This window comes from Bradyrhizobium tropiciagri, from assembly GCF_018130505.1.
Taxonomy (GTDB): domain Bacteria; phylum Pseudomonadota; class Alphaproteobacteria; order Rhizobiales; family Xanthobacteraceae; genus Bradyrhizobium; species Bradyrhizobium tropiciagri_B.
The window spans coordinates 114,309-170,893 of record NZ_JAFCKH010000010.1 but is presented as its reverse complement, the minus strand read 5'-3'; the positions used below and the strand labels follow the sequence as shown (position 1 = coordinate 170,893).

Annotated in this window: 52 protein-coding genes and 1 tRNA gene (1 of these 53 only partly in view); 23 read left to right on the top strand and 30 right to left on the bottom strand. The window is 65.5% G+C overall.

Annotated elements, in window-relative coordinates; all coding sequences use genetic code 11:
* The 4 genes from JQ633_RS25060 to JQ633_RS25045 form a co-directional block, all read left to right on the top strand.
* Positions 1–654: the 3' portion of an RNA polymerase sigma factor gene (locus tag JQ633_RS25060; RefSeq protein WP_211987760.1), read on the top strand. The gene continues 621 nt to the left of window position 1, outside the view; 654 of the gene's 1,275 nt are visible here — the last part of the coding sequence; its start codon lies off the left edge, out of view; the stop codon is at positions 652–654.
* Positions 655–816: 162 nt separating this feature from the next.
* Positions 817–1,194, top strand: a complete 378-nt coding sequence (locus tag JQ633_RS25055; RefSeq protein WP_211987759.1) for a hypothetical protein — start codon at positions 817–819, stop codon at positions 1,192–1,194.
* 532 nt (positions 1,195–1,726) lie between these two features.
* Positions 1,727–3,715: a carbohydrate porin gene (locus JQ633_RS25050; RefSeq protein ID WP_211987758.1), complete on the top strand. Its 1,989-nt coding sequence runs from the start codon at positions 1,727–1,729 to the stop codon at positions 3,713–3,715.
* Positions 3,716–4,058: 343 nt separating this feature from the next.
* A complete protein-coding gene (locus JQ633_RS25045) occupies positions 4,059–5,519 on the top strand; it encodes an FAD-dependent monooxygenase (protein ID WP_211987757.1) in 1,461 nt (486 codons plus the stop codon).
* Between the two features lie 63 nt (positions 5,520–5,582).
* Here the strand turns inward: JQ633_RS25045 and JQ633_RS25040 are convergent, their stop codons facing one another.
* The 3 genes from JQ633_RS25040 to JQ633_RS25030 form a co-directional block, all read right to left on the bottom strand.
* Positions 5,583–7,208 (bottom strand): FMN-binding glutamate synthase family protein, encoded by a 1,626-nt coding sequence (locus JQ633_RS25040; protein WP_211987756.1) that lies wholly within the window; start codon positions 7,206–7,208, stop codon positions 5,583–5,585.
* A gap of 364 nt (positions 7,209–7,572) precedes the next feature.
* The gene (locus JQ633_RS25035; RefSeq protein WP_211987755.1) at positions 7,573–8,442 is read right to left on the bottom strand and encodes a patatin-like phospholipase family protein; all 870 of its coding nucleotides are present in this window, start codon (positions 8,440–8,442) and stop codon (positions 7,573–7,575) included.
* A gap of 421 nt (positions 8,443–8,863) precedes the next feature.
* Entirely contained in the window at positions 8,864–9,637 is a 774-nt protein-coding gene (locus JQ633_RS25030; protein ID WP_211987754.1) for a ferredoxin--NADP reductase, read from the bottom strand.
* Positions 9,638–9,935: 298 nt separating this feature from the next.
* Here JQ633_RS25030 and JQ633_RS25025 point away from each other — a divergent pair, with 298 nt between their 5' ends.
* Positions 9,936–10,880: an ATP-grasp domain-containing protein gene (locus JQ633_RS25025; protein ID WP_211987753.1), complete on the top strand. Its 945-nt coding sequence runs from the start codon at positions 9,936–9,938 to the stop codon at positions 10,878–10,880.
* A gap of 75 nt (positions 10,881–10,955) precedes the next feature.
* Here JQ633_RS25025 and JQ633_RS25020 read toward each other — a convergent pair whose 3' ends face one another.
* Positions 10,956–11,870, bottom strand: a complete 915-nt coding sequence (locus JQ633_RS25020) for an amino acid ABC transporter substrate-binding protein (RefSeq protein WP_211987752.1) — start codon at positions 11,868–11,870, stop codon at positions 10,956–10,958.
* Between the two features lie 12 nt (positions 11,871–11,882).
* Complete coding sequence (locus JQ633_RS25015) at positions 11,883–13,172, bottom strand: dicarboxylate/amino acid:cation symporter (RefSeq protein ID WP_211987751.1); 1,290 nt, start codon at positions 13,170–13,172, stop codon at positions 11,883–11,885.
* A gap of 215 nt (positions 13,173–13,387) precedes the next feature.
* On the opposite strand from JQ633_RS25015, the gene JQ633_RS25010 reads away from it, so the two are divergent.
* Entirely contained in the window at positions 13,388–14,389 is a 1,002-nt protein-coding gene (locus JQ633_RS25010; RefSeq protein WP_211987750.1) for an NADP-dependent oxidoreductase, read from the top strand.
* Positions 14,390–14,764: 375 nt separating this feature from the next.
* Here the strand turns inward: JQ633_RS25010 and JQ633_RS25005 are convergent, their stop codons facing one another.
* Together JQ633_RS25005 and JQ633_RS25000 are read right to left on the bottom strand one after the other, a co-directional pair.
* Entirely contained in the window at positions 14,765–17,935 is a 3,171-nt protein-coding gene (locus tag JQ633_RS25005; protein WP_211987749.1) for an efflux RND transporter permease subunit, read from the bottom strand.
* An 8-nt stretch (positions 17,936–17,943) separates the two neighbouring features.
* Entirely contained in the window at positions 17,944–19,125 is a 1,182-nt protein-coding gene (locus JQ633_RS25000; protein ID WP_349631607.1) for an efflux RND transporter periplasmic adaptor subunit, read from the bottom strand.
* 252 nt (positions 19,126–19,377) lie between these two features.
* On the opposite strand from JQ633_RS25000, the gene JQ633_RS24995 reads away from it, so the two are divergent.
* The 5 genes from JQ633_RS24995 (at position 19,378) to JQ633_RS24975 (ending at position 23,745) form a co-directional block, all read left to right on the top strand.
* On the top strand, positions 19,378–20,151 hold the full coding sequence (locus tag JQ633_RS24995) for a hypothetical protein (RefSeq protein ID WP_211987747.1): 774 nt from the start codon (positions 19,378–19,380) through the stop codon (positions 20,149–20,151).
* Positions 20,152–20,187: 36 nt separating this feature from the next.
* Positions 20,188–20,409: a cysteine rich repeat-containing protein gene (locus JQ633_RS24990; protein ID WP_211987746.1), complete on the top strand. Its 222-nt coding sequence runs from the start codon at positions 20,188–20,190 to the stop codon at positions 20,407–20,409.
* A 108-nt stretch (positions 20,410–20,517) separates the two neighbouring features.
* A complete protein-coding gene (locus tag JQ633_RS24985) occupies positions 20,518–20,730 on the top strand; it encodes a hypothetical protein (RefSeq protein WP_211987745.1) in 213 nt (70 codons plus the stop codon).
* Positions 20,731–20,992: 262 nt separating this feature from the next.
* Positions 20,993–22,138, top strand: a complete 1,146-nt coding sequence (locus tag JQ633_RS24980) for an FAD-dependent monooxygenase (protein WP_211987744.1) — start codon at positions 20,993–20,995, stop codon at positions 22,136–22,138.
* Positions 22,135–23,745: a benzoate-CoA ligase family protein gene (locus tag JQ633_RS24975; protein ID WP_211987743.1), complete on the top strand. Its 1,611-nt coding sequence runs from the start codon at positions 22,135–22,137 to the stop codon at positions 23,743–23,745. The genes JQ633_RS24980 and JQ633_RS24975 overlap by 4 nt, the downstream gene beginning before the upstream one ends.
* A gap of 120 nt (positions 23,746–23,865) precedes the next feature.
* Here the strand turns inward: JQ633_RS24975 and JQ633_RS24970 are convergent, their stop codons facing one another.
* Genes JQ633_RS24970 through maiA form a run of 3 tightly spaced genes read right to left on the bottom strand, consistent with a single transcriptional unit; the run spans position 23,866 to position 25,149 of the window.
* On the bottom strand, positions 23,866–24,021 hold the full coding sequence (locus JQ633_RS24970; RefSeq protein WP_211987963.1) for a hypothetical protein: 156 nt from the start codon (positions 24,019–24,021) through the stop codon (positions 23,866–23,868).
* Entirely contained in the window at positions 24,021–24,527 is a 507-nt protein-coding gene (locus JQ633_RS24965; protein ID WP_211987742.1) for a MarR family winged helix-turn-helix transcriptional regulator, read from the bottom strand. The genes JQ633_RS24970 and JQ633_RS24965 overlap by 1 nt, the downstream gene beginning before the upstream one ends.
* Positions 24,517–25,149, bottom strand: a complete 633-nt coding sequence (gene maiA, locus JQ633_RS24960; protein ID WP_211987741.1) for a maleylacetoacetate isomerase — start codon at positions 25,147–25,149, stop codon at positions 24,517–24,519. The genes JQ633_RS24965 and maiA overlap by 11 nt, the downstream gene beginning before the upstream one ends.
* Positions 25,150–25,254: 105 nt before the next feature.
* On the opposite strand from maiA, the gene gtdA reads away from it, so the two are divergent.
* Both gtdA and JQ633_RS24950 read left to right on the top strand, forming a co-directional pair.
* Positions 25,255–26,295, top strand: a complete 1,041-nt coding sequence (gene gtdA, locus JQ633_RS24955) for a gentisate 1,2-dioxygenase (protein WP_211987740.1) — start codon at positions 25,255–25,257, stop codon at positions 26,293–26,295.
* Between the two features lie 99 nt (positions 26,296–26,394).
* Entirely contained in the window at positions 26,395–27,420 is a 1,026-nt protein-coding gene (locus JQ633_RS24950; protein ID WP_211987739.1) for an MBL fold metallo-hydrolase, read from the top strand.
* Positions 27,421–27,601: 181 nt separating this feature from the next.
* On the opposite strand, the gene JQ633_RS24945 is transcribed toward JQ633_RS24950, so the two are convergent.
* From JQ633_RS24945 to JQ633_RS24930, 4 genes are all read right to left on the bottom strand, one after another.
* On the bottom strand, positions 27,602–28,429 hold the full coding sequence (locus tag JQ633_RS24945; protein ID WP_211987738.1) for an ABC transporter permease: 828 nt from the start codon (positions 28,427–28,429) through the stop codon (positions 27,602–27,604).
* Entirely contained in the window at positions 28,422–29,195 is a 774-nt protein-coding gene (locus tag JQ633_RS24940; protein ID WP_211987737.1) for an ABC transporter ATP-binding protein, read from the bottom strand. Before JQ633_RS24940 ends, JQ633_RS24945 begins: the two co-directional genes overlap by 8 nt.
* A gap of 238 nt (positions 29,196–29,433) precedes the next feature.
* Positions 29,434–30,438: an ABC transporter substrate-binding protein gene (locus JQ633_RS24935; RefSeq protein WP_211987736.1), complete on the bottom strand. Its 1,005-nt coding sequence runs from the start codon at positions 30,436–30,438 to the stop codon at positions 29,434–29,436.
* Between the two features lie 13 nt (positions 30,439–30,451).
* Positions 30,452–31,813: an FAD-dependent oxidoreductase gene (locus JQ633_RS24930; protein WP_211987945.1), complete on the bottom strand. Its 1,362-nt coding sequence runs from the start codon at positions 31,811–31,813 to the stop codon at positions 30,452–30,454.
* 194 nt (positions 31,814–32,007) lie between these two features.
* Between JQ633_RS24930 and JQ633_RS24925 the strand changes: the two genes are divergently transcribed.
* Positions 32,008–32,274 (top strand): hypothetical protein, encoded by a 267-nt coding sequence (locus JQ633_RS24925; RefSeq protein ID WP_249159624.1) that lies wholly within the window; start codon positions 32,008–32,010, stop codon positions 32,272–32,274.
* Between the two features lie 10 nt (positions 32,275–32,284).
* Here the strand turns inward: JQ633_RS24925 and JQ633_RS24920 are convergent, their stop codons facing one another.
* On the bottom strand, positions 32,285–33,085 hold the full coding sequence (locus JQ633_RS24920) for an enoyl-CoA hydratase-related protein (protein WP_211987735.1): 801 nt from the start codon (positions 33,083–33,085) through the stop codon (positions 32,285–32,287).
* Positions 33,086–33,253: 168 nt separating this feature from the next.
* On the opposite strand from JQ633_RS24920, the gene JQ633_RS24915 reads away from it, so the two are divergent.
* The gene (locus JQ633_RS24915) at positions 33,254–34,228 is read left to right on the top strand and encodes a 2-dehydropantoate 2-reductase (protein WP_211987734.1); all 975 of its coding nucleotides are present in this window, start codon (positions 33,254–33,256) and stop codon (positions 34,226–34,228) included.
* Between the two features lie 91 nt (positions 34,229–34,319).
* Positions 34,320–35,099 carry an IclR family transcriptional regulator gene (locus tag JQ633_RS24910; protein ID WP_211987733.1) on the top strand — a complete coding sequence of 260 codons (780 nt, stop codon included), beginning with the start codon at positions 34,320–34,322 and terminating at the stop codon, positions 35,097–35,099.
* Between the two features lie 39 nt (positions 35,100–35,138).
* Here JQ633_RS24910 and JQ633_RS24905 read toward each other — a convergent pair whose 3' ends face one another.
* The 3 genes from JQ633_RS24905 to JQ633_RS24895 all read right to left on the bottom strand — a co-directional run bounded on the left by JQ633_RS24905 (position 35,139) and on the right by JQ633_RS24895 (position 38,094).
* Entirely contained in the window at positions 35,139–36,380 is a 1,242-nt protein-coding gene (locus JQ633_RS24905) for an ABC transporter substrate-binding protein (RefSeq protein WP_211987732.1), read from the bottom strand.
* Between the two features lie 69 nt (positions 36,381–36,449).
* The gene (locus JQ633_RS24900; protein ID WP_211987731.1) at positions 36,450–37,244 is read right to left on the bottom strand and encodes an acetoacetate decarboxylase family protein; all 795 of its coding nucleotides are present in this window, start codon (positions 37,242–37,244) and stop codon (positions 36,450–36,452) included.
* A 22-nt stretch (positions 37,245–37,266) separates the two neighbouring features.
* Complete coding sequence (locus JQ633_RS24895) at positions 37,267–38,094, bottom strand: phytanoyl-CoA dioxygenase family protein (RefSeq protein ID WP_211987730.1); 828 nt, start codon at positions 38,092–38,094, stop codon at positions 37,267–37,269.
* 171 nt (positions 38,095–38,265) lie between these two features.
* Here JQ633_RS24895 and JQ633_RS24890 point away from each other — a divergent pair, with 171 nt between their 5' ends.
* Positions 38,266–39,045, top strand: a complete 780-nt coding sequence (locus JQ633_RS24890) for an SDR family oxidoreductase (RefSeq protein ID WP_211987729.1) — start codon at positions 38,266–38,268, stop codon at positions 39,043–39,045.
* Positions 39,046–39,175: 130 nt separating this feature from the next.
* Here the strand turns inward: JQ633_RS24890 and JQ633_RS24885 are convergent, their stop codons facing one another.
* Both JQ633_RS24885 and JQ633_RS24880 read right to left on the bottom strand, forming a co-directional pair.
* A complete protein-coding gene (locus JQ633_RS24885; protein ID WP_211987728.1) occupies positions 39,176–39,907 on the bottom strand; it encodes an aspartate/glutamate racemase family protein in 732 nt (243 codons plus the stop codon).
* A gap of 96 nt (positions 39,908–40,003) precedes the next feature.
* Positions 40,004–40,684 (bottom strand): alpha/beta hydrolase family protein, encoded by a 681-nt coding sequence (locus tag JQ633_RS24880; RefSeq protein WP_211987727.1) that lies wholly within the window; start codon positions 40,682–40,684, stop codon positions 40,004–40,006.
* 243 nt (positions 40,685–40,927) lie between these two features.
* Here JQ633_RS24880 and JQ633_RS24875 point away from each other — a divergent pair, with 243 nt between their 5' ends.
* On the top strand, positions 40,928–42,763 hold the full coding sequence (locus tag JQ633_RS24875) for a c-type cytochrome (protein WP_211987726.1): 1,836 nt from the start codon (positions 40,928–40,930) through the stop codon (positions 42,761–42,763).
* A 67-nt stretch (positions 42,764–42,830) separates the two neighbouring features.
* Here the strand turns inward: JQ633_RS24875 and JQ633_RS24870 are convergent, their stop codons facing one another.
* A complete protein-coding gene (locus JQ633_RS24870) occupies positions 42,831–44,369 on the bottom strand; it encodes an aspartate ammonia-lyase (protein ID WP_211987725.1) in 1,539 nt (512 codons plus the stop codon).
* 350 nt (positions 44,370–44,719) lie between these two features.
* On the opposite strand from JQ633_RS24870, the gene JQ633_RS24865 reads away from it, so the two are divergent.
* The gene (locus JQ633_RS24865; RefSeq protein WP_433995690.1) at positions 44,720–45,430 is read left to right on the top strand and encodes a hypothetical protein; all 711 of its coding nucleotides are present in this window, start codon (positions 44,720–44,722) and stop codon (positions 45,428–45,430) included.
* 213 nt (positions 45,431–45,643) lie between these two features.
* Here the strand turns inward: JQ633_RS24865 and JQ633_RS24860 are convergent, their stop codons facing one another.
* The 5 genes from JQ633_RS24860 to JQ633_RS24840 form a co-directional block, all read right to left on the bottom strand.
* Positions 45,644–46,486, bottom strand: coding sequence for a tetratricopeptide repeat protein (locus JQ633_RS24860; RefSeq protein WP_211987724.1), 843 nt, complete (start codon positions 46,484–46,486; stop codon positions 45,644–45,646).
* Positions 46,487–46,664: 178 nt separating this feature from the next.
* A complete protein-coding gene (locus JQ633_RS24855; RefSeq protein WP_211987723.1) occupies positions 46,665–48,272 on the bottom strand; it encodes a 4-hydroxyphenylacetate 3-hydroxylase family protein in 1,608 nt (535 codons plus the stop codon).
* Between the two features lie 3 nt (positions 48,273–48,275).
* Positions 48,276–48,692 (bottom strand): ester cyclase, encoded by a 417-nt coding sequence (locus tag JQ633_RS24850; RefSeq protein ID WP_211987722.1) that lies wholly within the window; start codon positions 48,690–48,692, stop codon positions 48,276–48,278.
* A gap of 3 nt (positions 48,693–48,695) precedes the next feature.
* Positions 48,696–49,295 carry a flavin reductase family protein gene (locus JQ633_RS24845; RefSeq protein ID WP_211987721.1) on the bottom strand — a complete coding sequence of 200 codons (600 nt, stop codon included), beginning with the start codon at positions 49,293–49,295 and terminating at the stop codon, positions 48,696–48,698.
* A complete protein-coding gene (locus tag JQ633_RS24840) occupies positions 49,235–49,585 on the bottom strand; it encodes a hypothetical protein (RefSeq protein ID WP_211987720.1) in 351 nt (116 codons plus the stop codon). Before JQ633_RS24840 ends, JQ633_RS24845 begins: the two co-directional genes overlap by 61 nt.
* 15 nt (positions 49,586–49,600) lie before the next feature.
* On the opposite strand from JQ633_RS24840, the gene JQ633_RS24835 reads away from it, so the two are divergent.
* On the top strand, positions 49,601–50,524 hold the full coding sequence (locus tag JQ633_RS24835; RefSeq protein WP_211987719.1) for a LysR family transcriptional regulator: 924 nt from the start codon (positions 49,601–49,603) through the stop codon (positions 50,522–50,524).
* 44 nt (positions 50,525–50,568) lie between these two features.
* On the opposite strand, the gene JQ633_RS24830 is transcribed toward JQ633_RS24835, so the two are convergent.
* The 3 genes from JQ633_RS24830 to JQ633_RS24820 form a co-directional block, all read right to left on the bottom strand.
* Positions 50,569–50,645, bottom strand: a tRNA-Arg gene (locus JQ633_RS24830).
* A 123-nt stretch (positions 50,646–50,768) separates the two neighbouring features.
* Entirely contained in the window at positions 50,769–51,563 is a 795-nt protein-coding gene (locus JQ633_RS24825) for a type III pantothenate kinase (protein WP_211987718.1), read from the bottom strand.
* A gap of 115 nt (positions 51,564–51,678) precedes the next feature.
* Positions 51,679–53,187 (bottom strand): flavin-containing monooxygenase, encoded by a 1,509-nt coding sequence (locus tag JQ633_RS24820; RefSeq protein WP_211987717.1) that lies wholly within the window; start codon positions 53,185–53,187, stop codon positions 51,679–51,681.
* 77 nt (positions 53,188–53,264) lie between these two features.
* Between JQ633_RS24820 and JQ633_RS24815 the strand changes: the two genes are divergently transcribed.
* The 3 genes from JQ633_RS24815 to JQ633_RS24805 all read left to right on the top strand — a co-directional run bounded on the left by JQ633_RS24815 (position 53,265) and on the right by JQ633_RS24805 (position 56,104).
* Positions 53,265–53,912: a TetR/AcrR family transcriptional regulator gene (locus JQ633_RS24815; RefSeq protein ID WP_211987716.1), complete on the top strand. Its 648-nt coding sequence runs from the start codon at positions 53,265–53,267 to the stop codon at positions 53,910–53,912.
* Positions 53,913–54,136: 224 nt separating this feature from the next.
* Positions 54,137–55,234 carry a helix-turn-helix transcriptional regulator gene (locus JQ633_RS24810; protein ID WP_211987715.1) on the top strand — a complete coding sequence of 366 codons (1,098 nt, stop codon included), beginning with the start codon at positions 54,137–54,139 and terminating at the stop codon, positions 55,232–55,234.
* 207 nt (positions 55,235–55,441) lie between these two features.
* A complete protein-coding gene (locus JQ633_RS24805; RefSeq protein ID WP_211987714.1) occupies positions 55,442–56,104 on the top strand; it encodes a hypothetical protein in 663 nt (220 codons plus the stop codon).
* A gap of 55 nt (positions 56,105–56,159) precedes the next feature.
* On the opposite strand, the gene JQ633_RS24800 is transcribed toward JQ633_RS24805, so the two are convergent.
* On the bottom strand, positions 56,160–56,582 hold the full coding sequence (locus JQ633_RS24800; RefSeq protein WP_211987713.1) for a CAP domain-containing protein: 423 nt from the start codon (positions 56,580–56,582) through the stop codon (positions 56,160–56,162).
* Positions 56,583–56,585: the final 3 nt, after the last annotated feature.

The following is a 56,585-nucleotide window of genomic DNA, read 5'->3' as shown; positions in this document are numbered from 1 at the left end:
GGCGATGAATGGCTGCGGCCGCAGCTCTGCAACGATGCGCTGCGCATGGGCCGCGTGCTGGCCGCGATCGCGCCGCAGGAGCCGGAAGCGCATGGGCTGCTGGCGCTGATGGAGTTCAACGCCTCGCGGATGGCGGCACGCACCGATGCGGCCGGCGAGCCGATCCTCCTGATGGACCAGAACCGCGCGCGATGGGATCGCCTGCAGATCCGCCGCGGCCGGCTGGCGCTGGCGCGCACCCGCGAGCTCGGCGGAGGCGGCGGCTTCTACGCGCTGCAGGCCATGATCGCGGGCTGCCACGCCGAGGCCGAAGCACCCGAGGCGACCGACTGGGCTCGGATCGCCACGCTCTACGGCGATCTCGCCGCGCTGGTGCAATCGCCGGTGATCGAGCTCAACCGCGCGGTCGCGATCGGAATGGCGGAAGGGCCGCAGGCCGCGCTTGCGATCGTCGAGGCCCTCGCCGATGAGCCGCTGCTGAAATGCTACCATCTGCTGCCGAGCGTGCGCGGCGATCTGCTGCAGAAGCTCAGCCGGTTCGACGAAGCCCGCGCCGCATTCGAGTCCGCGGCCGCCCTCGCCGGCAACGCCCGCGAGCGCGAATTGCTGTTGCGGCGCGCCGCACACGCGGCAAAAGCCGCGCGAGACCCGTAGCCCGGATGAAGCGAAGCGCAATCCGGGGCGGTACATCCACGGAGAGTGCGGCCCCGGATTTCGCTGCGCTCCATCCGGGCTACGACTGCACAGGGCTCCGCGCTTTCGACTCAAAGAGCCCTTAGGCTCGATCGACGCTCATCGAACCCGGAGCCGCAATCCATGACGAAGCCATCGGTGCTGGCGATCGGCCTCGACCCGGCCGTCGTCGACCTCTCCGTGCTGCCGCAATTCACGCCCGAACTGGTGCGCAGCTATATCGAGACGCAGCTCGAAGGCCTGCGCACACTCGGCTATGACGTCGAAAGCTGCCTGATCGATCTCGGCGACACCGCCGAGCCGGTGGCGACCGCGGCCCTGCTGGCGAAGCGCTATGATTGCGTCGTGATCGGCGCCGGACTGCGCGAGCCGCCGGAGCGGCTGGTGCTGTTCGAGAAGATCCTCAATCTCGTGCACCGGCTCGCCCCCGATGCCCCGATCTGCTTCAACACCAACCCGGCCGACACCGCCGCCGCCGTGCAACGCTGGATCAGGCCGTAGATCGGCAACCGGAGAACGCGAGGCTGCATCCCCATCCTCCGCTGTCATCGCCCGCCTCGACCGGGCGATTCAGTACGCCGGGACCTTTCGGCTCTATCACCACTGCTTCTGGAATACTGGATCACCCGGTCAAGCCGGGTGATGACACCGCGTGGTGTGGCAGGCGCTGTGCCACAAAGCTTGCTGTCGTCCTGGCGAAAGCCGGAGGCGAACATATCGCGAGAACGCGATGCGTGTCCCGTCCTCCGCCGTCATCGCCCGGCTCTACCTTGCGATGACGGCTGAGGATGGGGCCGCTGTTGCACGACCGTCATACTCGCATGCAAATCGAATCGGTGACTGGCACTGCCGGAGTTGCTATTGCGAATTAGTTGCAATAAGAGAGAGGAAGGATAGTTGCTGATCTGGCTTGGAATGACGCAGATCGGGACTGGGGACGACGGGCGATGACTTCACATCTCGGGCGGCGAAACGCCGCCAAAACTGCGATATCTGGCAATTCGGCCCACCACCTGCCGGATAGCGCCGCGTCATGACCTGTATCCGCCTCTTCCGCGTCCAGATCGCCGCCGGCGCCGCGCTCGGCGCGGCCGCCTTCGGCACGCCGGCAAATGCCGCCGACATCGCGCTCAAGTCGCCGGCGGCCCGGCAGGTCTACAGCTGGACCGGTTTCTACGCCGGCGCCCATGTCGGTTATGGCGACGGCAGCCTTGGCCCCGGCACCAATCCGCTGCCCGAACAAGGCTACGTGTTTCCGCCGACCATCACTGGCGGGATCGGCGGCTTCCAGGTCGGATACAACAGGGAATTCGCCAACCGCTTCGTGCTCGGCGTCGAGGCCGATGCGACGTTCACCAGCCCCACCGACACGGTGCGGCGGCAACCTGTCCCGTTCGATGCGACGATCGACTATGTCGGCACTCTGCGCGGCCGCGTCGGCTATTCGTTCGGCTCCTGGATGCCTTACCTCACCGGCGGCTTCGCCTGGGGGCACAGCCACGCCAAGATCAACGACGCCGACGGCGCGACAATCTCCGAGCCGGGCCAGAACCAGACCGGCTGGACGGCGGGAGCCGGCGCCGAGTTTGCGCTGAGCGGCAACTGGACCGCCAAGATCGAGTACGAGTATGTCGACCTGACTCGCAAGACGCTCGGCCTCGCCGATTTCGGCATGCCCGGCGTCGCGATCGAGCCGCGGCTGCATCTATTGAAGTTCGGCCTGAACTATCAGCTCGGCGACGCGCCGTGGTCGGCGGCGCCGACGCGGTCCGCGCTGCCGGAATCCGATAACTGGAGCGTGCACGCGCAGACGACGCTGCTGCCGCAGGGCTATCTGAACTTCCGCGCGCCCTACACCGGCACCAACAGCCTTCCCGGCCCCGGGCAGACGCAGATGACCTGGACCACGACCGCATTCCTCGGCGTGCGGCTGTGGGAGGGCGGCGAGTTCTACTTCAACCCCGAGACCGCGCAGGGGTTCGGCCTCAACGGCACGCTCGGCCTCGCCGGCTTCTCGAATGGTGAAGCGCAGAAGGCCGGCGCGCCGTATCCGAAGATCCGGCCGCAGCGCTATTACTTCAAGCAGACCTTCGGCTTCGGTGGCGAGCAGGAAGAGGTCGCCGACGGCCCCAACCAGATCGCGGGTAAGCGCGACGTCGACCGGCTCACGCTGATCGTCGGCCGCTTCGCGGTCGGTGATTTCTTCGACGGCAATTCCTACGCCAAGGACCCGCGCGCCGACTTCATGAACTGGGCGATGTGGGCGTCGGCGGCCTACGACTTCCCGGCCGACCTGCCCGGCTACACCCGCGGCGCGGTGGTCGAATTCAACCGCAAGGACTGGGCGGTGCGCGCCGGCGTCTTCCAGGTGCCGAACGCGCCGAACAGCGACGTGCTGGTCTACAACACCGGCGGCGCGGTGGTGGAGTTCGAGGGCCGCTATGCGGTGTTCGACCAGCCCGGCAAGTTCCGCGTCGGCATCTTCGGCAACCGCGGCAACACCGGCAATTACCGCCAGGCGCTGGCGATCGAGGACGCCAATCCCGGGCTCGACATCAACGACGTGATGGCGGGCATCCGCAAGGACAATCCGAAGTACGGCTTCTATCTCAACGGCGAGCAGCAGATCATCCAGGACGTCGGCCTGTTCGGCCGGCTCTCCTGGAACGACGGGCAGAACGAGATCCTGTCGTTCACCGATGTCGACCGCAGCCTGTCGGGCGGTCTGTCGATCAAGGGCGGCCGCTGGGGACGGCCGAACGACACCATCGGCATCGGTGGTGCGGTCAACGGCCTGTCCGCCGCGCATCGCGACTTCCTCGCCGCCGGCGGCCTTGGCCTGCTGATCGGCGACGGCGCGCTGAATTACAGCCCGGAGCGGATTTTCGAGACCTACTACGCCTATCAGGTGAACAAGAACCTGACGCTGACCGCGGACTATCAGTTCATCACCAACCCCGCCTACAACGCCGACCGCGGCCCGGTGCACATCTTCTCCGGCCGCGTGCACGGGGAGTTCTGACGGTCGCGTAGTCCGGATGAAGCGGAGCGCAATCCGGGGCAGAGCATCCGCAGAGAGTGCGGCCCCGGATTTCGCTTCGCTGCATCCGGGCTACGGTTCCCGTCATCCTGAGGAGCGCGTAGCGCGTCTCGAAGGATCGACGGCCACCAGCCGGGCCGCGCATCCTTCGAGACGCGCCCGCGGCGCTCCTCAGGATGACGGATCTAGCTTCGCAATGACGGTTGGAATGGGTGCGGGCGCAAAGCCCCTCTCCCCACTCAGATATATGTAGACCCCCCGGGCTTGCCGCAAGCCCGGGGTCATCCCGTAGAACCCGCGCCGATCGAACCCAGGGGAGTGCGGGATGCAAGGACATGACGTGGTGATTGCCGGCGGCGGGCCGACCGGGCTGATGCTGGCGGGTGAACTTTCGCTCGGGGGCGTCGACGTTGCGATCGTCGAGCGGCGCGCCAGCCAGGAACTGGTCGGCTCGCGCGCCGGCGGGCTGCATGCGCGCAGCATCGAGGTGCTCGATCAGCGCGGCATCGCCGACCGGTTCCTCGCCGAGGGACAGCGCCATACGGTGGTGCACGTCCACCCGATCCCGCTCGACATCAGCGACCTGCCGACCCGGCACAATTACACGCTCGGCCTGTGGCAGAACCATATCGAGCGCATCCTGGCCGGATGGGTCGGCGAATTCGGCGTGCCGGTCTATCGCGAGCTTGAAGTCACCGGCTTCGCCCAGGACGAGCGCGGCGTCGACGTCGCGCTCTCGGACGGCGGGGCGCTGCGGGCGCAATATCTCGTCGGCTGCGACGGCGGGCGCAGCATCATCCGCAAGGCGGCCGGCATCGATTTTCCCGGCTTCGATCCGACCACGAGCTGGCTGATCGCCGAAGCGCGAATGTCGGAGGAAGCGGCCTTCGGCGTCCGCCACGACGATGCCGGCATCCATGGCATCGGAAGGCTGGAGGATGGCGTTGGCGTGCGGGTCGTGCTGACCGAGCGGCAGCTCGGCAGCGCCGAACCCGGCTTGAGCGACGTGCAGCAAGCCCTGATCGGCGTCTACGGGACCGACTTCGGGATTCACAGTCCCCACTGGATCTCGCGGTTCACCGACATGACCCGCCAGGCCGCCGCCTATCGCGCGCGACGCGTGCTGTTGGCCGGCGACGCCGCGCATATCCATGCCCCGACCGGCGGACAGGGCCTCAATCTCGGCGCGCAGGACGCGGTCAATCTCGGATGGAAGCTGGCCCAGGTGATCAAGGGCGTTGCGCCCGACAGCCTGCTCGACAGCTACCACGCCGAGCGCCATCCGGTCGGCGCCCGCGTGCTGCGCCGGACCATGGCGCAGGTCGCGCTTCGCCGCAGCGATGCGCGCAGCAAGGCGATCGAGGAATTGATGACCGAGTTGCTCGGCATGGACGCGCCGCGCAAGCGCTTCGCCGCGACGATGACCGGGCTGGACATCCGCTACGATCTCGGCGACGGCCATCCGCTGCTCGGACGTCGCATGCCCGATCTCGACATCGTCACTGCTGGCGGCGAGACGCGGGTCTACGCCCTGCTGCACTGGGCGCGGCCGGTGCTGCTCAATCTCGGCGAGTCCGGCACCATCGACATCGCCGGCTGGAGCGATCGGGTGCAGCTCGTCGATGCGCAACACTGCGGCGCATGGGAGCTTCCGGTGCTCGGCGCGGTCGCCGCGCCCACCGCCGTACTGATCCGGCCCGACGGATATGTGGCGTGGGTCGGAGATCGAAGCGGGTCAGGTCTCACCGAGGCGTTGAGCAAATGGTTCGGCGAGCCTGCGGCGTAGGTACCTCTCTCCGTCGTCCCGGCGAAAGCCGGGACGACACTGAGTGTGTGGAACAATCGTAGCCTACCCCGCCGGCTGGAACGAATCCGCGCGCGCCATCGCCCAGGCGTCGCGGTAGCGGCGGTCCTGGGTGCCTTCGAGCAGTTCGCCGGGGTGCAGCGCCGGATAGAGCTCGGCGAAGCTGCAGACCTCGGTGGTCGAGGTACGCTGGGAGAAGTGGATCGGGCGCAGGTCCCGCGTGTGCTCGAGGCCGGCGGCGGCGAGCAGCTCGCTCAGCGCATGCAGGGTCGAGTGGTGGTAATTGTACACGCGCTCGATCTTGTCGGGCACGAACAGCGCGCGGTTACGCGTCGGGTCCTGCGAGGTGACGCCTGTCGGGCAGCGGTCGGTGTGGCAGCTCAGCGACTGGATGCAGCCCAGCGCGAACATGAAGCCGCGCGCCGAATTGCACCAGTCGGCGCCGATCGCCATCGCGCGCGCCATGTCGAAGGCGGTCGCGATCTTGCCGGAGGCGCCGATCTTGATGCGGTCACGCGCGCCGATGCCGACCAGCGCGTTGTGGACGAAGTTGACGCCCTCGCGCATCGGCATGCCCAGATGGTCCATGAACTCGAGCGGCGCGGCGCCGGTGCCGCCCTCATTGCCGTCGACCACGATGAAATCGGGATAGAGCCCGCTCTCCTTCATCGCCTTGCAAATCGCCAAAAACTCCCAGGGATGGCCGATGCACATCTTGAAGCCGGCCGGCTTGCCGCCGGACAGCTTGCGCATGTTGGCGACGAACTCCATCATCTGCAGCGGTGTCGAGAACGCCTTGTGATAGGCCGGCGAGATGCAGTCCTCGCCCATCGGCACGCCGCGGATCTTGGAGATCTCCTCCGAGACCTTTGCCGCCGGCAGCACGCCGCCATGGCCGGGCTTGGCGCCCTGGCTGATCTTGAGCTCGACCATCTTGATCTGGTCATCGCCGGAGATCCGCGCGAACTCGTCGGGGTTGAAGCTGCCGTCGCGGTTACGGCAGCCGAAATAGCCGGAGCCGACCTCCCAGATGATGTCGCCGCCCATCTCGCGGTGATAGGGGCTGACGCCGCCCTCGCCGGTGTCATGGGCGAAGCCGCCCTTCTTGGCGCCGGCATTCAGCGCCCGCACCGCGTTCGGGCTGAGCGCGCCGAAGCTCATCGCCGAGATGTTGAACACCGAGGCGGAATACGGCCTGGTGCAGTCGGGGCCGCCGATCTGGATGCGGAATTTGTGCTCGGCATGCGGCTTGGGCGCCACCGAATGGTGCATCCACTCATAGCCCTCGCGATAGACGTCCTCCTGGGTGCCGAACGGCCGTTTGTCGAGCACCATCTTGGCGCGCTGATAGACCACCGCGCGGGTATCGCGCGAGAACGGCATGCCATCCTTCTCGCTCTCGAAGAAATACTGCCGCATCTCCGGGCGGATTTCCTCGAGCAGGAAGCGGACATGCGCCGAGATCGGGTAGTTGCGCAGCACCGCGTGGTTCTTCTGCGTGAGGTCGCGGATGCCGAGCAGCATCAGCGCCCCGAAGATGACCAGCGGGATCAGGATGATCTTGAATATCTTGGGGTCGAAAATGCCGACGAGCAGCAGCAGTGCAGTGACGACCGAGCAGATCGTCATGATGATGAAGCGCGGCGAGAACGGTAGCAGCAGCGTTTCCATAATTCCCTCAACCAAACCGGCAGGGCCGTCTTGTCGGCGTCAAGCCTAATCCAACTCAACGATCGAGTGCTACACGTTATATCCGCCGGGCAGTCACGGATGTGACAACCGCCCGAATGGGTGGGTATCGGTGCCGCAATCGCGGAAGCTGGGCACAGTGTCTTTTGCGGTGCAACCAAAGGGGCCACGAAAGTGGTCCGCCCCCTCGCCCCGCGCTTGCGGAGAGAGGGTTGGGGTGAGGGGCTGTCTCAGCAAACATGGTGACAGTTGGATTCGCGGAGAGTCCCCCTCACCCGGACCGCATCTTCGATGCGATCCGACCTCTCCCCGCAAGCGGGGCGAGGTGAAGAACCCACCGTGCTGCCTAATGATCGTGCGGCTGCAATTCGTGCGGGATGTGGCCCTCCTTCAGGCCGTCGCCTTCGATCCATGCGTTGGTGGTGTCGAGCGCCCGCGCGATATGGTCGGAGGTCCGCGAGAAATCGTAGGGCGAGCCGACCAGCGGGCAGAGCGGCGGCACCACGAAATACTCGATGTCGGGGCCGAGATTTTCGAGCTCATTGACGAGTTGCCGTGCGATCAGCAGCGTCAGCGCATGCAGCGCGTTGGCGAGCGCGCCGACCGGCGGCGCCTGGTTGGCGCAGGCATGCCCGGTCGGCAGCACGATCAGGCGCTTGGCGCCATGCCGGACCGCGACGCGGACCGGCGTGTTGCTGGAAATTGCCCCGTCAGCCAGGAAGCGATCACGGTAACGCACCGGCGTGAACGCGCCGGGGATCGCGGTCGATGCGACGATCGCCTCCGCGGTCGGGCCCTCCGACAGCACGACGCTGTCGCCGGAGATGATGTCGGTGGTGACGATATGCACCGGGACCCGCGCGTCTTCGAGATTACGGAACGGGATGTGATCGTCGATCAGTTTGCGGATGCCGTCGTGCGGGATCAGGAAGTCGCGCCGCCACAGAAAGCTCGCCAGCGTCCGCCAGGTCACCGGAAACACGTCATTGCGGTTCAGGCCGCGCCAGATCTGGGCGAGCCGCGCGACGCCCGAGACCGTCGGATCGCCGGCATAGAAGGCGCCGTTCAGAGCACCCACGCTGGAGCCGACCACGAGGTCGGCAGTGACGCCGTGCGCGGCCAGCGACTGCAGCATGCCGACCTGGACTGCACCAAAACTGCCACCACCGGCGAATACGAAGGCGGTCCTCGGTGCGTCCGGCTCGGTGATCGACAAGATGCTGCTCCCTGCCCGCCGCGTTCGGGAAAGGCTGCGCGGCGTTGCCAAGGTTATAGCAAGGGAGAAATGGTGCGCGCCATATCGGCGCTCGTCGTCGCGGGGACCGCGACCCCTCTCCCGCTGGCGGGAGGACGCACTGCCAAAATGCCGAAAACAACCCCATGCAAAGTAGCCCGCGGCTGCCGGCGTTCGGCGGCGACTTGACACGTCGGGCAACTCAGGGGTAATCTTCCATTATTCCGAAGTCGCGCAAATGTTCATCGCCCCTGCTAGCCGCGGGGCGGACGGAGTTCGCCGCGAATATCTTCGCACAAATGCAAAAGGCCGGAGCCCGATGGGCCCCAGCCTTCGCAAAACGGAGAATGGTGGTAATGGGTCCTGGCTTTCGCCAGGACGACAGAATCAACGCTCCACGGCCTTAGCGCTCGACGAACGCCTTCTCGATCACGAAGTGGCCGGGCGTGTTGCCGCTGCCTTCCTTGAAGCCGCGGGTCTCGAACAGCTGCTTCAGTTCCTCCAGCATCCCCGGGCTGCCGCACATCATGATCCGGTCGGTCTCGATGTCGAGCGGGCCCTGATGCAGATCGGAGAACAGCTGGTTGGAGGTGATGAGGTCGGTGATGCGGCCGCGGTTGCGGAACGGTTCGCGCGTCACGGTCGGATAGTACAAGAGCTTCTCGGAGAGCAGCGGCCCGAACAGCTCGTCGTCACGCAGCTTGGCGACCAGCTCCTCGCCATAGGCGAGCTCGGAGACCTGGCGGCAGCCGTGGACCAGCACGATCGAGTCGTACTGATCATAGACCTCGGGGTCCTTGATCAGGCTGGCGAACGGCGCGAGGCCGGTGCCGGTCGACAGCAGCATCAGCCGCTTGCCGGGAATGAGGTTGTCGGTGATCAACGTGCCGGTCGCCTTGCGGCCGACCAGGATGACGTCGCCCTCGCGGATCTTCTGAAGTTTCGAAGTGAGTGGACCGTCCTGCACCTTGATCGAGAAGAACTCGAGCTCTTCCTCGTGATTGGCGCTCGCCATCGAATAGGCGCGCAGCAGCGGCCGGCCCTCGACCTCGAGACCGATCATGGCGAACTGGCCATTCTGGAAGCGAAACCCGGAATCGCGGGTGGCGCGGAAGCTGAAAAGCGTATCGGTCCAGTGATGAACAGAAAGAACCTTCTCTCGATAGAACGCGCTCATGGGATTTCGTTTTCTCGACTGATTCAGATTTAGAATGGTTTGATTTCTAGACTGCCCGCAAAGGCGCGAAAGTGGCCGAAATCACTGAAGATCTCGCGTGTCCATTGCGCCGATGGAAGAGATAGTCAAGATCAACTGGCGCGCAATTGCGATCTTCGAATGGCAGTCGTTCGGATTCGCCGGAAGGTTCAGCCACGACATCGTTAACGCGCTGTGACGACAGCAATTTACTTGCTGAGATCACCGCCGATCTGGCAAATAATTGCTACGAGAACCGGGCGATAAGGAAAATCATTCAGTGGTCCTGATCAGCCAGCGAATCTTCCTGGAAACCATCAAAAAGTATTGTCTGGCACGCGATATTGCATGCGAGATCAGGTCCGGCGGCTGGCTGGTGATCATGCGGCGGGACGGACGTCGGCAGCTCGCGATCGGCTACGATGTCGGGCTGAACAGCGCCGTCGCGCATCAGGTCGCGAATGACAAGGCGGCTTGCGCGGAAGTGCTGGCGGCGGCCGGCATTGAGGTGATCCCTCACACGCTGTTTCTCGGCCCGCGCCACAGCCCGCATATCCCGGAATCCGGCTCCATCGACGCGATGGCGCGGCTGCTCGATGCGCATCCGCGCGGTCTCGTCGTCAAGCCCAATGAAGGCACATCCGGCGAGCTGGTGTGCCGCGTCAGCACACGGGCGCAACTGGAGACGACGGTCGCGCGTATCCTCGCCGAGTATCGCGCGCTCGCGATCTCGCCCTATGTCGAAATCGACGACGAGGTTCGCTTGGTGCTGCTCGATGCACGCCCGCTGATCGTCTACGGCAAGACGCGCCCGCACGTGACTGGCGACGGCGTCCATTCGCTGCGCGAGCTTGCGCAGCGAATGACCACGGCCGCGCAGCTCAGAACCATCACCGAGGATTTCGACGCGGCCGAACTCGACGCCATTCCGCCCGCCGGCGAACGCCGACTGGTGAACTGGCGGCACAACCTCGATGCCGGCGCCGAGCCGGTGCTGCTCACGGACGGCGCGGCATACGATGCCTGCGTCGCGCTTGCGGTCAACGCCGCGCAGGCGGTCGGCATCCGTTTCGCCTCGATCGACGTCGTGCGCGTCGATGGCACGTGGAAGGTGCTCGAGGTGAATTCCGGGGTGAAGATGGAAGAGCTGGGCAAGCGGCATCCGGCGCTGGTCGAGGCGGCGTATCACGCCGCGCTGGATGCGGTGTTCGCCGAAGGCGCATAAAATCACCGTCGTCCCGGCCTAGTGCGCAATTGCGCACTAGGCCGGGACGACGGTGGTGCTTGAGACTCGACCTCCCTACTCGCTCTCGTCGAGCACCTTGAACGCTTCCTCGAGCTGCGGCGAGATCGCGACGTTGAGCTTTTCGCCGGTCGGCAGGCGGGCGATGAACCACTTGTTGTAGAGCGGAACGATGTCGCGATTGGAGGCGAGCTTGCGGAAGGCGCGCTCGACCACGTCCTTCATCTGCTTATCGCCCTTGCGGTACATGATGCCGTAGGGATCGTAGGACAGATAGTCGCCGGTGACGCGATACTTGTCCTGCGACTTGTGCCGCGCGATCAGGCCATAGAGCAGGATGTCGTCGGTCGCGAACGCGTCCGCCTTGCCGTCAACCAGCATCTGGTACGACTGCTCGTGATCGGGCGAGGTGACGACGTTGAGCCCGAGCTGCTGCTTGGCGTTGACGTTGTTGATCGCCTGCTCGTTGGTGGTGCCCTTGGTCACCACCACGGTCTTGCCCTTGAGGTCGGCGATCTGGGTGACGCCCGAGGCCTTCGGCACCATCAGTTTGGTGCCGGCCACGAACATCAGCGGCGAGAACGCGACCTGCTTGGCGCGCTCCGAATTCGCGGTGGTCGAGCCGCATTCAAGGTCGATCTTGTTGTCGACGACCGCGGGAATGCGATCGTCGGAGGTGACCTTGACGTAGTCGACCTTGAGGTTGGCGTCGTCGACCTCGACCCCGATCTCCTCCACGATCGCATCGCACAGTTCGAGGCTGTAGCCGATCGGCCGGTTGGAGTGATCGAGGAACGAGAACGGCGGCGAGCTTTCGCGATAGCCGATCCGCACCGTGTGCGTGGCCTTGATGTTGGCGAGCGTGGGGCTGAGCCCCTCGCCCGCGGTTTGCGCCGAAGCCGGTGCCGCCAGCAGACACGCCAGCAGCATCAGGCCTTCAGCCCGTATCGGCCTCCAGCGGGGGCGATGCATGCATCCCTCCCATCAATGGCCGGCCATCACGGCGCCCGGCACCGCATCCTGCGGCACCGCATCGTCAGGCCCGAGCTCATGCTCGGCCTTCAGCTCGCCCTCCCACTTGGCGACGACGGCGGTCGCCAGCGAGTTGCCGATCACGTTGGTGGCGCTGCGGCCCATGTCGAGGAATGTGTCGATGCCCATGATCATCAACAGCCCCGCCTCGGGAATACCGAACTGCGACAGCGTCGAGGCGATCACCACCAGCGACGCGCGTGGCACGCCGGCAACGCCCTTCGAGGTGATCATCAAGGTCGCCAGCATCGCCAGCTGCGTGCCGAGCGACATCTCGATGTGGTAGGTCTGCGCGATGAAGACGCTGGCGAAGGTGCAGTACATCATCGTGCCGTCGAGGTTGAAGGAATAACCGAGCGGCAGCACGAAGGCCGAGATCCGCGACGAGGCACCGAACCGGTTCAGCCCCTCCAGCGTCTTCGGATAGGCCGCCTCCGAGGAGGCGGTCGAGAACGCGATCATCAGCGGCTCGCGGATCAGCCGCAACAGATGACTGTAGCGTGGCCCGATCACGATGAAGCCGACCACGACGAGGATCGCCCACAGGATCAGCAGCGAGAGATAGAAGCCTCCCATGAAGACGATCAGCTTCCAGAGCACGCCGAGGCCGTTCTTGGAGACGGTCGCCATGATCGCCGCCCACACTGCGAGCGGCGCGAACAGCATCACATAGCCGGTGACCTTGAGCATGATGTGAGCGAGATCGTCGATCAGGCTCATGATCGGTTTGGCGCGCTCGGGCATGGCGCCGAGCGCCACCGCGAAGAACACCGCGAACACCACGATCTGCAGGATCTCGTTCTGCGCCATCGCATCCGCGATCGAGGTCGGAATCAAATGGGTCAGGAATTTCTCGATCGAGAAGGCCGACACTGGCAGGCCGGTCGCCTGGCCCTTGTCGGGCAGCGTGCCGGGGAAGTTGGCGCCGGGCTGCAGCAGGTTGACCATCACGAGGCCGAGCAGCAGCGAGACGAACGAGGCGGAGACGAACCAGCCCATGGTCTTGGCGAACACGCGCCCGAGCTTGGAGCCGCTGCCCATATGGGCAATGCCGCCGACGAGGGTCGCGAACACCAGCGGCGCGATGATCATCTTGATCAGGCGCAGGAACAGCATCGCGATCAGGTTGACGTCGGCTGCGATCTCGGCGCGGCTATCAGGAAAGTAGTTGAAGACGATCGTCCCCATCGCGATGCCAAGCGCCATCGCAATCAGGATATACTGCGTAAACCTGCTGGACATTCTCTTACCCCCGTAAGTTCCCGGCGAAGGGCAAGTGTGGCAGATTTACGCAGCGACGCAACACGCTTCGCGCCCGGCGGGTTTTTCCGCCACGTTCCCGTTGTGGAATGCCAGCGCGCGGACTAGCGTTCATGCAGCGCACAAACTGTGCAACGAGATGCGCGCAGCGCAGTCAATTGCAACGCAAACCGCCACGACGAGGGGAGACGAACGCCATGAACGACACCGTCAATCGCCAGATCCTGCTGGTCGAGAAGCCGACCGGCAAGCTCGGCCCCGAGCATTTCCGTCTCGTCAGCGGCGCGATCCCCGAGCCGAAGGACGGCGAGGTGCTGGTGCGCACGCGCTACATCTCGCTCGACGCCGCCAACCGCGCCTGGATGCATGGCGCGACCTACCGCGCCGCGGTGGAGGCCAACACCGTGATGGCCGGCGGCAGCATCGCCGAGGTGGTGGCCTCAAAGGCGCCCGGCCTGAAGCAGGGCGACCTCGTGTTCGGCGACACCGGCTGGCAGGACTACGCCGCGCTGCCCGCAAAGCATCTGTCGAAGATGCCGAAGCTGGAGCCGATGACGCATCTGCTCAGCGTGTTCGGCATCGCGGGACTGACCGCCTATTTCGGCCTGCTCGATGTCGGCAAGCCCAAGCAGGGCGAGACCGTGGTGGTGTCGGCGGCGGCCGGCTCGGTCGGCTCGATCGTCGGCCAGATCGCCAAGCTCAAGGGCTGCCGTGTGGTCGGCATCGCCGGCGGCAAGGACAAGTGCAACTGGCTGACCAGCGAGCTCGGCTTCGACGCCGCGGTCGACTACAAGGACGGCGCCACCTACAAGGCGCTGCGCGCCGCGGCGCCGAACGGCATCGACGTCTATTTCGACAATGTCGGCGGCGACATCCTGGAGGCCTGCCTTGCACTGATGAACAACCGCGGCCGCATCGCCTGCTGCGGCGCGATCTCGCAATATGACGGCGTCCCCTCCGCGCACGGCCCGCGCGGCGTGCCCGGCCTGATCGTGGTGAAGCGGCTGGTGATGCAGGGCTTCATCGTGATGGACTACATGGACCAGCGCGACGCCGCCCTCGCCGAGCTGCAGTCCTGGGTCGCCGCCGGCAAGCTCAAGGTGCAGGAGGACGTCATCGACGGTCTCGCCAACACCCCGCAGGCGCTGATCGGCCTCCTGGCCGGCGAGAACCGCGGCAAGCGCATGGTGAAGGTGTAGCGTTCTTCCTTACCTCTCCCCGCTTGCGGGGAGAGGTCGGATCGCATCACGAGATGCGATCCGGGTGAGGGGGTACCGGTCTCAAAATACGCACCGCCTTGCGGAGAGAGCCCCTCACCCAACCCTCTCCCCGCAAGAGCGGGGCGAGGGAGTCATCGAGCCGTGCAGGATGTGGTGGGCACGCTGCGCTTTGCCCTGCGCAGCCATCGATCTTGGCATCGTCTCCCCACACGTCGTCCCGGCGAAAGCCGGGACCCATAACCACCGAAGGTCATGGTTCGCAGCGCTGGGGCCACAGCGTTCCTCAACAATCCAATCCTGTGGTTATGGGTCCCGGCTTTCGCCGGGACGACGCGTGGAGAGACCTGCGCGGAGCTAATGCACCGTACCCGGTGCCTGCTGCGCTGCCTGTGGCTCGGCCGTCTTGCCCTTCTTTGCCTTGCGCCAGTTCTCGAAGCTCTGCACCACGACGAAGAACGCCGGCACGAACAGCACGGCGAGGCAGGTCGAGGCGATCATGCCGGAGAACACGGTGATGCCGATCGACTTGCGGGCGTTGGCGCCGGCGCCGGTGGCGAGCACCAGCGGCAGCACGCCGAGGATGAAGGCGAACGACGTCATCAGGATCGGGCGGAATCTCGCGCGCGCCGCGTCGATCGCCGATTGCAGCACCGTGTGGCCGTCGCGCAGATGGCGTTCGAGCGCGACCTCGACGATCAGGATCGCGTTCTTGGCCGACAGCGCGATCAGGAGGATGATGCCGATCTGGGTGTAGAGGTTGTTGTCGATCCGCAGGCCGGTCAGCACCAGCATCGGGCCGAGCAGCGACAGCGGCACCGCGAGGATCACCGAGATCGGCGCGTACCAGCTCTCGTACTGCCCGGCGAGCACGAGGTAGACCAGCAGCAGCGCCAGCGCGAACGTGTAGTAGATCTGGTTGCCGACCGCCTTCTCCTGGTACGACATCGCCGTCCATTCATAGCCCGATCCGGGCGGCAGCGTCTTGGCGGCGATCTCCTCCATCAACGCCATCGACTGGCCAGACGAGTAGCCCTGCGCCGGCAGCCCGATGATGGTCGCGGACGGATAGAGGTTATAGAGGCTGATCAGCGACGGCCCGACCGACGGCGTGATCTTGGCCACCGTGCCGAGCGGGATCATGTCGCCATTGCTGTTGCGGACTTGCATGTTCTGGATATCGCGCAGGCTGAGGCGATACTGTGCGTCGGCCTGGGTGTAGACCTGGAACGTGCGGCCGAACTTGGTGAACTGGTTGACGAAGCTCGCGCCGACATAGGACGACAGCGCCGAGAAGATCTGGTCGGGAGTGACATGCAGCGTCTGCGTCTTGATGCGGTCGACCTCGACGTCGTATTGCGGCACCATCGAACGGAACGAGGACTGCACGCGCTGCAGCGCGCTCTGGGTCTGCGCATTGGCGACGATCGCCCCGGTGATCGCCTGCAGCTTGCCGTAATCGGCGTTGCCGTCACGCAGCTCGACCTGCATGGCGAAGCCGGCGGCGTTGCCGATGCCCTGGATCGGCGGCGGCGGGATCACCAGGATGCGCGCCTCCGGGATCACCGCGAGCTTGTCGTTGAGGCCATAGACCAGCGAGCGCAGATCCTCGCCCGGTCCGCGGGCGCTCCAGTCCTTCAGGATCAGATAGGCGACGCCGCCATTGGCGAGGCTCGACGAATTGTCGAGCGCGGAGATGCCGGCAATCGAGATCACCTGATCGACGCCCGGCGTCTTACCGGCGATCTCGGTGACCCTGTCGAGCACCTGCTGGGTGCGATCGAGCGCGGCGCCGTCGGGCAGCTGCACCGCGGCCAGAAGGTAGCCCTGGTCCTCGATCGGGATGAAGCCGGTCGGCACCCGCGACAGGCCGTAGCCGGCAATGCCGATGATGATGAGCGCGATCGCGACCGAGGTCTTGGCGTGCCCGGCAATGCCGCCGACGATGCGGGCATAGAAGCGCTCGAGCCGGTCATAGACCGCGTTGAAGCCGCGGTAGAAGAAGTTGCGCTGCTCCGGCGGCGCCGGCGGGCGCAGCCACAGCGCGCACTGGGTCGGCTTCAGGGTCGCGGCATTGACCGCGCTGAGCAGTGCGGTGGCGGCGATGACGAGTGCGAATTGCGCGTACATCCGCCCGGTCAGTCCCGGCAGGAAGGCCGCCGGCAAAAACACCGAGATCAGCACCAGCGTGATGCCGACGATCGGGGCGAACAATTCATCCATCGCCTTGATCGCGGCGTCGTGGCCGGACATGCCGCGCTCGATATTGTGCGCCGCGCCCTCGACCACGACGATGGCGTCGTCGACCACGATGCCGATCGCCAGCACGATCGCGAACAGCGTCGACAGATTGATGGTGAAGCCGAGCGCGGCCATCGCCGCGAAGGCGCCGATGATGGTGACCGGCACCGTCGTCGCCGGCACCAGCATGGCCCGCCAGTCCTGCAGGAACACCAGGATCACGACCAGCACCAGCAGGCCGGCCTCGATCAGGGTCTTGTAGACCTCTTCGATGGAGGCGTTGACGAACTTGGTGGTGTCGAACGGCGTGTCGTATTTGATGTCCTGCGGGAACTGCTTTGACAGCTCCGCCATCTTCTTCTCGACCGCCTTCTCGACCTGCAGCGCGTTGGCGCCGGGCGACTGGAACACGCCGATGCCGACGGCGGGCTTCTGGTTCAGCGAGAAGATCTGGCTGTAGGTCTGCGCGCCGAGCTCGACCCAGCCGACGTCGCGGACCCGGGTGACGTCGCCGACGGTGCCGCTCTTGACGATGATGTTCTCGAACTGGCTCGCGTCATCGAGCCGGCCGTTGACGTTGAGCGTGTACTGGAACGCCTGGCCGGCCGGCGTCGGCGGCGCGCCGACCTGGCCGGCGGTGACCTGCTGGCTCTGCTGCTGGATCGCCTGGATGACGTCCTGCGGCACCAGCCCGAGCACCTGCATCTTGTTGGGATCGAGCCAGACCCGCATCGAATACTGTCCGGCGCCGAACACCGTGACGTTGCCGACGCCGGGCAACCGCGACAGCTCGTCGCGAATGTTGATGGTGGCGTAGTTCGACAGGAACAGGCTGTCGTAGGTCCTGTTCGGCGAGGTCAGCGTCACGAACAGCAGGATCGAGGTCGATTTCTTCTGAACCGTGACGCCCTGGTTCTGCACCGCGGTCGGCAGCTGCGACAGCGCGCTGGAGACGCGGTTCTGCACCAGCACCTGCGCGAAGTTGAGATCGGTGCCGATCTTGAAGGTCACAGTCAGCGTATAGGTGCCGTCGGCGCCGCTGTAGGACTGCATGTAGAGCATGTCCTCGACGCCGTTGACCTGCTGCTCGATCGGCAGCGCTACGGTGTCGACCACGGTCTTGGCCGAGGCGCCGGGATAGCGCGTCGTCACCTGCACCGTCGGCGGCACCACGTCGGGATATTGCGCGACGGCGAGGTTGTACAGCGACACGCCACCGAGCAGGATCATCAGGATGGCGATGACGTTGGAAAGGACCGGGCGCTCGATGAAGAATTTCGAGATCATGGCGCGTCCTACTTCGTCGCTGCCGGCGCTGCTTCTTTGGCCGGGGCCGGCGCGGCTTCGCTCGTCTTGACCTGCGGATCGACCTTCTGGCCGGGGATCGCGCGCAGCAGCCCGGCGGTGACCACGCGGTCATCCGGCTTCAGCCCGGTCTCGATGACGCGCAGGCCGCCATCGAGCGGACCGGTCGTCACCTTGCGCTGCTCGACCACATTGTCGGCGTTGACGACCAGCACGTAGCGCCCGGCCTGGTCGCTGCCGATCGCGGTGTCCGACACCAGCAGCGCATCCTCCTGCTTGTCGAAGGGGACGCGGACGCGGACGTAGAAGCCCGGCAGCAGCGCGCGATCCGGATTGGGGATCAGGCCGCGCACGGCCAGCGTTCCGGTCGACTGGTTGAGTGTCGGCGACACGTAATCGAGCCTGCCCTTGTGCGGATAGCCGGTTTCCGTCTGCAGGCCGACCTCGACCGGCAACTGTCTGATCTCGTCGATCGAGATGCCGCGCCGCCGTGCCTCGTCGCGCACACGCTGCACATCGGCCTCATTGACGTTGAAGTTCACATAGATCGGATCGAGCTGCACGATGGTGGCAAGCTGCGTCGGAGACGCCACGCCGACCAGTTCGCCGATCGAGACCAGATGGTTGCTGACGATGCCGTCGAACGGCGCCGCCACGTTGGTGTAGCCGTAATTGACCGCGGCGATCTTGGTGTTGACCTGAGCCTGCGTCAGGCTGGAGGTCGCATTGTCGCGCGTCGAGGTCGAGGTATCCAGCGTCGACTGCGAGACCGCCTGCCGCTGCACCAACTCGACCTGCCGCTTGTAGTCGGCCTCGGCCTGCTTCACCGTCGCCTGCGCGCCGACCTCGGCGGCCTGCGCCTGATCGAGCTTCAGCTTGTAGGTTTCCGGCTCGATCGTGAACAGGGTAGTGCCCTTCTTCACGAAGGCGCCGTCCTTGTAATTGATCGACTGCAGAAAGCCCTGCACGCGCGCGACCAAGTCGACACTCTGGATCGGCGCCGTGTTTCCGGTGGCATCAAGATAGCGCGTGATGGCGCGCTGCACCGGCGGCGCGACCTCGACCTTCGGTGGCGGAGGCGGCACGAAAGCATTTTGTTCGCAGGCACTTAAACTGAAAAACGCCGATGTGACAAAAACAATACGTGCACATGTCGTGGTTCGCAGCCGCACAAAAGAAGTAGTCCGCCTGGAATTTGCCGGCGCGAGTGCGTGCCTCATTTCCGAGCCTCGATTCAAAATGCCTATTTCAAAGACGTCGTATCGAGCGAAGAACAGCGTAGCCGCATGCATAGCAATAATCTGCTTGCAGTGGAACTCGAAAGCGAAAATGATGGCGCGCGCTAAAGTTGTTACGAGAAGACTTTTTTAGAACTTGGTTCGGTTGGAGCGGCGGCTTCCGGCGACAACAAAGGATTTAGGAAAATGATCGACGCGTTGAGACGTGCAGCGAGGCTGTCCGCATGGCTGGCGGCCGTGACGTTGGTGAGCGCTGCGCCGGCCTTGTCGCAGGCTCCGACCGAGGCGCAGCGTGACGCCATCAAGTCGCAATGCCGCAACGACTACATCGCGCACTGCTCCAGCGTTCCACCCGGCGGCGAGGCGTCGCTGCAATGCCTGCAGAAGAACATGGCGAGCCTGTCCGGAAGCTGCGCGAGTGCGGTCAAGGCCGTTGAAGCGCCGGCCGCGGCCGCACCGCCCGCAGCGGCGAAGACCGACGCGGCTCCGGCGGCGACGGCGGCTAAACCAGCCGCAGCGGCACCGGCGGCGGCCGGCCAACCGTCGAGCGCGCAGGTCTCCGCGATCCGCAGCGCATGCCGGTCCGACTATCCCAAGGTCTGCGCCGGCGTGCCGACCGGCGGCGCACCTGCGTTGCAATGCCTCGAGAAGAACAAGGCCAAGCTCTCCCCCGCCTGCGAGAAGGCGGTGAGCGCCGCGAGCGGCGGTGGCGCCGCGCCGGCCGCCGGCGGAACGGCGACGGCTGCGCCGGCCGCGGCAGCGCCGGCGGTGATCGTGCTCCGTCCGCTGCGGCCGCGTGAAGAACTGCTCGTGCTGCGCTCGGCCTGCGGTGCCGACGTCCGCTCGATCTGCGGCACCGTCCAGCCCGGCGGCGGCCGCATCGTGCAGTGTCTGGCAACCAATGCAGGCTCGCTCTCGCCGGCCTGCCGGGATGTGCTGGCGCCGTTCGCGGCGCGGTAAGCTTCAACGACCAGACCGGAAGAAGGGAAACGATCGATGCTGCGTATCATCCTGACCGCCGCGCTGCTTTGCGGCTCGACCGCCGCCTTCGCCCAGGAACTGACCGCCGCGCAACGCGACGCCTGCATGGGCGACTACGAGAAGTTCTGCAAAAGCGTGACGCCCGGCGGCGGCCGCATCATCGCCTGCCTCGCCAAGGAGAGCGACAAGCTGACGCCCGCCTGCAAGAAGGTGCTGGCAGAGGCGGAGAAGAAGTAGCCGCAGATGCGATGATCCGACATGTGTCCGGCGCAACGCCGGGCACGGATCCGTAGCACCTTGCTAACCAACGACAGGCCAACCAACCTCCCCGGGAGAGGGATTACCATGCGTTCGTTTTTGCTGATCGCTGCGGCCATGCTGTCTTTTGCCGCAACTCTGACGATTGAATCCTCCGAAGCCAATGCGGCGGTTTGCGCACGCGGCGTCTATCGCGCCGGTTGCGCGGGCGCGCGCGGCGCGGTCGTCGTCCGCAAGCCCGTCGTCGCCGGCTGCCGCTGGGTGTGGGTCGGCGGCGTGAAGGTCCGCCGCTGCTACTGACCGCAGGCTGACCGCGAAAGAGCTGCGCTCCTTCTCCGCTTGCCGAGTCCGTAGCCCGGATGGAGCGCAGCGCAATCCGGGGCGGTCTCCCCGAGGCACCAGCGTTCCCGGATTGCGCTTCGCTCCATCCGGGCTACGGACTTATCTGATTGCGGCCGCCACTGAGCCAACGGCCGCGCGCATTTTCCCTCTGGCGTTCCCGCCGGCGGCGGATTAGTCTGGACCCAAATTGTAAGTACACTGTCAATCTGGGAGGCAGACGTTGCGGATCGCCGTGATCGGCGGAGGGCCCGGCGGGCTCTACTTCGCCTATCTCTGGAAGAAGCGTCATCCCGACGCCGACATCGATTTGTTCGAGCAGAACGCCGCCGGCGCCACCTGGGGCTTCGGCGTGGTGTTCTCGGAACAGGCGCTCGATTTCCTGCGCGCCGACGACCCGGAGACGGTCGATGCCATCACGCCGCAAATGGAGAGCTGGAAGAACATCACGCTGAACCTGCGCGGCGAGAACGTCGAGATCGACGGCGTCGGCTTCTCCTCGATCGGCCGCCTGGCGCTGCTGACGATCCTGCAGCAGCGCGTCCGCAGCGTCGGCATCGCGCCGCGCTTCGACACCATGGTGCAATCGGCCGACCAGCTCGAAGGCTACGATTTGATCGTCGCCGCCGACGGCCTCAACTCGATGGTCCGCCGCGGTTTCGAGGACGCGTTCGGCGCCTCGGTGTCGCATTCGACCAACAAGTTCGCCTGGTACGGCACGACAAAGACCTTCGCGACGCTGTCGCAGACTTTCGTTGCGACCGACCGCGGCAGCTTCAACGCCCATCACTATCGCTATGCCGGGGACATGAGCACCTTCCTGGTCGAATGCGACGCGGCGACCTGGGCGGCCTACGGTTTTGCCGACAAGAGCATCGAAGAATCGCAAGCGATCTGCGAAGACGTGTTTGCCGCGACACTGGACGGCCACAGTCTGATCTCGAACAAGTCGCTGTGGCGCAGTTTCCCGTGGATCTGGAACGAGCGGTGGTCGCACGGCAACATGGTGCTGATCGGCGACGCGCTGCATTCGGCGCACTTCTCGATCGGCTCCGGCACGCGGCTCGCGATCGAGGATGCGATCGCGCTGACCAAGGCGCTGGAAGCGGAGCCGGCGATCCCGGCGGCGCTGGCGCGCTATGAGGGCGAGCGCAAGCCGATCGTGAAGAAGCTCGTCACCGCGGCGCGCACCAGCGCCGACTGGTACGAGCATTTCCCTGTGCACATGAAGCTCGGCCTGATGGACTTCGCCTACAGCTACATCACCCGCTCCGGCCGGATCGACGACGCGCGGCTGCGCGCGATGTCGCCAGCCTTCATGGCGCGTTACGAGGCCGAAAAGGGCAACGCTTCGAAGGGCACGTCATGACCGAGATCGCCGACCAGGTCCCGCAGGACAATCCGGGCGCGCGCGAGATCGGCTTTACGCTTCCCGAGCGCTACAACGCCAGCCGCATCCTGTTCGACAATCTCGATAACGGCAACGCCGACCGCATGGCACTGACCGGCCCGGCCGGCACGCGCAGCTATCGCGAGCTCTGCACGGATGCGGCGCAGTGGGGCCATGGCTTCAAATCGCTCGGGCTCAAGCGCGGCGACCGCATCCTGCTGTTCCTCGACGACACCACGGCCTATCCGGCGGCGTTCTTCGGCGCGGTGCGCGCGGGCTTCGTACCGCTGCTGATCAACACACTGACGCCGCCGGAGCTGCTGCAATTCTATCTCTCCGACGCCGGCGCAGCGGTCGCCGTGGCCGATGCCGAGTTCTGCTCGCGTTTCAACGCAGAGGCCTGCAAGGACACGCCGCTGCGCACGCTGATCGTGGTCAATGGCACCACCGGCGATCACGCGGTGCCGGACGCCCGTAACGCCGGCGAATGGCTGGCCGGATTTGCCGGCGAGCTCGACGAGGCCGACACGCACCGCAACGAGATGGCGTTCTGGATGTACTCGTCGGGCTCGACCGGCCGCCCCAAGGGCATCGTGCATCTGCAGCACGACATGGCCTATAGCGAGCTCGCCTTTGCCCGCAGCGTCCTGAAGCTGAAGCCCGGCGACATCTGCTTCTCGGTGCCGAAGATCTTCTTCGCTTATGGCTTCGGCAATTCGATCACGTTTCCCTTCTCGGTCGGCGCCGCGACGCTGCTGCTGCCGGGCCAGCCGAAGCCGGCGGCGATCTTTGCCGCGATCCGGCAATATCGCCCGACCGTGTTCTTCGGCCTGCCGACGCTCTACACCTCGCTGACCAAGGCCGAGGGCGCCGATGCGGCCGACTTCTCCTCGCTGCGGATGGCGGTGTCGGCCGCGGAGGTGCTGTCCGCAGATGTCTTCAACGGCTGGAAGAACCTGACCGGGATCGAGATCATCGAGGGCCTCGGCTCGACCGAGGTGCTGCACATCTATCTCTGCAATCGCGAAGACAACAAGAAACTCGGCGCCGCCGGCCTGCGCGTGCCGGGCTACGAGATCATGCTGCGCGACAGCGACGGCCGCGAGGTCGGCGACAATGAGGAAGGCATTCTGTGGGTGCGCGGCGATTCCGCGACGCCGCTGTACTGGAACCGGCCCGACAAGACCGCCGAGACGGTGCGCGAGGCGGGATGGATCTACACCGGCGACCGCTTCGTGCGCGACAGCGACGGTTTCCACTTCTTCCGCGGCCGCGCCGACGATCTGGTGAAGATCTCCGGCCAATGGGTTTACCCGCTCGAGGTCGAGCTCTGCCTCGCCGACCATCCGGACGTCCGTGAATGCGCTGTGTATGCGGCCGAACTGCCCGACCGCCGCATGACGCTGCGGGCCGTGGTAGTGATGAACAAGGGGGGCTTCGACGCAAGCGAGGCGACGCGGCAACTGCAGGATTACGTCAAGGCAAAACTGCTGCCGTACAAGTACCCGCGCGAGGTGAAGTTCATCGACGAACTGCCGAAGACGGGTACGGGGAAGATCGACCGGCAGGCGGTGATGCGGATGTGAGACGCTAGGTCGCGCAACACACTCGACGTCGTCCCTGCGAAGGCCGGGACCCATAGCCGCAAAACCTTCGTTGTTGCGGCATGCTGCGGCCCCAGCGTGCCGCCTCATGCGCATTCGTGGTTATGGGTCCCGGATCGCGCTTCGCTTGTCCGGGACGACGACTGAGTTTGCGGCGGCGCCTACGCCTTCAATCCCGCCCTTCTGCGCCAGCCCCAGCGCAACGGCGAGGCCGCCGATGCCGCCACCTGCGATCAGGACTGGTTTGCTCTCCGCCATCAGCCCGACCTCCCGAGATGTTCGAGCGCGTCCTCGGCGCGCAGTGGCACGCGCGATGCCTCGTTGTTGAGATCGACCAGCTGGGTCAACAGCGCCAGCAGCGCCTTGCGGTCGGCCGGCTTCAGCGGCTGCAGCATCCGCGCCTGCGCCTTGTCGACTGACGGCATGATCTCATCGAGCACGGCCGCACCTGCCTTGGTGAGATACAACAGCTTGACGCGCCTGTCCTCCGGTGCCGGCTTGCGGGCGATGAACTCCTTGGCCTCCAGCCGCTCGATGACGTTGCCGAGGGTGGAGCGGTCGAACGCGATCACGGCCGAGAGCCGGGTGGCATCGATGCCGGGATGGGTCGAGATCGCGATCAGCGCGGCGTACTGCACCGGCGTCAGGTCGAACGCCTTGCACTCCTCGATGAACAGCGCGACCGCGATCTGCTGCATCCGGCGGAACAGATAGCCGGGTGCGGTGTAGACCGCGTCCATGGTGACGGGCTTGCTATTCGGCATCGGGCTGCTTGTCCGGGGCAGCGTCGGCGAAGGCCTTGATCTGCTTTGCGGCGGCTTCGGCCTTGAGCAGCCGCGGATAGGCCGACAGGTCGACGCCGAAACGGCGCGCATTGGCGAGTTGCGGCACGAGGCAGAGATCGGCAAGCGTCGGCGTATCGCCGAAGCAGAACGGCCCGGCCTCCTCCGCGATCAGGATCTCACAGGCGGCAAGCCCCTCGCGGTTGGCCCAGGCCGCCCATTCCGTCACCTTCTCTTCGGGCATGCCGAGCTGCCGCAGGCGCGCCAGCACCTTCAAATTCTGCACCGGGTGGGTGTCGCAGGCGATCGCCTGCGCAAACGCACGCACTTTCGCGCGGCGCAGCGGATCCTTCGGCAGCAGCGGAGGATTAGGATGAACCTCGTCGAGCCATTCGATGATCGCGAGCGACTGGGTGAGGATCGCCCCGGCGTCGTTCTCCAGCGTCGGCACCAGGCCCTGCGGATTGATGGCGAGATAGGCCGGCGCGCATTGCTCGCCCTTGCGCAGATGGTGCGGCAGGTGCTCGGGGCTGAGCCCTTTCAGGTTGAGAGCGATCCGGACCCGGTAGGACGCGCTGCTGCGGAAGTAGCCATGCAGCTTCATCGGAACCTCCCTTGCATTTCGTGATTGGCCTGGTTGATTGACGCTAGCCATATTGTCAGTATACTGTCAATTAAATTGAGCCGACAAGAACGTAGGGAGGCTGCCATGGAAGCCGTGCAGAAGACCCCGGAGCGCGAGGCGTTCTACAAGAAGATCGACGGCGAAAACCTCTCGGCGCTGTGGAACGTGCTGGGCGATCTGGTCACGCCGGAGCCGCGCAGCGCCTGCCGCCCCCACCTCTGGAAGTTCGATCATATCCGCGACTACATGAACGAGGCCGGCAAGCTGATTACGGCGAAGGAAGCCGAACGCCGCGTGCTGGTGCTGGAGAATCCCGGCCTGCGCGGCCAGTCCAGGATCACGACCTCGCTGTTCGCCGGCGTGCAGATGGTGGTGCCGGGCGACGTCGCGCCGGCGCATCGCCACACCCAGTCGGCGCTGCGCTTCGTGCTCGAGGGCAAGGGCGCCTACACCGCGGTCGACGGCGAGCGCACCGCGATGGCGCCGGGCGATTTCGTCATCACGCCGTCGATGACGTGGCATGATCATTCCAACGAGACCTCGGAGCCGATGTTCTGGCTCGACGGCCTCGACATCCCGATGGTGCAGTTCTTCGACTGCTCTTTTGCCGAAGGCGCCAGAGAGGAACAGCAGCAGATCTCGAAACCATCAGGCGCCAGCTTCGCGCGCTACGGCCACAACCTCCTGCCGGTCGACCAGAAGCGGGCATCCAAGACCTCGCCGATCTTCAACTATCCCTATGACTACACCCGCGAGGCGCTGGAGAAGGCCAGGGCCGGTGACGAGTGGGATGCCTGCCACGGCCTCAAGCTGCGCTTCTCCAATCCCGAGACCGGCGACTTTGCGATGCCGACCATCGGCACCTTCATTCAGCTGCTGCCGAAGGGTTTCAAGACAGCACGCTATCGTTCGACCGACGCCACCGTGTTCGCCGCGATCGAGGGCAAGGGCCGCACCCGGGTCGGCGACCAGACCTTCGAATGGGGGCCGCGCGATCTGTTCGTGGTGCCGAGCTGGCACTGGGTGACGCACGAGGCCGACATGGACTCGGTGCTGTTCTCGTTCTCCGACCGCCCCGTGCAGCAGAAGCTCGACCTGTTCCGCGAGGATCGCGGTAACGCGTAATTGACGCACATTGCCGGCCATCGCACCCTAACCTTGCGGCGATCGATGGCCGGAATGCCTTGGCTACGACGACACCCGATTTCAGGCTGGGGAGCTTTCATGACGCATCGTGTTTCCGGCGCCGCCATCACGGCGACGCTTCTGCTCGGCATCTCCGCGGCCTCCGCACAGCAGGCCGGCAACGCGGCCATCGACCGCCACGTCGAAGTCGCAACCGCCGCCGCGAAGACGGACCTGACGGGCGCGCTCGGACTCTGCAAGACGGCGACGCCCGAGCCGGCAGCGAGCTTCATGGACAATTACAAGGAGATGCAGAAGCGTCCGCCGCTCGAGCCCATGCAGGTGATGGACGAACTGTACTTCCTCGGCAATTACTGGACCAGCGCCTGGGCGGTGAAGACTTCGCAAGGCATCGTCATCATCGACGCGCTGGATAATGCCGAGGAGGCAAAGCAATATATCGAGCAGGGCCTGCGCAAGCTGAAGCTCGATCCCGCCGACATCAAATATGTCATCGTCAGCCACGCCCATGGCGACCATTATGGCGGCGCCGCCTATCTGAAGGAGAAGTTCAATCCGCGCATCGTGATGAGCGAGATCGACTGGGCAACGTTCGACGATCCGAAGTTCGATCCCAAGCGCATTCCGCTGTTCGATCCGCCGCCCAAGCGCGACATGGCTGTCAAGGACGGCGACAGCATCACGCTCGGTAGCACCACGTTCAAGCTGCACGTGATCCCCGGCCACACGCTTGGCACGCTCGCCACCGTGTTTACGGTGCATGACCACGGCCAGGAACATCACGCTGTGGCCTGGGGCGGCACGGCCTACAATTTCGGTCCGCTGCCCGACCGGCTGCAGATCTATTCCGACACCACGGTGAAATATCGCGATGTCCTGAAGCAGGAGCATGCCGATGTGCTGCTGTCCAACCATGTCAGCTTCGACTCCGCCGTCGCCAAGATGGCGGCGCTGAACGAGCGCAAGCCGAGCGAGGCGAACCCGTTCGTGGTCGGCGAAGACACGGTGCAACGCTTCCTCACCGTGCTCGGCGAATGCGCGCTGGCGACCAAGGCCTATGTCGAGGCAGGTCAGCCCGGAAAAGAGCAGGCCGGAAAGAAGTAAGGTGCGGCGGCATATTCCGCTCGTCGTCCCGGGCAAGCGAAGCGCGACACGGGACCCATAACCACCGGCTTACGTTGTCAGAGGTGCTGGAACCCCAGCTTCGTCCAATAACCACTCCCTGTGGTTATGGGTCCCGGCCTTCGCCGGGACGACATCGGAGTTGCGGGCCGGCAGCGTGTGCTCACCGCCAGTGCAGCAGCCGGGCCTCGAGCAAATTGATCAGCTTCCCCACCGCTAGCCCGAACAGCGACAGGATCACGACGCCGGCGAGCAGCTGGTCAGTCTGCATCAGGTTGCCGGCCTGCAGCACGAAGGCGCCGATGCCGTATTGCGCGCCGATCATCTCGGCGCTGACGACGAGCAGCAGCGCGACCGACGAGGTGATGCGGAAGCCGGCAAGGATCGAGGGTAGCGCGCCGGGCCAGATCACGCGGCGCACGATGGCGTGGAACGGCACGTTGAAGCTTTGCGCCATCCGGATCAGATTGCGTGGCACCGCATCGACGCCGCTATAGACCGAGATCGCGGTCGAGAAGAACACGCCGAGCGCAATGGTCGCGATCTTCGGCTCCTCGCCGATCCCGAGCCACAGGATCAGGAGCGGCAGCAGCGCGATCTTCGGGATCGGGAACAGCGCGGAGACGAAGGTGATGCCGACGCCGCGCGCCAGGGTGGAGAGCCCGATCGCAAAGCCGACGATGACGCCGGCGATCGTGCCGATGATCCATCCCGATGCGATCCGCATGATCGACCAGGACAGATGCTGCCACAGCGCGCCTGATGTCGCGAGCTTGTAGATCGCGACGGCAATGGCCGAGGGCGCCGGCAGGAACAGCGAGTTGACCCACCCCGCGCTGCCCGCGAGTTGCCAGACCGCAAGCACGATCGCGAGCGCGATCCAGCCGGCGTAGCGGCTGTTGACCGGAGCGAAGCCTGCACCACGAAATTCGACCGGCCGCGTTGTTTCGCTCGACTGCTCTTTCGTCTCCGGTGTGGCGCGGTCAAGCATGCTGGACCTCGCGCTCGGCATCGATCGCCTCCTTGCGGATCAGCGACCACAGCTCGCCCTGCAGCGTCGCCAGTTGCTCGCGCGCACCTGCGGCGCCGCGCTCGGCGCGCGTCATCGGGATGCTCACGATCTCGCGGATGCGACCCGGACGCCGCGACAGCACCACGACGCGGTCGGCGAGCCGCACGGCTTCCTCGAGATTATGCGTGACATAGGCCGCGCCCATGGAGCCGTCGGCGAGCAGCCGGACGAAATCCTCCATCAGCAACTCGCGGGTCTGCGAATCCAGTGCCGACAGCGGCTCGTCCATCAGCAGGATCGCGGGCCGCACCGCAAGCGCCCGCGCGATGCCGACGCGCTGGCGCATGCCACCGGAGAGTTGCTTCGGATAGGCGGCGCCGAAATCCGATAGTCCCGTGCGGCGCAGCGCATCGTCGATCACGGCGCGACGCTCGCCGGCGCTGAGGCTGGTGTGCAGCAGCGGAAACGCGACGTTCTCCTCGACCGTATTCCACGGCAGCAACGCGAAATCCTGGAACACGAAAGTCAGCGGATTGAGGCTGCCCGCCGGCGCCGCACCACACAATTCAGCCCGGCCCTTGCCCGGCCGCAGCAGGCCGCCGAGGATCTGCAGCAGCGTGCTCTTGCCGCAGCCCGAGGGCCCGACGATCGCGACCACCTCGCCGGCCCGCACCGTGAAGAAAACATCGTCGAGCACGTCGAGCGCCCCGAAGCGATGGCTGATATGGTCGGCGATCAGGTCCATGTCACCGCGCTTTCCACGGCCGAACCGTCATCCCCGCGCAACGGCTTTGCCGTTGTCGCTGAGGTGACGGAGATAAAGAGACGCGCGTGGGCCTGCGTCAGCCCCGTCATCCTGAGGTGCGAGCGCAGCGAGCCTCGAAGGATGCACGGCCCGGATGCAGCCGGGCCCTCGACCCTTCGAGACGCCGCTCCGCGGCTCCTCAGGGTGACGGTGATGGTTTGGTGGACGCGGCTCAACATCAATCCGCCTTCACGTAATCCTTCGCGATGATCGCATTCGCGTCAAAGCCCTTGTCGACGAAGCCCTGGCCCTGCAGCCACTTGATCTGGTTGTCGACGTTCTTGACGTCGAGCTTGCCGTCGGGATCGACATAGGCGCAATTGCCGACCACCTGCTCCACCGGGAGATTGGTGTATTTGGCGACGATCTCGAGCAGCGGCTTTGTCGTCTCGTTGATCGGCACCACGCCGTCCTTGATCTGCGCCAGGATCACGTCGTGATATTCGCGATCGGCCCGCGTCAGCGCCGTGAGCAACTTCGTCACCAGCGGCGCGTTGCCCAGCGTCTTCGGCGAGGCGAAGACGGCACCCAGCTGCCATGGCGTCTCGTCGCCGACCCAGCCGAGAAACTTCGCGCCGCCGGAATCCACCAGCGTGCGCGCGGTCGAGATCGGCAAGAGCGCGGCATCGACGGTTTCGCCCTTCAACGCCGCGGCGGCGTTCGACAGCGACTGCAGCGGCACGATCTTCACGTCGGACAGCTTGAAGCCGTATTTGTCGGCAAGCAGGCCGAGCGAATAATGGAAGCTGGAGCCGACCTGGGTGACGGCGATGCGCTTGCCGGCGAGATCCTTCGGCGTCTTGAGGCCGGCGGCATAGGCATTGTTGCTGGCGAAATAGCCGATCAGGGGATAGCCGGCCTTCTCGCGGCTCATGCCGCCGATCACCTTCAGCGTGCCCTTGCCCGCGAGATTGTAGAGCCCGGCGGTGAAGGCGGTGATGCCGAAATCGACATCGCCCGACGTGGTCGCGACCGCGATCGGTTGCGCCGCGTCGAAGAATTTCAGTTCGACATCGAGACCGGCATCGCGGAAGTAGCCCTTGTCCTGCGCGATGAACACCGGCGCCGACGATGACAGCCGCAGCACGCCGATCTTTGCCTTGAGCAGATCGTCGGCGCGCGCGATGCCGCTCGCCGCCCACATCAACAGCCCCGCAACCGCGAGCCGCGCCCAACCCTTCATTCCAATCCTCCGCCTAAATTCCCTCGGGCACGGCCTGATCGCGGCCGATGAACGCGCCCTGCTTGGCAAGCTGTTGTTGCAACTTTTCGACGGAAATGTCGCGCGGAATCGTGTTGCCCGACAGCGCCAGCGCGGCCGCGGTTCCCGCCGCCTCACCCATCACGAAACAGGCACCGGAGACGCGCGCCGCCGACTGCCCCTCATGGGTCATCGAGGCGCAGCGGCCGGCGACGAGGAGATTATCGACCCCCTCGGGTACCAGCATGCGATAGGGCAATTCGTTGTAGCCGCGCGATTGCGGGATCGGCGGAAACTCGAAGATCACGTCGCCGGGAACGTGGGATTCCTTCGGCCAGCCATTGACGCCAATCGAATCCTCGAAGGAGGCGCAGGTCAGCACATCCTCGCCGGAGAGCATGTAACCGCCGATCACGCGCCGCGTCTCGCGGATGCCGAGCTGCGGCGGCAGGTCGACGATGTAGGAGTTCTCGAAACCCGGCAGCGTGCGCAGGAACGCGAAGGCCTCGACCGCCTGGCGGCGGCCCTCGATCTCGCCGCGCGTCATGTCGTCGGGATCGATGCCGGACACTGCACTGCCATCCTCACGCGCCATCTGCGTGAAATTCACCCGCCATTCGATCTGCGACTTCTGCGGCCGCACGATCGCGGATTTGCGCGGGAATTTGTGCGTGCCGGCGGCCTCGGCCTGCGCCATCCGCTCCGGGATGGTGCGCCATGCATCGCCGGCCTTCACCGGATCGATGCCGTTGAGGCGGAACATCATCGAGGGATAAAGCATGCTGCCGGCGTTGTCGCCGACTTCGTGGGGCGCACCGGCCCATACCGCAAGATCGCCGTCGCCGGAGCAATCGATGAAGACGCTTCCCAGCACTGCTTGCCGGCCGGCCTTGGTCTCCACCATCAGCGCGCGGATCTGCGCGCCGTCCATCACGACGCCGGCGCCGAGCGCATGGAAGAGAATGTCGACCTTGTGATGCGCCAAGAGATCATCGGCTGCGATCTTGTAGGCCGCGGTGTCATAGGCCTGCGCCAGGATCTTGCCGAGGATCAGATGCGGCGCGTTGAGTCCACCGAGCCGATCGATCCGTGCCAGAAGATCGGAGGCGATGCCCTGCACCACGCGGTGCATCTCGCCGAACACATTGGCATGCAGTCCGCAGAAATTCGTCACGCCCGCAGCAGTGCCCATGCCGCCGAGGAAGCCGTAGCGCTCGATCAGCAGCGTCCGCCGTCCGGCGCGCGCCGCGGCCACCGCGGCCGCAATGCCGGCCGGTCCGCCGCCGAGCACCGCGACATCGTATTCGCCGTAGACCGGGACCTGCCGCGCAGGTTCTGCGATGGTGTTCGCCCGCATCATTTCCGCCCTGAACAAAGTTGATTGCGCCAACTATGAATTGATGCGGATTGCAGTACAATCCACCAAATTATGTAATCAGCTTCAGGCGCTGCTAGGACGGTGAAGACATCGCTGGCGCAGCCGCTGTGAGGCAGCACCGATCTTGCTCCAGCCCTGCAGACCTGAGACAACGACGCGAAAGGATCGCGCGCTTGAGGCTCACGCTATCGGTTTCACTGGCTTTCATCGTCATCACCGTCACACAAGCGGCGGCGATCGAGACTTGCCGCCACATCCAGGACAAGACCGAGCGCGAGGCCTGCTACCATCGCCAGGAGGAAGAGCTCGCGGCCCGGCGCAAGCCGGACGCTGCGCCGGCGCCATCAGCGGAATCGAAGACGTTGCAATCGCTGCAGCAGATGCGCCGCGACGACGCGGAGGTCTATCGCAGCATCCGCGGCATCTGCAACGGCTGCTGAGCCGCGCGGCCTACGCCTTCCCTCCGCCCCAGCGGCCCGCGCGCTTCTCGGCGAAGGACGCAAGCCCTTCCGCCGCCTCCTCGGTCTGCCGCTTGGCGGAATGCAGATGGACGAGGCGCTTGTAAGCCTCGTCGTCGACCGCCATGCCGCCGAACGAGCTTTCCAGCGCGAGCTTCTTGGTCTCGGCCAGCGCATTCGGCGCATTGGCGAGCAGCTGCTCCACCACCTTGGCGCCGGCGCTGTCGAGATCGCCAAGCGGCACCACCTCGTGCACGAGGCCGATACGGCGGGCATCCTCGGCGCCGAAGCGCTCGCCGGTCAGCGCGTAACGGCGGACCTGGCGAACGCCGATGGCATCGCAGAGCTGCGGGATGATGATCGCCGCGGTGAGGCCCCAGCGCACCTCGGTGATCGAGAACAGCGCGTTGTCGGCTGCGATCACGACGTCGCAGGCCGCGATCACCCCGGTGCCGCCGCCGAAGCAGCCGCCCTGCACCAGCGCCAACGTCGGAGCCGGCAACGTGTTGAGGCGCTGCACCGCCTCGAAGGTGGCGCGCGAGGCCGCCTCGTTCTCCTCGAACGATTTCGGCCGCACGCTGTTGATCCATTTCAGGTCAGCGCCGGCCTGAAAGTGCTTGCCATTGCCCTTGAGCACGACGACCCGCACCGGCTTGCCCGAGAGATCGTCGATCGCGGCCAGCACGCCCTGGATCAGCGCGCCGTCATAGGCGTTGTTCACCTCGGGGCGGTTCAGCGTGACGGTCGCGACCCCGCGCGCGTCGAGACTCCACAGGACTGGGCTGGCGGACATGGACGTGTCTCCCTTATTCGGCTCTTGTCGTGCGAAGCACTATGGCGAGAGAGGCGGACCCGATCCATCACTTTCCAGCGTGTCGGGCCGCGTCACGCGCATGACTGGTTGCGCGAGGCCACGTGCTTGTGGAAACTGGCGCGACATCTCGGTCAAGGACTCCCATCCATGCGCATTTGCATTTTCGGCGCAGGCGCCGTCGGCAGCCATTTCGCGGTCCGCCTGGCGCGCGCCGGACATGACGTGTCCTGCGTGATGCGCGGACCGCATCTCGACGCGGTCAAGACCAACGGCCTGACACTGAAGGTCGGCGACAGCGCCGTGAGCGCGAAGGTGAAGGCATCGGCTGATCCTGCTGATCTCGGGCCGCAGGATGTCGTCATCAGCACGCTGAAGGCGACCGGCATCGACGCGCTGGCAAGCGGGCTCGCGCCGTTGCTGCATGACGACACCGCGATCGTGTTCGCGCAGAACGGCATTCCCTGGTGGTACGATCTCGGCCTGCCGGCAGCACACCCCGCCATTCCCGATCTAGGCTTCCTCGATCCCGGCGGTCGGCTGCGCGCGGCCGTTGCGCAACAGCGCATCATCGGCGGCGTGATCTTCTCGTCCAACGAGGTGATCGCGCCCGGCGTCGCCGCCAATCTCTCGCCCGATCGCAATCGCCTGCTGATCGGCGAATGCGACGATCGCCAGAGCGAGCGCATCACCGAGCTGCGTGCGGTGTTGAACGAGGCCGCAATCGAATCGCCCGAGGTCGGCGAGATCCGTGAGACGATCTGGTCGAAACTGCTCACCAACATGTCGATGTCGGTGCTTTGCCTGTTGACCGGTCTGACCGCGCGCGGCGTCCGCGACGATCCGGCGATGCAGGAGGTGATCCCGCGCCTGCTCGACGAGGCCAATGCCGTCGCGACGCACTACATCCCCGCGGTCAGGCGCGTCACCCGCTCCGGACCGGCGCCGGATCACAAGCCGTCGATCCTGCAGGACTACGAGCTCGGCCGCGCCATGGAGATCGACATGCTCGTGCGTGCCCCGGCCGCATTCGCACGCGCCGCCGGCCTTGCCACCCCGATGCTCGACCTGATGGCAGCGCTGGCGATCCAGAAGGCGCGGGACAAGGGGCTGTATCAAGGCTGATGGCCGCAGCCGCCGGCTTGGACAACTTTTCGCATCCGATGTTATCGGGTACATCCAGCACAACCGCCCGGATGTCGTGCAGGATTGCTGGATGAAGAAAGCGAAGAAGACCGTTCAGCCGGGGGCCCCGGCGCTCGAAAAGGGGCTCGATCTGCTGGAAGCGCTGGCCGCCGAATCGGGCGGCCTGAACCAGAAGCAGCTCGCCGAACGCGTCGGCCGCTCCGTCGGCGAGATCTTTCGCATGCTGGTGGCGCTTGAGCAGCGGGGCTATGTCAGCCGCGATCCCGCGACCGGTGAATACACGCTCACGCTGAAGCTGTTCCGGATCGCATCGCAATTCCCGCCCACCGAACGATTGCTGCAGGCGGCGCTCCCGGTCATGGAGCAACTGGCGTCGCGCGTAAAACTGTCTTGCCATCTCACGGTGCTGCATGGCGAGCAGTTCATGGTGATCGCGCGCATCGAGCCGGAGTGGCTGATGGGCTGGTCCGTGAAGGTCGGCGCGGTGTTTCCGCTGACGCAGCAATACGCATCCGCCAAGGTTCTGGCCGCCTATCAGCTCGAAGGGCGGCGCAACGAGCTGGCGGACGTCATCGCGGCACACGACCGCGTCAGCCTGAAGAAGGCGCTCGCCGCGCTCGACCGGGTCTCGGCGGAAGGCGGCAACTTCTCCAACGATGACGGCTATACCCGTATCCTCGCCTATAGCTGCCCGATCATCGAAGCATCCGGGCGTGCCGTTGCGGCGTTGACGGTCCCGCTGGTTCGCGAAGACAGGATCGCCACGGCCGAAGCGGCCGGCATCGCCAATGAGCTGCGCAATGCCGCGCGGAACGTGTCGGAAACGATCGGCGGCACCGTTCGCGGGTGAAAGGCCAGGCCACCGGCGCGCCGTCCGCGGCCTCGACCATCACGACTTCAGGAAATCGCAGCCGCCCTCTTCGAGCGGTCTGAAGGCTTCACTCGCCGGAATGGTCTTGATCAGCCTGTAGTAATCCCAAGGGTACTTGGACTCCTCGGGCTTCTTGACCTCGAACAGGTACATGTTGTGCAGCTTGCGGCCGTCGGCGCGAATGCTGCCCTTGCCGAACAGCGGATCGTCGGTCGGCAGCTTCTTCATTTCCTGCACGACGGCCTTGCCGTCCGAGGTGCTACCCAGTGCATCGGCGGCCTTGAGATAATGCAGCGTCGCCGCATAGACGCCGGCCTGCATCGCGGTCGGATAACGGCCGTTGTTGCGCGGCGCGAAGCGCTTGGCCCAGGCCCGCGTCTCGTCATTCATGTCCCAGTAGAACGCTTCGGTGAATTGCAGACCCTGCGCGACCTTGAGGCCAAGCGCATGCACGTCGCTGAGATACAGCACCGTGGCCACCACGCGCTGGCCACCCTGCGGGATGCCGAACTCGACCGACTGCTTGATCGAGTTGATGGTGTCGCCGCCGGCGTTGATCAGGCCGATGATCTGGGCTTTCGAGGACTGCGCCTGCAGCAGGAAGGACGAGAAGTCCTGCGTGTTGATCGGGGTGCGAACGCCGCCGACCACCGAGCCGCCGAGCTTGGAGACCACGTTCTTGACCTCGGCCTCCATGGCATGGCCGAAGGCATAGTCGGCGGTCAGCGTGAACCAGGTCTTGCCGCCGGCCGCGACCACCGCCCGCGCGGTGCCCGACGACAGCGCGTAGGTATCGTAGCTCCAGTGCACGAGGTTGGGCGAGCAGGCCTTGCCGGTGAGGTCGGACGACGAGGCGCCGGACACGATCAGCGCCTTGTTGTTCTGCTGCACCACGTTGCGCACGGCGAGCGCGACGGCCGAATTCGGCACGTCGATGATGGCATCGACATTGCTGCGGTCGATCCATTCGCGCGCGATGTTGGCACCGAGATCGGCCTTGTTGGTGTGGTCGCCGGTCAGCACCTCGATCGGCCGCTTCATTTTCGGCGACGCCGCCTGGAAATCCTCGACCGCCATCTTGGCTGCGACGACCGAACCCGGACCGGTCACATCGGCATAGAGGCTCGACATGTCCGTGAGCACGCCCAATCGCAGCGGGGTCTTGTCGTCGGCCTGTGCCGCGACACCGCTGATGCCGAGTGCCAGCCCGGCGGCGCCGGCGAGCAAGCGCCGGCGGCTGAATGCAAAAGACCTTTCCATCGACGCTCCTCCTGAGTTTCGCCCGGCATTCTTTTTCGGCCGGTGCGACAGTTCCTGTCCCCGCTTCGGCTAGGGAATGAGACGCTCGATCAAGCGCCTGTCCTCGACCTCGAAGCCGCCGCCATAGACCTCCGAGACCATGAAATGCGCGCCGAGGATCTCCGGCTCGAGATCGGCGATCGGGTCGTATTCACTGTGATGCAGGGTCATCGCGGCACGTCCCGGCACCGGTGCGGAGTATTTCAGCGGCGTGCGGCGATAGGCGATGTCGGCATAGGCCGTCTCCAGCCGCTCGGGGTGCGGCAGCCGGCGGACGTGGATTTCACCGCCGGGCTGCTCGACGCCATCGACGATGCGGATCACCGGCGCAGCGGCATCCGGCGTGAAGCTGAAATCGGCCAGCGGAATCCCGCGGCGCCTGACCCAGCCCGAGATCGAGCCGTCCGGCCGCTCATCGAAGGCGTAGTGCGTGTCCTTCTTGGTGTAGCCGAACACCTCGCGCCCGGCGCAGATTCCCATCGGGTCGCTGCAATACATGTAGATATGCGTTTCGGTGAACAGGTCCTTGTAGCGAACCGGCACTGTGATCATCAGGTCGAACATCTGACCGGCATGCACCGCCAGCGAATGTCCGGGCGACACCATGAAGCGGAAGGCGACGCGATCGCTGGCGATCTCGAACGGCGTCTCGGCAAGCAGGCGCGCGACCTTTCCGGGCGCGACCCGCGTCATGATCTCGACGGTACGAAGCGTGCAGCCCCATTCGACCGGATAGGCCGGCGAATAGGGCGGGTTCACGCCGCTGTTCGGCTTCAGGTGATAGTCGCCGAACATGCGGCGCTTCGCGTCATCGAGATCGGACATCACACTCTTCTCTGTTGGATGCTCACCGCAGCACGGCGGTTTGCGCGTTCTTCATCAGCACCTGCTGCTGATCGCCCATGACGTGGGCGTGGAAGGCGACGGCGGCTTCGGACAGGTCGCGCTCGGGCCGGTATTCCGGCTCGAAATTGCCGAGCTGGTCGACGCCACGGACCAGCGTCGCGCTGTCGCGGGTGCCGACGATCTGCCGGACGTGGGTCGGCAGATAGCGGATCGCAAAGCCGATCCGGCGCTTGGCGGACGGATTCGGGTCCGAGCCATGGATCAGGCGCACATGGTGCAACGACATCTCGCCCGGCTGCAGCTGCAGCATCACGGCCTGGCGCTCGTCGACGTCGACCGCGATCTCCTGCCCGCGGGTCAGGAGATTGTCGGCGGCGAAGGTGTCGCGATGCGCGATCTGTTCGAGCTTCTGCGTGTCGGGAATGACGCGCATCGCGCCATTCTCCGCCGTGCTCTCCGAGAGCGCGACCCATGCGGTGACGATGTCGGCCGGATCCAGGCCCCAATAGGTTGAATCCTGGTGCCAGGAGACGAAACCGGGGTCGTGCGCTTCCTTGATGAAAAAGGTGCTGCTCCAGCACAGGATATTCGGGCCGATCACGCCCTCCACGGCATCGAGGATCGCGGGGTGACGGACCAGGTCGTCGAGCCAGGTGAACAGCAGATGGCTCTTGTGGCGCATCGTCCCCTTCAGCACGCCGTGCGCGGCTTCATGGGCTTCGAGCTTGCTGCGAACGGCTGCGGTCTCGTCACCCGACAGCGCGGGGATCGGCGCGTAGTAGCCGTGGTCCTGGTAGTGCGCGACCGCCGCTTCGGAAAGACGTCCCATGGGGCTCCTCATTATTTTATATATGATTATTTGATTGCATATATGAAATCGAAACTAACGGGCTGAGTCAAGCCGTGTCCGCCGGGTTCCGTCAGTTTGAAAAGCGGTTGCCTGCCGGTTGCCGGGCCGCGACAATGGCCCCGATCATTCCCGGAACTTGGAAGGCCGATCATGCAGGTCAGGAACAAAGTGTGCGTCGTCACCGGCGGCGCCAGCGGGATCGGCGAAGCGGTGGCACGGGCCTATGCCGAGGCCGGCGCACGGGGCGTCGTGGTTGCGGACCTCAAGACCTCGCGTGACCGGCTCGCCAACGTCGCGGGCGACATCGACGGGCTCGCGGTCACTGCCGACGTCGGGCTCGAAGAGGACGTCAAGGCGCTGATCGCCGCCGCCGAGGACAAATACGGCCCGGTCGACGTGTTCTTCTCCAACGCCGGGCTGTCGCGCAAGGGACAGGAGAGCGCGTCGGACGCCGACTGGGACGTCAGCTGGCGGGTGCATGTGATGAGCCACGTGTTCGCGGCGCGGGCGCTGGTGCCCGGCATGCTCGCGCGCGGTTCCGGCTACCTGCTCAACACCGCCTCGGCCGCCGGCCTCTTGGCGTCACTGAACTCGATGGCCTATGGCGTGACGAAGAACGCGGCTGTCGCGCTCGCCGAGCACCTCGCCATCCAGTACGGCGATCGCGGCATCCGCGTCTCGGTGCTGTGTCCGCAATCGGTGCAGACCGGTATGACGACGCCGGGCCCGAGCGCCGCGCGCGTCGACGGCGTGCTGCAGCCGGCGGAGGTCGCGCGCATGGTGATCGAGGCGATGGGCGAAGAACGCTTCCTGATCCTCTCGCATCCGCAGGTGCAGGAGTACATGCAGCGCAAGGCCACCAATCGCGACCGCTGGCTGTCGGGCATGCGCCGCCTGCGCGACAAGATCTATGGCGGGCCGGTGTCGTAAGGACTCGACCGTCATTGCGAGGAGCGACAGTGCGTAGCCCGGATGCAGCGAAGCGAAATCCGGGGCCACTGTAACCGCGGATGAACTGTCCCGGATTACGCTTCGCTTCATCCGGGCTACGAAGGTCGCATCAAGCTTCCTTCGGCGCAAATTTTTGCAGCAAGCCGGAATAGGCCTTCGCCACCGGCGAGGCATAGGCGCCGCGGCGCGATGTCGTCAGCTTGAGACCGGCGAGCGCCTCGACCTGCTTGACCGCGGCGGCTACCCCGTCGACCACGGGCACGCCGAACTGTACCGAGAGCTCGTGCGCGAGATCGGCCATGCCGGCGCAGCCCAGCACGATGGCATCGGCGCCCTTGTCCAGCGCCCGCGCGATCTCGGCCTGCAGCTTTGCCTTCGCCCCCGAGCCCGGCTTCTCGATATCCAGCACCGCCACGTCGCAGGCGGTGACCACGGCGCGGTCGGCGAAGCCGTAGCGGCGGACCAGGTCCTCGAGCGGCACGATCGAGCGCGGCAGCGTGGTGACGATGCCGATCCGCTTGGCGATCTGTCCCGCCGTAACCAGCGCCGCCTCGCAGATGCCGACCACCGGGAAGCGTGCGGCGGATCGCGCCGCGTCGAGCCCGGTGTCGTCGAAACAGGCGATGATGCCGGCATCCGCGTCGGGCCCATTCAGCAGCGCCTCGATCAGGCCGGGAACGGCGAACGCCTCGTCATAGAAGCCTTCGATCGAGGCTGGTCCCATCGATGAGGTGACGGCTGATATCTCGGTGCCCGGCGCGGCCACCGCCTGCGCCGCGGCGGCTATGGTCGCGGTCATTGAGGCAGTGGTGTTGGGATTGACGATCAGGATCTTTGTCATGGTGGAGATTTGTAGCCCGGATGGAGCGCAGCGCAATCCGGGACCAGTGTCGCAGGCGGAACGACCAATCCCGGATTGCGCTTCGCTTCATCCGGGCTACAGGAGCTTCACTACCCAGCCAGCGAACGCATCGAGCACCTCGGTCATCACCTCGGCATCGTTGCGGCCGGAGCGCTTGAGCACGTGGAAGGAGTGATCGGCCTCCTTCGCCAGATGCAGCGTCGCGCGCGCGCCGAGCCCCTTCACCACGGGCTGCAGCAGGTCGAGCTCCGCCAGCGCATCGCGCGTGCCCTGCAGGAACAGCATCGGGATCTTGACGTCGCCGAGATGCTTCGCGCGATCGCTCGACGGCTTCCCGGCCGGATGCAGCGGAAAGCCGAGAAACACCAGGCCGCGCACGCCGGCGAGCGGCGCCTTGGCCTGCGCCTGCGACGTCATGCGACCGCCGAAAGACTTGCCGCCGGCGAACAGCGGCAGATCGCCGCAACGCTGCGCCGCCTCCGCCACCGCAGCGCGCACCGCCGCCTGCGCGATCGCCGGCGGATCGGGCCGCTTGCTGGCGTTCTCCATATAGGGGAATTGATAGCGCAGCGTCGCGATGCCGCGTGCGGCCAAACCATCCGCGATTGCCGCCATCGACGGATGCGTCATGCCGGCCCCCGCGCCATGGGCGAAGACATAGACGGCGCGCGCCTCCGTGGGACGCAGCAGCAGCGCCGAGACCGTACTGCTGTCCGACACGGCGATGGTAAGCGATTGCGCGACGGAAGCGTTCACGCGGTGCCTCGCGAAGAATTGCTTCGTCGTTCTAGCCGCCGGCCGCGATGTGCGCAAATGACGCCACGGCCGGCCGCGCGAAAAGTGAACTGGCTCACAGCGATTCAACATTTCCATTGGTAGACAAAGCGCCGCTACTGTAGGATGGCGCACAGCACGATACACGCATAGCGCGAACAGAAGTTTGGCGATTCTTAATACCTCGGCCATATGACGCGCGGTGACCGCGAACTGGGGGACGGCATGCCTCGCAAGACGATCGTTATCATCGGGCTGGCGCTTGTCGCAGGCCTGCTCTACTTCAAGGACGATATCGAAACGCTGGCGAGCAGCTTCCACGTCAAGGCCGTCGCGTACCAGCCGCCGGCAAAGACCGTGTGGCTCGACCAGAGCGTCAGCGCCGAGCGGCTGCGCTGGTTCTACCACGCCGACCAAGGCACCCGGACATTCGGTATTCCCCATGAATGGTTCATGGTGCTGGAGCAGCCGACGATCTGGCCGCCGTTCACCGCCGCGCCGCGTCTCTCCGAGACGAATTATCTCGGCCGCTTCGGCTTCATTCCCGACACCGTGATCCCGGGCAAGCCGGATCCGCTGCCGATCGGCTTTGCACAGGGCGGACCGATGGCGGATGCCAACGGCGCGCCGTTCCGCAACCCGCACACTAAAGCCGACATGACCGGGGTCGGGCTGACCTGCGCGGCCTGCCACACCGGCAGCTTCAACTATCGCGGCACCGAGATCGTGATCGACGGTGGGCCCGCCAACACCAATCTGTTCGAGTTTCAGAAGAGCGTCGGCCTGTCGCTGCTGCTGACCCGATTCTGGCCGGGCCGCTTCTCGCGCTTCGCCGAGGAGGTCCTCGGCAAGGACGCCAGCCTCGACGAGCGCATGGCGCTGCGCGGCCAGCTCGACCTGGTGCTGAAGCAGTACGCCAACATCAACGCGCTGGAGAACAAGGTCGCCGCCAACAGTGTCGAGGAAGGCTATGCCCGGCTCGACGCGCTCAACCGGATCGGCAACCAGGTGTTCTCGATCGACCTCAACAATCCGAACAACTACGCCTCGCATTCGGCGCCGGTGCATTTCCCGCGGATCTGGAATGCGCCGTGGTTCAGCTGGGTGCAGTATGACGGCTCGATCATGCAGCCGATGGTGCGCAATGCCGGCGAGGCGCTCGGTGTCAGCGCCGAGCTCAATCTGCTCGACGAGTCCAAGGGCCTGTTCAAGTCGAGCGCGCGGGTCGACGTGCTGCACGAGATGGAGCGGATGATCGCCGGCGAGCCGCCGAGCGAGGACAAGGGCTTTGGCGGGCTGAAGTCGCCGAAATGGCCGGAGAACATCCTGCCGGCGATCAACATGGATCTCGCGAAGAAGGGCGCCGAGCTCTACAAGGCGCACTGTCAGGAGTGTCATGGTCCCGCGATCGACAGCAAGGCGCTGCCGGCGAGCGAGGCCTATGCGCTGTTCAAGGAGCAGAAGCGCTGGATCAAGAACGACGCCGGCCAGCCGCTGCTCGACGTCGAGATGATCCCGATCAGCCATATCGGCACCGACAGCGCGCAGGCCGAGGGCCTTGCCAACCGCACGGTGGAGACGCCGGCCAATCTGAAGATCAAGGATAGCTCCTTTGGGCCGGCGCTGGGCGAGCTGGTCGAGAAGACCGTCAACTACTGGTACGACCAGAACAAGACCCCGCCCGAGGACCGCAAGCGCATCGACGGCTACCGGCCGAACGAGATCCAGGCGCCGCTCGCCTACAAGGTCCGCCCGCTCAACGGCATCTGGGCGACGCCGCCTTACCTGCACAACGGCTCGGTGCCGACGATCTACGCGCTGCTGTCACCGGTGAAGGAGCGGCCGGCGACGTTCTATCTGGGCAACCGGGAATATGACGCCAAGGATCTCGGCTATGTCTGGAAGGACAACATCAAGAACAGTTTCCTGCTCGACACCTCCAGGCACGGCAACTCCAACTCCGGCCACGAGTTCTCGAACGAGAAGCGCCGCGGCGTGATCGGGCCGGAGCTGAAGGAAGACGAGCGGCGCGCCCTGATCGAGTTCATCAAGACGCTGTAGGCAGACCCAGTTCCCGTCATGGCCTGGGCTTGTCCCGGCCATGACCAGCGATGTGCTTGATCAGACCTCACCCCTTCGGCGCGGGCCCTTGCCGCCGCGCCGGGCGCGTCATGGCTTCGAGCTCGAGCAGCTGGTTGAGCTGCTCCTCGGTGAGCAGCTTCTCCTCCAGCACGATCTCGGCGACCGAGCGGTTCTCCTTCAGCGCGCGGCGCGCGACGCGGGAGCTCGCTTCATAGCCGAGCGACGGCGCCAGCGCCGTGATCAGGCCGATCGAGCCCTGCACCAGGCTGCGGCAGCGTTCGCGGTCGGCCTCGATACCCTCGACGCAGCGCCGGGTCAGCGTGTCGACCGCCGCGGTGAGCATCCGCAGCGAGCTCAATACGCAGTAACCGATGGTCGGCTCGAAGGCGTTGAGCTGCAACTGCCCGCCCTCCGCGCACATCGTCACCGTGAGATCGTGCCCGATGACGAGAAACGCGACCTGGTTGACCACCTCGGGGATCACGGGATTGACCTTGCCCGGCATGATCGAGGAGCCGGCCTGCACCGCCGGCAGACGGATCTCGCCGATGCCGGTGCGCGGCCCCGACGATAGCAGCCGCAGGTCGTTGCAGATCTTCGACAGCTTGACCGCGACGCGCTTGAGCACGCCGGAAAACAGTACGAAGGCGCCGAGGTCGGAGGTCGCCTCGATCAGGTTCGAGGCCAGCACCATCGGCTGGCCCGACAGCCGCGACAATTCCTCGACGGCGAGCGCGGCATAGCGCGGATCGGCATTGATGCCGGTGCCGATCGCGGTGGCGCCGAGATTGACCTCGCGGAACAGCGCCGAGATCTCGTTGAGCCGCGCGACGTCCTCCTTCACGGTGACGTGGAAGGCGTCGAACTCCTGGCCGAGCGTCATCGGCACCGCGTCCTGCAACTGGGTGCGGCCCATCTTCAACACGTCGGCGAACTCCACCGCCTTGCCCTTGAAGGCGTAGGCGAGATCGTCCAGCGCACGCACCAGCGGCTGGGTGGCGAAGATCACGGCAAGCCGCAGCGCGGTCGGATAGGCGTCGTTGGTTGACTGCGCCATGTTGACGTCGTCGTTCGGATGCAGCGCGTGGTAATCGCCCGGCTTGCGGCCCATCAGCCTCAGCGCGACATTGGCGATCACCTCGTTGGCGTTCATGTTGGTCGAGGTGCCGGCGCCGCCCTGGATCGCGTCCACGACGAAGGACTCGGCATAGACCTTCTCGGTCGCAACCTGGACGCAGGCCGCCTCGATCGCACTGGCCTTCTCGGGCGAAAGGTAGCCGAGCCGCTTGTTGGCGCGCGCCGCGGCCTGCTTGACCAGCGCCAGCGCGCGGACGAATTCCGGGAAGTGACCGACCGGCACGCCGGTGATCGGAAAATTCACCACCGCGCGCTTGGTGTGGATGCCCCACAGCGCATTGACAGGCACCTCGTCCTCGCCGAGCAGATCGTGCTCGGTGCGCGACTGCGCCTGCTCGATCGGCACGGTGCGGACGGTCGCGACCGCAAGTTCGCTCGGGCTCGAGCCCTCGCCGGACGGCGGCGCGGCACCTGCGGTGCTCGTGGTCTCAACCCGGGAATCGGCCATCGCTGCACTCCGTTGGCTGCTGCAGAATACTCTGCCGTGCTGGGCATGATGCCTCCGGCGATGGATCAATGCCAATGCCGTCCATGGCGCCATCGGGGCGTTTTGCGTGGATTTGTTGGAGACGACACTACGGAGAGAGTGTTATCGTGCGCAGTTGCGAAGCATCGGCGCGGTGCTGCCGTGATGGCGGCGCGTGACGCGGCTCCGTCTTGCGAATGCCGACTAAGCAATTGTTTCTAAACATTTCTCACGCGGTCACGCACGCGTTTGTGACGAGGCGGCGCGTCCCGGATCGATTAACAGCGGGAGACGCGCAGACGTACCGAACAGGCAACGAGAACAGATACATCGTGCTCACGACTCCCGATGCCTTGACCCTCACCTTCCGCTGTCCGGCGGAGCTCGACGGCAGGATCCCGCCGCCGGTGCCGGCGAGTCTCGGCCTGCCCGGCTGGCTCAAGGCAATGCCGACCCAGGCGTTCAATGCGGTCAACATGCGCGACGAGGACACCGTCAAGCGCTGCCCGCCTTTCGTCGACGCCATGACTTCGGGCTTCCTGCTGCCGCTGATCTGCGACCTCAAGGTCGAGAACGGCGCGATCACCTGGGACAACGATCTTCCCACCGGCGAGCTCGACTTCCCGCGCTCGCCGATCGGCTTCCATGACGGCAGCCAGGTGACCGGCACGCCGCTGTTCGAGGCCGACCGCTTCGTGATCAAGTTTCACAATCTGTGGAGCATCGAGGCACCGGCGGGCTACTCGCTGTTCTTCACGCATCCGGTCAATCGCTTCGACCTGCCGTTCACCACGCTGAGCGGCCTCGTCGATTGCGACCTGTTCCACGACAGCTGGATTCACTTCCCGGCGCGCTGGCACGACACCAGCTTCAACGGCGTGCTGCCCAGGGGCACGCCGGTCGCACAATGCATCCCGGTGAAGCGCGACAATTGGGCCGCCCGCACCGCGGCGATGACGCCGCAGGAAACGCAGCAGGTGCAGGCGCTGACGAAGAAGATCAGCCGCGAGCCCGGGCTGTACCGGCGGCAATTCCGGACGTAGCGGCGCGTTTCGCCAGCCGGCGGGCACAATGCAAGCAGCGCATGCGGTGTCATCACCCGGCTTGACCGGGTGATCCAGTATTCCAGAGGCAGCAGTGCTTGAGCCGAGAGGCCGCGGCGTACTGGATCGCCCGGTCGAGCCGGGCGATGATAGTGAGGGTGTGGAGGCAGCTTCGGACGCGCGACCCGGAAACAGGTGCCGCGCTACGCCGATCTAGCCCGGCTCGCTCAGGAATTTCGCCAGCGCGCTCGGGCGGAGGAAGAAGCGGCCGTGCGAGGATTGCGCCAGCGCGTAGGTGGCGCGGCCGATCATCTGCGGCCGGCCGCGCATCGCCTGGCGCAGATTGGCCTCGCCGGTCTCGCGTTCGCCCATTTCGAGCAGGCACGCGGAAAAATCGGCGCGGGTGGCGACATCGCCCGGACGCTGCGCCAGCACCCGGCGATAGAGGTCCGCGGCCGCGGCGTAGTCGCCGTCGAGCAGCAGTACGCGCGCCAGCACCGTCAGAATATCGGGATGATCCGGCGCGGCCGCGCGCGCCATTTCGAGGATCGCCCGCGCCGGACCGCGCTCGCCCCGCTGGAGCAGCAGCCGCGCCAAATCGAGCTGCAGCGCGACCACGTCTGGCGCGAAGCCGAGCGCGCTTTCGATTACCGCGATGGCCTCGTCGCCGCGGCCCGCCTTGGACAATTGGCCCGCGAGCTCCTGAAACGCCGGCAGGAACGGCGGACGGCGCGCCGTGGTCCGGCGCAACAGCTCGATCGCCTCGCTGCCGCGGCCGGCTCCGCCGAGCGCCGCGCCGAGCAAGGTCTCGAGACCAGGGTCCTCGATCCGCCGCACGGCCCGCTCCAGCGGCGCGACCGCCTCCGCCGCGCGGTTCTGCGCCAGCAGCGCCCGCGCCAGCAGCGAGGCGGCGCCGACATCGGTGCGGCTCGCCTTCAGGACCTCGGCCGCGATCCGCTCCGCCTCGGCAAATTGCCCCATCTGCAGCGCCAGCGCGGCACGCTGCAGGGCGGGCGACGGAGTTTGGTTCGCGGATGGCGGAGGAGGTTTCGGCATGGGGCGTGTGATGATGGCGGTCCGGCCGTTATCACCGCCGCGGCACCAGCCGTCCAACAACAGTCGCGTGATGAGCGATGTCACGGATTCCCCACGACGGTAGCGCGACCTCATTCGGGGTCGCGCTCAGCTCCGGCCGATACGCCCCGGGACAGCGAACCGTCCCGGGGCGCGGACGTCAGTTGACCGCAGCCGGGGCCGGCTTCTTCTCGGCATCACGACCGATGTAGCCGTCATGCACGTCCTGGGCCTTGGCGTATTCGGGCTGGAACCGGACGCTGGCGTAGTGCGAGGCTTTCTCGGCCTCCTGTGCACGCTTGCCCAATTCGGCCGTGTCGCCGAAGCCGAGCACCTGGCGCGCCAGTTCGGTCAGCGGGCCGTCGACCTGATACTCGGTGCGCTGCATCGTCAGCAGGTTGATCAGGTACAGCGGCGTGCCGTTGAACTTCTCGAACATCTCATGCCGGCTGCCCCACTCGGTCAGGAAGCGCTCGCTGATCTGGCGGAAGATCTTGATCCGGTCATGGGCGCTGATTTCGGCACCGCGCAGCGCCTCCGCTAGCTTCGGCCCGATATAAGGATCCTCCAGCTCGCGCTTCGACGGCTGGATGACCACGCCGCGGCCGCAGAAGTCGATCAGCGTGTTGACCATCTTGTGCTGGTGCTCGAGATAATAGGCACGGCCGAAATCGATGTAGATGTTGTTGGGCTTGTAGAGCCCGCCGGGCGTCGCGAAGCCGGTCTCCTCAGCCGCGATCATGAAGGCACGGCAGGTCTCGCGGAAGCGGATCAGTTCCGCAAGCTGCGCCTGGACGACCGGATTTGAAGTCGTGCCCAGCGATTGCGTGAGCAGCAGCGCAAGCCCGACCATCAGCTCGGCGTGGACGCAGTGACGGATCTGGGTCTCCAGATGCACCCAGTCGAACTGCCGCTGCGGATACCACTTGGCGTGATCGGGATTGCCGATGTGCTGCACCTGGTTCCAGGGGATCAGCACGTCGTCGAAATACACCATCGCATCGAGTTCGTCGCCGATGGTGGCGAGCGGCCGATCATAGGGATCGGCGTCGGGCTCGGCATTCGACTTTCGCGCAACCACCGAGATGCCCTTGGTTGCGATCGGCACCAGCGCGTAGACGGTCTGCTCGGGCGTCTGGCCGGGACGCCACAGATTGCCGATCAGGAGATGGTTCACGAACGGCACCGACGTGCCGATCGCCTTCCAGCCCCTGACGAGGATGCCGTCATCGCGCTCCTCGACGATCTTCAGCATCGGGGTCTCGGCCATCGCGTTGTCGCGGCCGCGGTCGAACTGCACGTCGAGGAACATCGGAGAGATCGCGAGGTCCTTCGACGTCACCTCTTCCCACTGCCGCTGGATGTTCTTCGAGAGATCGCGCTTGCCGTTCTTGAAGCGGGAATTCTCCGCCCACGGCTTCTGGTCGTCGACCTGGGTGAACATGACGACGTTCATGCCAGCCGGCGGGCGCGTGAAGATGCCGCCCTTGAAATGCCGGCAGAGGAAGTCGCAATACTTGCGGCGGCGGACAACGTCTTCCTTCGATCGCGGCAGGAACCAGTGCATCGACTGACGCTTGCCGTCGGTGTCGACGAAGGTGGCGATGTCCTGATTCTTCGGATCGAGATGAAGGTCGTAGTATTCGGCGATCGCGTGCGCGTAGCCCTTGGTTGCCGGATGGGTCGTGATGTCGTCGATCAGCTCGCCGCCGACATAGACCTTTCGGCCGTCGCGCAGGGATGCAAGATACTCTTTGCCGGACCTCATGCTCTAATCTCCAGTTTGGGGGGTGTTGAGTTGGCGCTGGAACGTGGCTGCGTCCCAGTAGTCTCTGCTGCTCAGGATCACGCCGTCTTCCGTGCGAAGGACGTGAACTCCATGCAGTGACACTCTCTGGCCGCGCGGAACGATCGGGCCCATCTGCCCGCTCAGCGTTGCGGTCATGAGATAAGTGATCGCGACCAATCCGGCCGGATCGGCGATCTGGGCCTGCGCATGCCAATGCGCATCAGGAAACCAGCTGAAGAATTTGCTCAGCCCGCCTGCGATCTCGCCGGGACCGCGCTTGGGCTTGCCTTGCGCAACGTCCTCGTGGGTCGCATCCGCCGCATACAACCTGGCGACCGCATCCGGGTCGTGATCGTTGTAGGCCCGGTAGAGAAGCTCGGGCAATCCGGTCAGCGTCATCGGTTAAACCCTTTCGAGAGCGGCGAGGTCGTCGATCCCGACGCCGCGGAGATACTTGCCCTCGCCGTACAGCAGCGGACCGCGCGCCGTGGGCGCGAGGATCGACTCGATGGTCGCGATGACGATGTTGTGGCTTCCGACCACGCGGACTTCCGCGACCCTGCAATCGAAGCTGACGATGGAATCGCGCAGGATCGGCATCGCGACCCGGCTCGGGATCAGCGCGGCCGGAACGACATGGTCATCGACATACTTGTCCGAACCGGCGGCGGAGCAGAGCTGCGAAACGTGGAGCTGGGCCTCACTCAACAGGTTCACGGCAAAGCGGCCGTCGCGCGAAATGTCCGACGCCGTCACGGTACGGCTGTTGACGCAGACCAAAAGCGTCGGCGGATCCATGCAGACCGGCGTGAATGCGCTCACGGTCATTCCCCACGGCCGCCCCGCGTGGCGTGTGGCGATGACGGTGACGCCACCCACCATGCGGCGCATCGCGGCCCGGAACACGTCGGCGTCGGAGCCGCCATCGAGCTCCCACGACGTCAGTCCGACGTCGTCGCGACGTTCGCTGCGCCGCGCAGATCGTGCTTCCCGATCGACCATGTATCCTCCCGTCGTCCGCCGGTCCGCATGTGCGCCACGCCTGCGATTTGCTCGCTATTGTTTGCGTTCCGCCGCTGATTGCGTGCGTTGACGATCCAACGGTAGGCGGACGGCAGCGGGAGCGTCCAATCGATATTTGAGATTCGAACTATCGGCCGCGTGGATGCAGCATTTTGCTGCAGCGCATCCCGATCCGATTGCAATTGTGCTGCGGGCATGCAGAATTTCGACCTTCTCAACGCCGCCGCCTTCAGCGAGCCGTGCGATGTGAATGCCGCGATCCGCTCCATCGATGGGAGCCTGTCTTGAACCTTCGAAACGTTGATCTGAACCTGCTGGTTGTTCTCGATGCGCTGCTCAACGAACGCAACGTCAGCCGCGCCGGCGAACGCATCGGCCTGAGCCAGTCCGCGGTGAGCGCTGCATTGGCGCGCCTGCGCGACATGTTTCACGATCCGCTGCTGGTCCGCGTCGGCCGCGATCTCGCATTGACGCGCAACGCCGAGGAGCTGATCGTCCCGCTGCGCGAGACGCTCGACAGCATCGAAACCAGGCTGCTGCAGAAGCGCGGCTTCGATCCCGGTACGGACGTGCGAACATTTTCCATCAGCGCGTCCGATTATGCGGCCCTGGTGCTGCTTGCCCCGTTCGTCCGTGCGGTCGCGGCCGAAGCGCCGAATGTCACGGTTCACCTGCTGCCGCGGTCGCGCGATCCGGCTCGAATCCTTCAGGCCAACCAGGCGGACCTCGTCATCGAGCCGAGCGAACTGTTCGGCGAGAGCGAATTTCCGTCTTCCCCGCTGATGAGCGATCGCTGGCTCTGCGCGTTGGACGCCGACAATTCGTTGGTGCAGGGTGACAAGATCACGCAGGAGCAGTTTCTCCGTCTCCCGCATCTGGTCTACGGCATCGGACGCGATCGGCAGCTCAACCTCGCGGACCAGCACCTGGCGCATCTCGGCATCCAGCGGCAGATCGACGTGACGGTCGAAAGCTTTCTGCTCGCGCCCTTCCTGATTCAGGGCACCCAGCTGGTCAGCCACGTCCTCGAACGGGCCGCCAAGCGCCTGATTGCAACCATCGGCATCCGACTGGTGGAATCGCCCTTTGATGTGCCCGATATCCACGAAGCAATGTACTGGCACCCGCGGCACACCGCCGACCCCGCGCACCTGTGGCTGCGCGAGCGGCTCAAGGCCATAGCCAAAGAGTTGGATTCGGCCGAGTAGCGGGATGGGGGTTTCGCGCGGCTAGGCCCGGCGAACGAAGGAATTGGCGATCCCGGGAAGACTCGAACTTCCGACCTACGGTTTAGGAAACCGTCGCTCTATCCGGCTGAGCTACGGGACCGCGAACCCGCGAGGTGCGGGCGTGGCCATCCCATAGCAGAGACGCCGCCTGATCGCCAGCCCGCGCGAACGCCGGGCGTGCGAAGTTGCACCGATCGTTGGCGCCTCGGCGCAGCACAATCGATTATGACGACTTCGGTGGTTGATGGCCGATGGCGGCGTTGCGCCGGTAGATCTCCAGCAGGCCGCGAATGGTGAGGTCGGGATCGAAATGATCGATCGCGGTGGTGGCGCCGCGGAACAGCGAGGTGACGCCGCCGGTCGCGACCACGGCCATCGCTTCGTTCCGCTCGGCCTTGATCCGTGTGATCATGCCTTCGATCATCGCGACGTGGCCCCAGAACACGCCCGACTGCATGGCGCTGACGGTGTCGTTGCCGACGACACGCCGCGGCCGTTGCAGGGCCACCCGGGGCAGCTTCGCGGCGGCGGCGTGCAGCGCCTCCATCGAGAGGTGGACGCCGGGCGCGATGATGCCGCCCTCGAAGGCGCCGTCACGGCCGATCACGTCGAGCGTGATGGCGGTGCCGCTGTCGACGATGATCAAGGGCGGCTCATACAGTACGCGGGCGCCGAGCGCATTGACCAGGCGGTCTGCCCCGACCTCGGAGGGTTTCAAGGTCCGCACCTCGATGCCGAGCTCGATGTTCTCGCCGACGATCAGCGGCTCGACGCCGAGATAGCGGCGCGACAAATTGCGCAGATTGAAGATCGACTGCGGCACGACGCTCGAGATCACGCAGGCATTGAGTTCGGCGGCGTCGAGCTTCTGCATCGCCATCAGATACGACAGCCAGACGATGTATTCGTCCGCCGTTCGGGTCGGCTCGGTGGCCGAGCGCCATTGCGCGACCCAACTCGCGCCGTCATGAACCGCGAAGACGCTGTTGGTGTTGCCCTGCTCGATCGCCAGCAGCATCGGCTCGCCCCCATGTGATGCACCCCGCGGCGCAGCACGCGGATCACGAGCCATAGCAGAGGCGTTGCCTGATCGCCAGTTCGCGCCGCCGACGCGCCGTGCGGCGCGACGCGCCTTACGCCACCTGCCGCGCCGGTGCCGGTGACGGCCCGGCTGCGTTCGCCGCCTTGCCTGGCGGCAGGAATTCGAGCGCCTCGTCGGCCAGCGAGCCGTAGCGCAGGGTCATCAGATCGAGCGCGTAGTTCTGGTACAGCCGCCACGGCCGGCGGGAGCCCTGCTTGGGGAATTTGTCGACGGCGCGCTGGATGTAACCCGAGGAGAAATCCACCCAGGGCATCTCGGTGACATCAGGGTCGTTGCGCCGCGGCGTCACCTGCGCGTAGCCGCTGGCCTTCATGTAGTTGAGCAGCCGGCAGACATATTCGCAGGACAGATCGCATTTCAGCGTCCACGACGCGTTGGTGTAGCCGAAGGCGGCGGCGAGGTTCGGCACGCCGCTGCACATCAGCCCCTTGTAGTTCATGGATTTCGACAGATCGACGGGGGCGCCGTCGACCTTGAAGGCGAGCCCGCCGAGCACTTGCAAATCGAGACCCGTCGCGGTCACCACGACGTCGGCGTCGAGCGTGTTGCCGGATTTGAGCTTGATGCCGGCAGGCGTGAATGTCTCGATCTGGTCGGTGACGACGGATGATTTGCCGCTGCGCAGCGATTCGAACAGATCGCCGTTCGGCACCAGGCAGAGCCGCTGGTCCCACGGATTGTAGCGCGGCGTAAAATGGGTGGCGATGTCGTAGTCCGGACCGAGCGCGTGACGCACGCCGCCGAGGATCAGCTTCTTGACGCGCTCGGGGCTGCGCTTGCACAGCCGGTAGAAATACATGCCGAACAGCACGTTCTTCCAGCGGGTGATGCCGTAGGCGAGCTTGGCCGGCAGCCGCGCGCGCAGCCAGTCGGCGATCTTGTCCTTGTCGGGACGCGCGACCACATAGGTCGGCGAACGCTGCAGCATCGTGACGTGCGCGGCAGTCTTGGCCATTTCCGGCACCAGCGTCACCGCGGTGGCGCCGGAGCCGATCACCACCACCTTCTTGGCCGTGTAGTCGATGTCGTCGGTCCATTTCTGCGGATGGACGACGCGGCCGGCGAAGTCGGCGATGCCGGGGAAGTCGGGCGTGTAGCCGTGCTCGTACTTGTAGTAGCCGCTGCACATGAAGAGGAAGTTGCAGGTGAGGCGCTCGATCGTCTTCTCCGGCCCGCGCTCGACCATCACCGTCCAGCGTGACTCGGCCGTCGACCAGTCGGCGCTGACGACGCGATGGTTGAAGCGGATCTTCTTGTCGATGCCGTAGAGCGCCGCGGTCTCGCGCACATAGTTCAGGATCGACGGGCCGTCGGCGATCGCCTTCGGCTCAGTCCACGGCCGGAACGAATAGCCGAGCGTGTACATGTCGGAGTCGGAGCGGATGCCGGGATAGCGGAACAGGTCCCAGGTGCCGCCGATGCAATCGCGCCCCTCGAGGATCGCGTAGCTGCGGTCCGGGCAATTCTTTTGCAGATGATAGCCGGCGCCGATGCCGGAGAGGCCTGCACCCACGATCAGCACGTCGAAATGACTGGACACGCCCGCACCTCCCGTTTTGACAATCTATCTTGTCAGATAACTTGACATCTGACAATGCCACATGTCAATAGAGATTCATGGAAAGCAGCCGCAAAGCCCGCCTCTATGGCGGCCTGGACGCCGAGGAGCGCCGCGCCGAGCGGCGGCTCAAGCTGATCGATGCGGCTGTCGAGGTCTATGGTGAGGTCGGCTATCGCAGTGCGACCGTGAAGGCGATCTGCGAGGCGGCCGAGCTGACCGAGCGCTATTTCTACGAGTCATTCGCCAACAGCGAGGCGCTGCTGATCGCGGCCTACACCCATGTCGTCGATCACCTGCATGCAGAGATGAAAGCGGCGGCCGAAGCCGCGGGCAAAAATGCCGAGGCGCGGCTACACGCCGCGCTGACGCTGTATTTCACGCGGCTGAAGCAGCATCCCAAGCCCGCGCGCGTCTTCCTGCTCGAGATCTCCGGGATCAGCCCGGCAGTCGAGGCCATGACACTCGACGCCGGACGCGTCTTCAGCGAGATCCTGGTGCCGCCGGCGATCGATTCGACGCGGAATGGAAAAGGTCCAACGGCCCTGCTCTCGATCGGCATGGTCGGTGCCGTGATCTCGATCGCGCGGCGCTGGGTGTCGCGCGAATATCCTGAGACGGTCGAGGAGGTCGTCGCGGCCGCGGCGAGCTTCTGCAGCGTGGCGCTCGGCGCCGCGAAGCGCGCAAATCACGGCATCCCGGGCTGATTGGTTCTCCCACCGGCGCTTTATCTTACCGCAGGGCCCCTAATCCGGCCGTTTCGATCTCATTTCGCCAGAATTACCGGCTCTTATGGTGCCCCGTCTTTGTACGGGCATTGATTTTGCTTGCAAATCCGGCCGCACCGGCTTTTTAAGCATGGTAGCGGGCGCACGAATGGGCTGATTGTTTCGCTTGATGAAACGCGCTCCGGCATCGAAAGGGTTGAGCCTTGGTCGACCTGCGCAAGCTTGACGATGTGGCCGCGCGCCTCGGCGATGTGGTCCTCGATCCTGCGCGCTGGCTGCCCTTGATGGACGATGTCTGCGCCGCCGTCGGCGCGACCGGCGCGGCGATGCTCCAGAGCGATATCCGCACCGAGGACATTCCGCGCACCGACTCGATCTCCGAGTATTTCACCAAGACCTATTTTCCAACCAACTTGCATCTGACCGACATCAGGGCCGCGCGCGGCGTGCCGCTGATGCACGCCGGCTTCAACGTCATCGCCGACGCCGACCTGTTCGAATCCGAAGCCGAGATGCTGCGCGATCCGCTCTATGCGACGCTCGGCGAGTTCGGGCTGAAATGGTTTGCCGCCGTCGGCTTCCGCGCCGGTCCGGCCTTGTGGGCGCTGACCATCCAGCGCTCGCCGAGGGAAGGCATGTTCGACGCCGAGGAGGTCAAGGCGCTCTCGACGCTGGCGGCGCGCCTCACCGAAGCCGCGACGCTGTCGACCGCGGTCGGCCGCGCCGCATTGTCGGGCATCACCAGCGCGCTCGATCTGATCCAGACTGCGGCCATCGCGGTCGGCCGCTTCGGCGGCGTCATCGGCATGAACAGCCGCGCCGAAGCCTGCCTCGGCGACGATCTTGCGATCCGCAACAACCGCCTGACGCTGCGCGACCGCCAGGCCAATGCCGACCTGACGCGACTGATCGATCAACTCGACCACAGCTCGGACCTTCTGGCGGTGGCGTCGGCGCCGATCGTGGTGCGCAGGGCCGACCTGCGGCCGATCGTGATCCAGGTGCAGGGCGTGCCGCCCGCGGCACGCTCGCCATTTCTCGGTGCCCGCGCGATCCTGTTGATCCGCGACCTCGAAGGCAATGTCGCATTCGATCAGGCGCTGCTTGCCGCGACATTCGAGCTGACGCCGGCGCAGATCCGTCTCGCGACACAGCTTGCGCGCGGCGATTCGCTTGAAGACACCGCAATGCAGGCCGGCATTGCGCTGTCCACCGCGCGCAATCAGCTCAAGGCGATCTTCCAGAAGACCGGCACGCACCGGCAGGCGGAACTTGTCGCGCTGCTGCACAAGGTGAAGTGACGATTCGAGACGAATTGTAGGCAAGTTGCGCACGCGACCGCGCATAAGAATCGGTCAAATGTTGCAGCGATGCGAATCGCTGTGTTCCCTCTGACACAGCGCAACAATTGCGGTTCCAACCGCCACAAAATTCATCATCTGACGGGGTGACAAGCGCCGTCAAAATGGCGACAATCCGCCAAATCCGTGTCGTTCGAGTTTGTCTCAATGTCCGTGATACCGTCACGATCATCGACGTTGGCTGCTGCCGTCTGTGTCGCCTGCCTCGTGCTCGCGCATTCGGATGCGCATGCGCAATGGTGGCGCAGCGGGCCGAAGGATTTCGAGGCTTGCGCCGACCTCGCCGAGAAGGCGAAGACCAAAGAAGAGCGGACCGCGCAGCTCGGCGACTGCAACGCCAAGTTCGCCGGACGCCGCAAGCCGGGCGGCGGCTATACCTATTACGACTTCATGCAGGATCGCAGCTTCGACATCGCAGGTCCCAATCCGACGCCGGACGAGCAGAAGAAGATCGATCAGGAATATACCTCCTATCTCGAGAAGGAGCGCCGCTCGACCATCGTCGCGGCGTTCAATGCGAAGCAGCAGCAGGAAAAGCTGGAGGAGCCGCCTCCACCGCAACCGCAACCGCCGGCGCAGCAGCTTCAGCAGGCGTCGCTGCGCAGCCAGCCCGAGCGGGTGCCGGTGCCGGTCGCGAGCCCGGTGAAGCAGGCCGCGCGGATCAGGGCGGCGCACTGCGCCAAGAACGCGTTCTCCTGCGAATGGCCGCGCCTGTCGCAGAGCATCGAGGATATCAAGAAGCTGTTCACCCCGCAGCCAACGACGCCGACGCAGCCCACGACGCCGACACGGGCCGCGAAACGGAGCTGATTTCAGCTCGTCATTCCGGGGTGCGCGCAGCGCGAACCCGGAATGACGCGCAGGCTCAATCCGTGATCAGCATTGCCCAGAACCTGCGATAGGGCGACTTCGCATTGTCGACGAATGCGACGCCGACGCGCTTGGCGCCGGGCATCAGCAGGTTCTCGCGATGGCCGGCGGAATTTTCCCACTGCTTGAGCATCTCGGCGAAGCTGATGAAACCGGCGCCGATATTTTCCGCCGCGCGCTGCTTCTTCAGCGGCTTGATGCGCGTGAAGAAACTGCCGCCGGCGGAATGGCTGACCGATCCGCTCGCCGACATCGCTTGCGCCTGCTGCAAGGCCATCGCGTTGAGCTTGGCATCGAGCCGCACCACCGGCATGCCCTGGCTGCGCCGGTAGGCACTGATGGCGCCGGCATAGTCGGCTGAGTTAGCGGCCGTGGACAGGCCGAGCAAAAGGCCGAGCGCGAGGATCGCTGGTCTCATCTG

Excerpts from the sequence above, each read along its gene's own strand:
- JQ633_RS25055 (WP_211987759.1), top strand. The coding sequence starts at position 817 with ATGACGAAGCCATCGGTGCTGGCGATCGGCCTCGACCCGGCCGTCGTC.
- JQ633_RS25050 (WP_211987758.1), top strand. The coding sequence starts at position 1,727 with ATGACCTGTATCCGCCTCTTCCGCGTCCAGATCGCCGCCGGCGCCGCG.
- JQ633_RS25045 (WP_211987757.1), top strand. The coding sequence starts at position 4,059 with ATGCAAGGACATGACGTGGTGATTGCCGGCGGCGGGCCGACCGGGCTG.
- JQ633_RS25040 (WP_211987756.1), bottom strand. The coding sequence starts at position 7,208 with ATGGAAACGCTGCTGCTACCGTTCTCGCCGCGCTTCATCATCATGACG.
- JQ633_RS25030 (WP_211987754.1), bottom strand. The coding sequence starts at position 9,637 with ATGAGCGCGTTCTATCGAGAGAAGGTTCTTTCTGTTCATCACTGGACC.
- JQ633_RS25020 (WP_211987752.1), bottom strand. The coding sequence starts at position 11,870 with ATGCATCGCCCCCGCTGGAGGCCGATACGGGCTGAAGGCCTGATGCTG.
- JQ633_RS25015 (WP_211987751.1), bottom strand. The coding sequence starts at position 13,172 with ATGTCCAGCAGGTTTACGCAGTATATCCTGATTGCGATGGCGCTTGGC.
- JQ633_RS25010 (WP_211987750.1), top strand. The coding sequence starts at position 13,388 with ATGAACGACACCGTCAATCGCCAGATCCTGCTGGTCGAGAAGCCGACC.
- JQ633_RS25005 (WP_211987749.1), bottom strand. The coding sequence starts at position 17,935 with ATGATCTCGAAATTCTTCATCGAGCGCCCGGTCCTTTCCAACGTCATC.
- JQ633_RS24995 (WP_211987747.1), top strand. The coding sequence starts at position 19,378 with ATGATCGACGCGTTGAGACGTGCAGCGAGGCTGTCCGCATGGCTGGCG.
- JQ633_RS24990 (WP_211987746.1), top strand. The coding sequence starts at position 20,188 with ATGCTGCGTATCATCCTGACCGCCGCGCTGCTTTGCGGCTCGACCGCC.
- JQ633_RS24985 (WP_211987745.1), top strand. The coding sequence starts at position 20,518 with ATGCGTTCGTTTTTGCTGATCGCTGCGGCCATGCTGTCTTTTGCCGCA.
- JQ633_RS24975 (WP_211987743.1), top strand. The coding sequence starts at position 22,135 with ATGACCGAGATCGCCGACCAGGTCCCGCAGGACAATCCGGGCGCGCGC.
- JQ633_RS24970 (WP_211987963.1), bottom strand. The coding sequence starts at position 24,021 with ATGGCGGAGAGCAAACCAGTCCTGATCGCAGGTGGCGGCATCGGCGGC.
- JQ633_RS24965 (WP_211987742.1), bottom strand. The coding sequence starts at position 24,527 with ATGCCGAATAGCAAGCCCGTCACCATGGACGCGGTCTACACCGCACCC.
- maiA (WP_211987741.1), bottom strand. The coding sequence starts at position 25,149 with ATGAAGCTGCATGGCTACTTCCGCAGCAGCGCGTCCTACCGGGTCCGG.
- gtdA (WP_211987740.1), top strand. The coding sequence starts at position 25,255 with ATGGAAGCCGTGCAGAAGACCCCGGAGCGCGAGGCGTTCTACAAGAAG.
- JQ633_RS24950 (WP_211987739.1), top strand. The coding sequence starts at position 26,395 with ATGACGCATCGTGTTTCCGGCGCCGCCATCACGGCGACGCTTCTGCTC.
- JQ633_RS24945 (WP_211987738.1), bottom strand. The coding sequence starts at position 28,429 with ATGCTTGACCGCGCCACACCGGAGACGAAAGAGCAGTCGAGCGAAACA.
- JQ633_RS24940 (WP_211987737.1), bottom strand. The coding sequence starts at position 29,195 with ATGGACCTGATCGCCGACCATATCAGCCATCGCTTCGGGGCGCTCGAC.
- JQ633_RS24935 (WP_211987736.1), bottom strand. The coding sequence starts at position 30,438 with ATGAAGGGTTGGGCGCGGCTCGCGGTTGCGGGGCTGTTGATGTGGGCG.
- JQ633_RS24930 (WP_211987945.1), bottom strand. The coding sequence starts at position 31,813 with ATGCGGGCGAACACCATCGCAGAACCTGCGCGGCAGGTCCCGGTCTAC.
- JQ633_RS24920 (WP_211987735.1), bottom strand. The coding sequence starts at position 33,085 with ATGTCCGCCAGCCCAGTCCTGTGGAGTCTCGACGCGCGCGGGGTCGCG.
- JQ633_RS24915 (WP_211987734.1), top strand. The coding sequence starts at position 33,254 with ATGCGCATTTGCATTTTCGGCGCAGGCGCCGTCGGCAGCCATTTCGCG.
- JQ633_RS24910 (WP_211987733.1), top strand. The coding sequence starts at position 34,320 with ATGAAGAAAGCGAAGAAGACCGTTCAGCCGGGGGCCCCGGCGCTCGAA.
- JQ633_RS24905 (WP_211987732.1), bottom strand. The coding sequence starts at position 36,380 with ATGGAAAGGTCTTTTGCATTCAGCCGCCGGCGCTTGCTCGCCGGCGCC.
- JQ633_RS24900 (WP_211987731.1), bottom strand. The coding sequence starts at position 37,244 with ATGTCCGATCTCGATGACGCGAAGCGCCGCATGTTCGGCGACTATCAC.
- JQ633_RS24895 (WP_211987730.1), bottom strand. The coding sequence starts at position 38,094 with ATGGGACGTCTTTCCGAAGCGGCGGTCGCGCACTACCAGGACCACGGC.
- JQ633_RS24890 (WP_211987729.1), top strand. The coding sequence starts at position 38,266 with ATGCAGGTCAGGAACAAAGTGTGCGTCGTCACCGGCGGCGCCAGCGGG.
- JQ633_RS24885 (WP_211987728.1), bottom strand. The coding sequence starts at position 39,907 with ATGACAAAGATCCTGATCGTCAATCCCAACACCACTGCCTCAATGACC.
- JQ633_RS24875 (WP_211987726.1), top strand. The coding sequence starts at position 40,928 with ATGCCTCGCAAGACGATCGTTATCATCGGGCTGGCGCTTGTCGCAGGC.
- JQ633_RS24870 (WP_211987725.1), bottom strand. The coding sequence starts at position 44,369 with ATGGCCGATTCCCGGGTTGAGACCACGAGCACCGCAGGTGCCGCGCCG.
- JQ633_RS24860 (WP_211987724.1), bottom strand. The coding sequence starts at position 46,486 with ATGCCGAAACCTCCTCCGCCATCCGCGAACCAAACTCCGTCGCCCGCC.
- JQ633_RS24855 (WP_211987723.1), bottom strand. The coding sequence starts at position 48,272 with ATGAGGTCCGGCAAAGAGTATCTTGCATCCCTGCGCGACGGCCGAAAG.
- JQ633_RS24850 (WP_211987722.1), bottom strand. The coding sequence starts at position 48,692 with ATGACGCTGACCGGATTGCCCGAGCTTCTCTACCGGGCCTACAACGAT.
- JQ633_RS24845 (WP_211987721.1), bottom strand. The coding sequence starts at position 49,295 with ATGGTCGATCGGGAAGCACGATCTGCGCGGCGCAGCGAACGTCGCGAC.
- JQ633_RS24840 (WP_211987720.1), bottom strand. The coding sequence starts at position 49,585 with ATGGAGCGGATCGCGGCATTCACATCGCACGGCTCGCTGAAGGCGGCG.
- JQ633_RS24825 (WP_211987718.1), bottom strand. The coding sequence starts at position 51,563 with ATGCTGCTGGCGATCGAGCAGGGCAACACCAACAGCGTCTTCGCGGTT.
- JQ633_RS24815 (WP_211987716.1), top strand. The coding sequence starts at position 53,265 with ATGGAAAGCAGCCGCAAAGCCCGCCTCTATGGCGGCCTGGACGCCGAG.
- JQ633_RS24805 (WP_211987714.1), top strand. The coding sequence starts at position 55,442 with ATGTCCGTGATACCGTCACGATCATCGACGTTGGCTGCTGCCGTCTGT.
- JQ633_RS24800 (WP_211987713.1), bottom strand. The coding sequence starts at position 56,582 with ATGAGACCAGCGATCCTCGCGCTCGGCCTTTTGCTCGGCCTGTCCACG.